Annotated in this window: 47 protein-coding genes and 1 tRNA gene (2 of these 48 only partly in view); 21 read left to right on the plus strand and 27 right to left on the minus strand. The window is 71.7% G+C overall.

Going from position 1 to position 57062, the window contains the following annotated elements:
- On the minus strand, nucleotides 1-1263 hold the 5' portion of the coding sequence (locus ACZ404_RS26375; protein ID WP_468443966.1) for an N-6 DNA methylase. The gene continues 1011 nt to the left of window position 1, outside the view; only the first 1263 of its 2274 coding nucleotides appear in the window; its start codon is at nucleotides 1261-1263; the stop codon falls past the left edge of the window.
- 433 nt (nucleotides 1264-1696) lie between these two features.
- Between ACZ404_RS26375 and ACZ404_RS26380 the strand changes: the two genes are divergently transcribed.
- Nucleotides 1697-2410, plus strand: coding sequence for a hypothetical protein (locus ACZ404_RS26380; RefSeq protein WP_468443968.1), 714 nt, complete (start codon nucleotides 1697-1699; stop codon nucleotides 2408-2410).
- Between the two features lie 77 nt (nucleotides 2411-2487).
- Here the strand turns inward: ACZ404_RS26380 and ACZ404_RS26385 are convergent, their stop codons facing one another.
- The 5 genes from ACZ404_RS26385 to ACZ404_RS26405 form a co-directional block, all read right to left on the minus strand.
- Nucleotides 2488-3231 carry an N-acetyltransferase gene (locus tag ACZ404_RS26385; protein WP_468443970.1) on the minus strand — a complete coding sequence of 248 codons (744 nt, stop codon included), beginning with the start codon at nucleotides 3229-3231 and terminating at the stop codon, nucleotides 2488-2490.
- A 49-nt stretch (nucleotides 3232-3280) separates the two neighbouring features.
- The gene (locus ACZ404_RS26390) at nucleotides 3281-4003 is read right to left on the minus strand and encodes an HNH endonuclease family protein (protein ID WP_468443972.1); all 723 of its coding nucleotides are present in this window, start codon (nucleotides 4001-4003) and stop codon (nucleotides 3281-3283) included.
- A 211-nt stretch (nucleotides 4004-4214) separates the two neighbouring features.
- Nucleotides 4215-7748, minus strand: coding sequence for a transcription-repair coupling factor (mfd, locus tag ACZ404_RS26395; RefSeq protein WP_468443974.1), 3534 nt, complete (start codon nucleotides 7746-7748; stop codon nucleotides 4215-4217).
- Between the two features lie 301 nt (nucleotides 7749-8049).
- On the minus strand, nucleotides 8050-10629 hold the full coding sequence (locus ACZ404_RS26400) for an ABC transporter permease (protein WP_468443976.1): 2580 nt from the start codon (nucleotides 10627-10629) through the stop codon (nucleotides 8050-8052).
- Nucleotides 10626-11414 carry an ABC transporter ATP-binding protein gene (locus tag ACZ404_RS26405; protein ID WP_468443978.1) on the minus strand — a complete coding sequence of 263 codons (789 nt, stop codon included), beginning with the start codon at nucleotides 11412-11414 and terminating at the stop codon, nucleotides 10626-10628. The genes ACZ404_RS26400 and ACZ404_RS26405 overlap by 4 nt, the downstream gene beginning before the upstream one ends.
- A gap of 452 nt (nucleotides 11415-11866) precedes the next feature.
- Between ACZ404_RS26405 and ACZ404_RS26410 the strand changes: the two genes are divergently transcribed.
- The 3 genes from ACZ404_RS26410 (at nucleotide 11867) to ACZ404_RS26420 (ending at nucleotide 15643) form a co-directional block, all read left to right on the plus strand.
- A complete protein-coding gene (locus ACZ404_RS26410) occupies nucleotides 11867-13363 on the plus strand; it encodes an MFS transporter (RefSeq protein ID WP_468443980.1) in 1497 nt (498 codons plus the stop codon).
- A gap of 247 nt (nucleotides 13364-13610) precedes the next feature.
- The gene (locus ACZ404_RS26415; protein WP_468443981.1) at nucleotides 13611-14018 is read left to right on the plus strand and encodes a DUF485 domain-containing protein; all 408 of its coding nucleotides are present in this window, start codon (nucleotides 13611-13613) and stop codon (nucleotides 14016-14018) included.
- Nucleotides 14015-15643, plus strand: coding sequence for a sodium/solute symporter (locus ACZ404_RS26420; protein WP_468443983.1), 1629 nt, complete (start codon nucleotides 14015-14017; stop codon nucleotides 15641-15643). The genes ACZ404_RS26415 and ACZ404_RS26420 overlap by 4 nt, the downstream gene beginning before the upstream one ends.
- Nucleotides 15644-15676: 33 nt before the next feature.
- Here ACZ404_RS26420 and ACZ404_RS26425 read toward each other — a convergent pair whose 3' ends face one another.
- The 3 genes from ACZ404_RS26425 to ACZ404_RS26435 all read right to left on the minus strand — a co-directional run bounded on the left by ACZ404_RS26425 (nucleotide 15677) and on the right by ACZ404_RS26435 (nucleotide 20684).
- Nucleotides 15677-16549, minus strand: coding sequence for a DivIVA domain-containing protein (locus ACZ404_RS26425; RefSeq protein ID WP_468444247.1), 873 nt, complete (start codon nucleotides 16547-16549; stop codon nucleotides 15677-15679).
- 273 nt (nucleotides 16550-16822) lie between these two features.
- Nucleotides 16823-19678, minus strand: a complete 2856-nt coding sequence (locus tag ACZ404_RS26430) for an SUKH-4 family immunity protein (RefSeq protein WP_468443985.1) — start codon at nucleotides 19676-19678, stop codon at nucleotides 16823-16825.
- 10 nt (nucleotides 19679-19688) lie between these two features.
- A complete protein-coding gene (locus ACZ404_RS26435; protein WP_468443987.1) occupies nucleotides 19689-20684 on the minus strand; it encodes an SMI1/KNR4 family protein in 996 nt (331 codons plus the stop codon).
- Between the two features lie 264 nt (nucleotides 20685-20948).
- On the opposite strand from ACZ404_RS26435, the gene ACZ404_RS26440 reads away from it, so the two are divergent.
- Together ACZ404_RS26440 and ACZ404_RS26445 are read left to right on the plus strand one after the other, a co-directional pair.
- A complete protein-coding gene (locus ACZ404_RS26440) occupies nucleotides 20949-21467 on the plus strand; it encodes a YwqJ-related putative deaminase (RefSeq protein WP_468443989.1) in 519 nt (172 codons plus the stop codon).
- Between the two features lie 49 nt (nucleotides 21468-21516).
- Nucleotides 21517-22047, plus strand: coding sequence for an SUKH-3 domain-containing protein (locus ACZ404_RS26445; protein ID WP_468443991.1), 531 nt, complete (start codon nucleotides 21517-21519; stop codon nucleotides 22045-22047).
- Nucleotides 22048-22057: 10 nt separating this feature from the next.
- On the opposite strand, the gene ACZ404_RS26450 is transcribed toward ACZ404_RS26445, so the two are convergent.
- On the minus strand, nucleotides 22058-23362 hold the full coding sequence (locus ACZ404_RS26450; RefSeq protein ID WP_468443993.1) for a sensor histidine kinase: 1305 nt from the start codon (nucleotides 23360-23362) through the stop codon (nucleotides 22058-22060).
- A gap of 166 nt (nucleotides 23363-23528) precedes the next feature.
- Here ACZ404_RS26450 and ACZ404_RS26455 point away from each other — a divergent pair, with 166 nt between their 5' ends.
- The 8 genes from ACZ404_RS26455 (at nucleotide 23529) to ACZ404_RS26490 (ending at nucleotide 30033) form a co-directional block, all read left to right on the plus strand.
- Nucleotides 23529-24398 carry a hypothetical protein gene (locus ACZ404_RS26455; RefSeq protein WP_468443994.1) on the plus strand — a complete coding sequence of 290 codons (870 nt, stop codon included), beginning with the start codon at nucleotides 23529-23531 and terminating at the stop codon, nucleotides 24396-24398.
- 11 nt (nucleotides 24399-24409) lie between these two features.
- Nucleotides 24410-24480: transfer RNA gene (locus ACZ404_RS26460), tRNA-Gln, on the plus strand.
- Between the two features lie 115 nt (nucleotides 24481-24595).
- Nucleotides 24596-26044: a bifunctional UDP-N-acetylglucosamine diphosphorylase/glucosamine-1-phosphate N-acetyltransferase GlmU gene (gene glmU / locus ACZ404_RS26465; protein ID WP_468443996.1), complete on the plus strand. Its 1449-nt coding sequence runs from the start codon at nucleotides 24596-24598 to the stop codon at nucleotides 26042-26044.
- 95 nt (nucleotides 26045-26139) lie between these two features.
- Nucleotides 26140-27120, plus strand: a complete 981-nt coding sequence (locus ACZ404_RS26470; protein WP_468443998.1) for a ribose-phosphate diphosphokinase — start codon at nucleotides 26140-26142, stop codon at nucleotides 27118-27120.
- Between the two features lie 210 nt (nucleotides 27121-27330).
- Nucleotides 27331-27927, plus strand: coding sequence for a 50S ribosomal protein L25/general stress protein Ctc (locus ACZ404_RS26475; RefSeq protein WP_468444000.1), 597 nt, complete (start codon nucleotides 27331-27333; stop codon nucleotides 27925-27927).
- A 75-nt stretch (nucleotides 27928-28002) separates the two neighbouring features.
- Nucleotides 28003-28605, plus strand: a complete 603-nt coding sequence (gene pth / locus ACZ404_RS26480; RefSeq protein WP_468444001.1) for an aminoacyl-tRNA hydrolase — start codon at nucleotides 28003-28005, stop codon at nucleotides 28603-28605.
- An 85-nt stretch (nucleotides 28606-28690) separates the two neighbouring features.
- On the plus strand, nucleotides 28691-29194 hold the full coding sequence (locus ACZ404_RS26485) for a hypothetical protein (protein WP_468444002.1): 504 nt from the start codon (nucleotides 28691-28693) through the stop codon (nucleotides 29192-29194).
- Between the two features lie 137 nt (nucleotides 29195-29331).
- Nucleotides 29332-30033, plus strand: a complete 702-nt coding sequence (locus ACZ404_RS26490) for an LPXTG cell wall anchor domain-containing protein (protein ID WP_468444003.1) — start codon at nucleotides 29332-29334, stop codon at nucleotides 30031-30033.
- Between the two features lie 79 nt (nucleotides 30034-30112).
- Here ACZ404_RS26490 and ppc read toward each other — a convergent pair whose 3' ends face one another.
- Nucleotides 30113-32845, minus strand: coding sequence for a phosphoenolpyruvate carboxylase (gene ppc / locus ACZ404_RS26495; RefSeq protein WP_468444004.1), 2733 nt, complete (start codon nucleotides 32843-32845; stop codon nucleotides 30113-30115).
- Between the two features lie 309 nt (nucleotides 32846-33154).
- Here ppc and ACZ404_RS26500 point away from each other — a divergent pair, with 309 nt between their 5' ends.
- Together ACZ404_RS26500 and ACZ404_RS26505 are read left to right on the plus strand one after the other, a co-directional pair.
- Nucleotides 33155-34162 carry an acyl-CoA desaturase gene (locus ACZ404_RS26500; RefSeq protein WP_468444005.1) on the plus strand — a complete coding sequence of 336 codons (1008 nt, stop codon included), beginning with the start codon at nucleotides 33155-33157 and terminating at the stop codon, nucleotides 34160-34162.
- Nucleotides 34159-34836 carry a TetR/AcrR family transcriptional regulator gene (locus ACZ404_RS26505; protein WP_468444006.1) on the plus strand — a complete coding sequence of 226 codons (678 nt, stop codon included), beginning with the start codon at nucleotides 34159-34161 and terminating at the stop codon, nucleotides 34834-34836. Before ACZ404_RS26500 ends, ACZ404_RS26505 begins: the two co-directional genes overlap by 4 nt.
- Nucleotides 34837-34846: 10 nt before the next feature.
- Here ACZ404_RS26505 and ACZ404_RS26510 read toward each other — a convergent pair whose 3' ends face one another.
- Together ACZ404_RS26510 and ACZ404_RS26515 are read right to left on the minus strand one after the other, a co-directional pair.
- On the minus strand, nucleotides 34847-35221 hold the full coding sequence (locus ACZ404_RS26510; RefSeq protein ID WP_468444249.1) for a VOC family protein: 375 nt from the start codon (nucleotides 35219-35221) through the stop codon (nucleotides 34847-34849).
- Nucleotides 35221-36045 (minus strand): trans-aconitate 2-methyltransferase, encoded by an 825-nt coding sequence (locus ACZ404_RS26515; protein WP_468444008.1) that lies wholly within the window; start codon nucleotides 36043-36045, stop codon nucleotides 35221-35223. The genes ACZ404_RS26510 and ACZ404_RS26515 overlap by 1 nt, the downstream gene beginning before the upstream one ends.
- Before the next feature lie 89 nt (nucleotides 36046-36134).
- Between ACZ404_RS26515 and tamR the strand changes: the two genes are divergently transcribed.
- Nucleotides 36135-36632 (plus strand): MarR family transcriptional regulator TamR, encoded by a 498-nt coding sequence (gene tamR, locus ACZ404_RS26520; protein WP_468444010.1) that lies wholly within the window; start codon nucleotides 36135-36137, stop codon nucleotides 36630-36632.
- On the opposite strand, the gene ACZ404_RS26525 is transcribed toward tamR, so the two are convergent.
- Nucleotides 36591-37358 (minus strand): LuxR C-terminal-related transcriptional regulator, encoded by a 768-nt coding sequence (locus ACZ404_RS26525; protein WP_468444012.1) that lies wholly within the window; start codon nucleotides 37356-37358, stop codon nucleotides 36591-36593. The genes tamR and ACZ404_RS26525 overlap by 42 nt on opposite strands.
- Nucleotides 37359-37618: 260 nt before the next feature.
- Here ACZ404_RS26525 and ACZ404_RS26530 point away from each other — a divergent pair, with 260 nt between their 5' ends.
- Complete coding sequence (locus ACZ404_RS26530; RefSeq protein WP_468444014.1) at nucleotides 37619-38074, plus strand: GNAT family N-acetyltransferase; 456 nt, start codon at nucleotides 37619-37621, stop codon at nucleotides 38072-38074.
- Between the two features lie 34 nt (nucleotides 38075-38108).
- Here ACZ404_RS26530 and galK read toward each other — a convergent pair whose 3' ends face one another.
- The 3 genes from galK to galT are packed head-to-tail and all read right to left on the minus strand — an operon-like array spanning nucleotide 38109 to nucleotide 41283.
- A complete protein-coding gene (gene galK / locus ACZ404_RS26535; RefSeq protein ID WP_468444016.1) occupies nucleotides 38109-39263 on the minus strand; it encodes a galactokinase in 1155 nt (384 codons plus the stop codon).
- Complete coding sequence (galE, locus tag ACZ404_RS26540; RefSeq protein ID WP_468444018.1) at nucleotides 39263-40225, minus strand: UDP-glucose 4-epimerase GalE; 963 nt, start codon at nucleotides 40223-40225, stop codon at nucleotides 39263-39265. Before galE ends, galK begins: the two co-directional genes overlap by 1 nt.
- A complete protein-coding gene (gene galT / locus ACZ404_RS26545) occupies nucleotides 40222-41283 on the minus strand; it encodes a galactose-1-phosphate uridylyltransferase (protein ID WP_468444020.1) in 1062 nt (353 codons plus the stop codon). The genes galE and galT overlap by 4 nt, the downstream gene beginning before the upstream one ends.
- Before the next feature lie 111 nt (nucleotides 41284-41394).
- Between galT and ACZ404_RS26550 the strand changes: the two genes are divergently transcribed.
- Nucleotides 41395-43086, plus strand: a complete 1692-nt coding sequence (locus tag ACZ404_RS26550; protein ID WP_468444022.1) for a sodium:solute symporter family protein — start codon at nucleotides 41395-41397, stop codon at nucleotides 43084-43086.
- A gap of 21 nt (nucleotides 43087-43107) precedes the next feature.
- Complete coding sequence (locus ACZ404_RS26555) at nucleotides 43108-43449, plus strand: hypothetical protein (protein ID WP_468444024.1); 342 nt, start codon at nucleotides 43108-43110, stop codon at nucleotides 43447-43449.
- 12 nt (nucleotides 43450-43461) lie between these two features.
- Here ACZ404_RS26555 and ACZ404_RS26560 read toward each other — a convergent pair whose 3' ends face one another.
- From ACZ404_RS26560 to ACZ404_RS26575, 4 genes are all read right to left on the minus strand, one after another.
- On the minus strand, nucleotides 43462-44151 hold the full coding sequence (locus ACZ404_RS26560; RefSeq protein WP_468444026.1) for a helix-turn-helix transcriptional regulator: 690 nt from the start codon (nucleotides 44149-44151) through the stop codon (nucleotides 43462-43464).
- Nucleotides 44152-44341: 190 nt separating this feature from the next.
- Complete coding sequence (locus ACZ404_RS26565) at nucleotides 44342-46135, minus strand: outer membrane protein assembly factor BamB family protein (RefSeq protein WP_468444028.1); 1794 nt, start codon at nucleotides 46133-46135, stop codon at nucleotides 44342-44344.
- Nucleotides 46136-46202: 67 nt separating this feature from the next.
- Nucleotides 46203-47993, minus strand: coding sequence for an outer membrane protein assembly factor BamB family protein (locus tag ACZ404_RS26570; protein WP_468444030.1), 1791 nt, complete (start codon nucleotides 47991-47993; stop codon nucleotides 46203-46205).
- 218 nt (nucleotides 47994-48211) lie between these two features.
- Complete coding sequence (locus tag ACZ404_RS26575) at nucleotides 48212-50020, minus strand: ABC-F family ATP-binding cassette domain-containing protein (protein WP_468444032.1); 1809 nt, start codon at nucleotides 50018-50020, stop codon at nucleotides 48212-48214.
- A 157-nt stretch (nucleotides 50021-50177) separates the two neighbouring features.
- Here ACZ404_RS26575 and ACZ404_RS26580 point away from each other — a divergent pair, with 157 nt between their 5' ends.
- Nucleotides 50178-50771 (plus strand): Uma2 family endonuclease, encoded by a 594-nt coding sequence (locus ACZ404_RS26580; RefSeq protein WP_468444034.1) that lies wholly within the window; start codon nucleotides 50178-50180, stop codon nucleotides 50769-50771.
- A gap of 6 nt (nucleotides 50772-50777) precedes the next feature.
- On the opposite strand, the gene ACZ404_RS26585 is transcribed toward ACZ404_RS26580, so the two are convergent.
- The 6 genes from ACZ404_RS26585 to rsmI form a co-directional block, all read right to left on the minus strand.
- Complete coding sequence (locus ACZ404_RS26585; protein ID WP_468444036.1) at nucleotides 50778-51671, minus strand: 4-(cytidine 5'-diphospho)-2-C-methyl-D-erythritol kinase; 894 nt, start codon at nucleotides 51669-51671, stop codon at nucleotides 50778-50780.
- Nucleotides 51668-52540 (minus strand): 16S rRNA (adenine(1518)-N(6)/adenine(1519)-N(6))-dimethyltransferase RsmA, encoded by an 873-nt coding sequence (rsmA, locus tag ACZ404_RS26590; RefSeq protein WP_468444038.1) that lies wholly within the window; start codon nucleotides 52538-52540, stop codon nucleotides 51668-51670. Before rsmA ends, ACZ404_RS26585 begins: the two co-directional genes overlap by 4 nt.
- A 147-nt stretch (nucleotides 52541-52687) precedes the next feature.
- Entirely contained in the window at nucleotides 52688-54085 is a 1398-nt protein-coding gene (locus ACZ404_RS26595) for a ubiquitin-like domain-containing protein (RefSeq protein WP_468444040.1), read from the minus strand.
- Nucleotides 54086-54219: 134 nt separating this feature from the next.
- On the minus strand, nucleotides 54220-55098 hold the full coding sequence (locus tag ACZ404_RS26600) for a TatD family hydrolase (protein WP_468444042.1): 879 nt from the start codon (nucleotides 55096-55098) through the stop codon (nucleotides 54220-54222).
- Between the two features lie 67 nt (nucleotides 55099-55165).
- Nucleotides 55166-55576 (minus strand): hypothetical protein, encoded by a 411-nt coding sequence (locus ACZ404_RS26605; RefSeq protein WP_468444044.1) that lies wholly within the window; start codon nucleotides 55574-55576, stop codon nucleotides 55166-55168.
- A 776-nt stretch (nucleotides 55577-56352) separates the two neighbouring features.
- On the minus strand, nucleotides 56353-57062 hold the 3' portion of the coding sequence (gene rsmI, locus ACZ404_RS26610) for a 16S rRNA (cytidine(1402)-2'-O)-methyltransferase (protein WP_468444046.1). It continues 148 nt past the right edge of the window; 710 of the gene's 858 nt are visible here — the last part of the coding sequence; the start codon falls outside the window, past its right edge; the stop codon is at nucleotides 56353-56355.

Genomic DNA, 57062 nt, shown 5'->3' on the forward strand with positions numbered 1-57062 from the left:
GATCCGGCGCCCGGAGCGGCGGGAGGCGGCGGCGGGCGGCATCAGCAGCACGGCGGTGCCTCCGTCGGCCAGCCGGGCCAGCGCGTGCTGCACCCAGGCCAGCTCGGACTCGGTGCGCGCGGGGAAGCCGTACTCCCAGCGGGGGTCGTAGGCGAGTTCGTCGTGCCCCCAGTTGCGCTCGTTGAACGGCGGATGGCACAGGACGGCGTCGGCGCGCAGCTCCGGGTGGGCGTCGGCGCGCAGGGTGTCGCCGACGGCGCCGCGCACGGTGGCGCGGGCGTGCAGCGCGAGACGCAGCGCGGTGAGGGCGGCGAGGTCGGGGGCGCTGTCCTGGGCGTACAGCTCCTGGCCGGGGCGGGTGTCGACGGCGCGCAGCAGGGCGCCGGTGCCGCAGGCGGGGTCGAGGACGGTGCGGGCGGGGCCGGCGAGGTCGGCCATGAGGCGGGCGAGCTCGGCCGGGGTGAGCGTGTACTGGCGGGGGTTGGCGTCCAGGTGCCGGCCCAGCAGGAACTCGAAGGTCTGCCGCGCCCCCAGCTCGGCGGCGAGCTCGGCGGCGCCGCGGAGGAGGGGGACGGAGGGGAGGAGTTGGGGGCCGGTGGGGGTGTGGACGGCCGGGGTGGGGTGAGCGTGGGGGCCGGCGGGAGCGCCGTGAGCTGCCGGACCGGCGTTCGCGAGGAGCGCGGGGTTCACAGGAGGCGCGGGGTTCACCGGGGACCCAGGGTTCACCGGAGGCGCAGGGTTCACCGGGGCCGAGGCCTGCGCCCCGGTCTGCGCGTGAGCCACCGGCCCGGAGTTCACAGAAAGCGGTCGGTTCACAGTCGGCGAGCCGTCCCCCCGGCTCCCCCTGTGAACACCGTGACCGTGCGTGGTGCCGAAACGCGGCCCCAGCACCTGGTCCAGCGCGCCGGGCAGCATCGCGGCCAGCCGCTCGTCGGAGCCGGCGCTCATGTCGAGCCAGACGGTGGGGCGCTCGTGGATGAGCAGCAGCACGCAGCCGGCGTGCACCAACGCGGTGACCGGCCCCTCGGGGTGCCCGGCGAGCTGCTGCCAGACCCGTTCGCGCAACGGCACTTCGGCGAGTTTCCCCTGCTTGCGCAGCCAGGCCTCGACGTCGGCGAGGGCGAAGGAGGGGCTGGTCTCGGTACCGCCGACGGGCTTGGGGAAATCGGCGTGCCGGCGTCGCCAGTTGCTGACGGCGGCCCGGCCCACACCGGCGAGCCGCGCGATGCCGGCTGCGGTCACCTCAGTCGCGTTGTCCTGCACAGGCCCCGCTCCCCTCGTCATGTGTGCGCCGAGCATACCGACGTACACAAGATCCCGGCATTCACGCCGTGTACCGGCTCGATTCCGTGAACCGTGTTGACTCGGTTCACAAGCTCTGATCTTATTGACCCAGCGAACGAGCGGCCAGCCGGAAGGGCAGCCGCCGCATCGGGGAGGGGTCCCGCCATGGGCAACAGGCACGAGCGCGCACCGGACGCCACACCGCCGTGGCGGCACACGCGGCACAACACCCCGTAGACCGACGCCGCGTTCCCTGACGTCGTCACCCCGACGCCGTCACCGCGGCCTCCCGGACGGCCGTCCCTCGACGCCGTCACCCCGGTGCCGTCGCCCGGCTCTGCCCTGCGAGCCGCGGACGCCGTACGCACCCGCTCACACATCCCCCGTACCACTCATCCCTCGAAGGACTGTCATGCGTCTCTCGTCCCGTGTCGTCACGCTGCTCGCCGTCGCGACTCTCCCGCTGGCCCTGTCCGCCTGCTCCTCCGGTTCCTCCGACACCGGCGCGCACGCGAAGCCGGCCAAGGCGAAGGACCCGAACGCCGGTCTGCTCACGGGTACGCAGCTCAAGCGGGTCCTGGCGCCCGCGTCGGCCTTCCCGGCCGGGTTCACCATCGAGGCCGACGGCGCCTCGGACAGCGCGGGCGACTTCCTCTCCCCGTCCAGCAGGAAGACCGCGAAGCCGGACTGCACCCGGCTGGAGGGCACGTCCTGGATCCAGGTGACCGGGTACCAGGGGGGCGTGTCGTTCGCGCAGAACGACTATGTCACCCACGACAAGACCGAGGAACTGGCGCAGGAGATCGACGAGTTCCAGGGCACCACGGCGAAGTCGGTGATGGAGCAGGTGCGTTCCGTCGCCGCCACGTGCGCGACGTTCACGGACACGGACACCCACGCCAAGGTGAAGACCACCGGCAAGTCCACGGCCGGGCTGGGTGACGAGGCCTACACGATCACCCTGACGAGCGGCGCCTGGGAGAACGGCACCACGCTCGTCGCGGCGCGCTCCGGCAGCGCCGTCGTCACCGTGCTGTCCACCGCGGGCAGCGACAACGGCGCCGCGACCGCGAAGAAGCTGACGGCCCAGCTCGTGGACTCCCTGAAGGCCAAGAAGACCGCCTGATCCACCGGGGCGGCGCACCCGCCCGCCGCCGGAGCGAAGCCGCGGACCCGTCCCCGGGTCCGCGGCTCACTCATACCTCACAGCGGATGCCGCATCCACACGTTGGGCTCGACGTAGACGGCGTAGCCGCGCTCCGGTTCGCAGCGGACCGGGACCAGCGCGCCGGGTACCTCGACGTCCCCCGGGGTGTCGAAGGGGAGCCCGGTCCAGCGGCGCCACTCCTCCAGCGACGCGCCCACGGTCATGGAGGCGGGGGCGACGGAGTCGATGGTGGCGCCGGCACGGGCGTGGACGCGCAGCCAGGGATCCGCGGGGAGGCCGTCGGGGCGGGTCCGGTGGGCGTACTCGGCGATGGGGGTGCGGGGTTCGCGGTGCTTGGCGCTCGGACGGACGGGGGCGACGACCTCGCTGAAGCCCCGGGCGCGGGCGTTGTCCCGCATCGCCGAGAGCAGGACGGCGGACAGTCCGCGGCCCTGCGCGTGCGGGGCGATGACGACGGAGACGGCGCTGACCGTGTCGGGGCGGGTTCCGCGGCGCAGGTCGGCGAACGCCCAGAGCAGGATCTGGTCCCAGCCGCGGGCGGGCAGCGTGCCGCGGCCCTCGGCGGCGAGGGAGAACGGCACGCTGTAGGCGTGGGCGACGACCTCGCCGTGCTGGTCCTCGGCGAACAGCGCGTACTCGGGCAGTTCGGCCGGGATACGGCCGTAGTGCGCGGTGCCGACGGGGTCGTTGGTCACGAACTCGGGCCATGTGTCGGCCATCTCCTGCACCGCCGGCAGCCGGTCGGGCCGCTCTGCGATGCTGCTCACCTTGACGTCCATGCCGGTCACGGTAGAGGGCGTTGGCCGGTCCGCACAGCGAATTGGCCGGTCAGCGGGCGTGGAAGCGCTCCGGTGCCTCGGTCGGATTGCCGCCCGTGGGCAGCTTCTGGTCCGGGCAGCCCGCGAGGACCTTCTTCATCGCGGCCTTCTCGGCGGCGGTGACCCACAGGCCGTACTTCTTCTTCACGGCCACCTGCGCGGCCACGTACGTACAGCGGAACGCCTTGTTGGGCGGGACCCAGGTGGCGGTGTCCCCGTCCCCCTTGCCGCGGTTGGTGCTCGCGTCGACGGCCAGCAGGTTGAGCGGGTCGTTGGCCAGGGCTATCCGCTTGCCGGCGTCCCAGTACTTGGCGCCCTTCTGCCACGCGTCCGAGAGGGCGACGACGTGGTCGATGTCGACCTGGCTGCGGCCGCGCCGGTAGGTGACGTCCCTGCCGGAGTAGGGGTCCGGCTCCAGCAGCCCGTAGGTGACCTTGCAGGTGCCGCCGGTGAACCTCACGTTCTTCAGGTCGCGTTTGAGTATGTCGTCCCGGGTGTCGCAGGAATTCGAGTCCGTGTCCGCCCACGCGGAGCCGAAACGGGCGCGGGAGTAGCCGGTCTTGGGGGCGCGGCCCTTGACGGTGAGTGCGTCGGCGGCGGCCAGGGCCGCTCCCCCGCGTCCGGTCTCCTCGGGACCGGAAGCCCCCTTGGCCGCCTGGTCGCTCTTGCAGCCGGTCACGGTGACCGCCATGACGGCCACGGCGGCGACCGCCCCACCCCTCAGACGCCTCACGACGCGTCTCCCTTGCTCGCCTTGGCCCGTCGACGCGGGCGGATCGTTCGTTGCGTCCACGGTAACGGGCTTGCGGAAGGGGCAATATGGGCCGCAAAGGGGGCATTCGGCGTGAAGGGTGCGCCAGTTGGGGCGCATTCGGGTCGCCCTCGCCGCCGGAGCCGGGGGCCGGCCCCGGCGGCGTGAGCGACAGGGTCTTACCGCCCGGCTTCTACGATCCCAGGATCGACGCCAGGAACTCTCCCACCCAGCCCAGTAGTTCGCGGCCGACGAGCGGCTTGCCGCCGACCTTCGCGGTCTTCGGGCGGGGGACCAGAAGCTGGTGGACGGCCGGCTTGATGACCGTCCCGGGGTAGAGGCGCTTGACGCGCAGTTCCTGGGACTCGCGCAGGTCCACCGGGGCGAAGCGGATGTTGGTGCCCTGCAGGACGATCTCGCCGACGCCACAGGCGCGGGCCAGCATCCGCAGGCCGGCCACCAGCAGGAGGTTCTCCACCGGTTCCGGCAGCTTGCCGTAGCGGTCGGCGAGTTCCTCGCGGACGGCCTTGATGTCCTCCTCGGAGTTGGCCGAGGCGATGGCACGGTACGCCTGGAGGCGCAGGCGCTCGCCGGGTGCGTAGTCGTGCGGGACGTGCGCGTCGACGGGCAGCTCGATCTTGACCTCGAGAGGGGCCTCCTCCTCGATCTCCCCGGTCTCCAGCTGGCGCCGGTAGTCGGCGACGGCCTCGCCGACCATGCGGACGTACAGGTCGAAGCCGACGCCGGCGATGTGGCCGGACTGCTCGCCGCCGAGGAGGTTGCCCGCGCCGCGGATCTCCAGGTCCTTCATCGCCACGTACATGCCCGCGCCCATCTCGGTGTGCTGGGCGATGGTCGCCAGGCGCTCGTGCGCGGTCTCCGTCAGGGGCTTCTCCGGGGGGTAGAGGAAGTAGGCGTAGCCCCGTTCCCTGCCCCGGCCGACGCGGCCGCGCAGCTGGTGCAGCTGGGAGAGGCCGAAGGTGTCGCCGCGCTCGACGATGAGGGTGTTGGCGTTGGAGATGTCGATGCCGGACTCGACGATCGTGGTCGAGACCAGGACGTCGAACTTCTTCTCCCAGAAGTCGACGACCACCTGCTCCAGCGCCGACTCCGACATCTGGCCGTGGGCGGTGGCGATGCGGGCCTCCGGGACGATGTCGCGCAGGCGCGCGGCCGCGCGGTCGATGGACTCGACCCGGTTGTGGATGTAGAAGACCTGGCCCTCGCGCAGCAGTTCACGGCGGATGGCGGCGCCGATCTGCTTCTCCTCGTACGGCCCGACGAAGGTCAGCACCGGGTGGCGCTCCTCCGGGGGCGTGGTGATCGTGGACATCTCGCGGATGCCGGTGACCGCCATCTCCAGGGTGCGGGGGATCGGGGTCGCGGACATGGTCAGGACGTCGACGTTGGCGCGCAGCTTCTTCAGCTGCTCCTTGTGCTCGACGCCGAAGCGCTGCTCCTCGTCGACGATGACCAGGCCCAGGTCCTTGAACTTGGTCTCGGAGGAGAACAGGCGGTGGGTGCCGATGACGACGTCCACCGAACCCTCGCGCAGCCCCTCCAGGACCGCCTTGGCCTCGGTGTCGGTCTGGAAGCGCGACAGGGCCCGCACGTTCACCGGGAACTGCGCGTAGCGCTCGCTGAACGTGCCGAAGTGCTGCTGCACCAGCAGGGTCGTGGGGACGAGGACGGCGACCTGCTTGCCGTCCTGCACGGCCTTGAAGGCGGCCCGCACCGCGATCTCGGTCTTGCCGTAGCCGACGTCGCCGCAGATCAGGCGGTCCATGGGGACCGACTTCTCCATGTCCTCCTTGACCTCGGCGATGGTGGTGAGCTGGTCGGGGGTCTCCGCGTACGGGAAGGCGTCCTCCAGCTCGCGCTGCCAGGGCGAGTCGGCGCCGAAGGCGTGGCCGGGGGCGGCCATGCGGGCCGAGTACAGCTTGATCAGGTCGGCGGCGATCTCCTTGACGGCCTTCTTGGCGCGCGCCTTGGTCTTCGTCCAGTCGGCGCCGCCGAGCCGGTGCAGGGTGGGGGCCTCGCCACCGACGTACTTGGTGATCTGCTCCAGCTGGTCGGTGGGGATGTAGAGGCGGTCGCCGGGCTGGCCGCGCTTGGCGGGGGCGTACTCCACGACCAGGTACTCACGGGTGGCGCCCTGGACCGTGCGCTGGACCATCTCGATGTAGCGGCCGACGCCGTGCTGCTCGTGGACGATGTAGTCGCCCGCCTCCAAGGTGAGCGGGTCGATCGTCTTGCGGCGCCGGGCGGGCATGCGGGCGCCGTCGCGGCCGGTGGCGCGCTGGCCGGACAGGTCGGTCTCGGTGAGCACGGCGAGCTTCAGCGCCGGGTCGACGAAGCCGTACTCGATCGAGCCGCAGGAGACGTGCACGAGGGAGGGGCTCAGTGCGCCGAGGTCGGCGTCCAGGCGGGCGGCGATGCCCTCGCTGCCGAGCACCTCGACCGTGCGGGCGGCCGGGCCGTGGCCCTCGGTGACGAAGACCGTGCGCCAGCCGTCGGCGAGCCAGCCCTTGGTGTCGGCGAGCGCCTTGGCGGTGTCGCCCCGGTAGGTCTCGGGGGCGTGCATGCCGAGCTGGAGGGTGTCGGCGTCGAGGTCGGCGTCGGCGGCGAACGGGGACACCGACCACCACATCATGTCCAGCTCGCGCGCGCGGTCGCGGACGTCGGCGATGGACCACAGGGAGGCCGCGCCGACGTCGATGGGCGCCTCGCCACCGCCGGCGGTGGCCGCCCAGGAGGCCTGCAGGAACTCCTGGCTGGTGGCCACGAGGTCGGCGGCGCGGGTGCGGACGCGCTCGGGGTCGCAGACGACGGCCATGGCGCCCTTGGGCAGCACGTCGAGCAGCAGCTCCATGTCGTCGACGAGGACCGGGGCTAGGGACTCCATGCCCTCGACCGCGATGCCCTCGGCGATCTTGTTGAGCAGTTCGCCCAGTTCCGGGTGCTGTTCGGCGAGGGTGCGCGCGCGTGCGCGGACGTCCGGCGTCAGCAGCAGCTCGCGGCAGGGCGGCGCCCACAGGCCGTGCTCGGCGACCTCCAGGGAGCGCTGGTCGGCGACCTTGAAGTAGCGGATCTCCTCGACGTCGTCGCCCCAGAACTCGATGCGCAGGGGGTGTTCCTCGGTGGGCGGGAAGACGTCCAGGATGCCGCCGCGTACGGCGAACTCGCCGCGCTTCTCGACCAGCTCCACGCGCGCGTAGGCGGCGGCCGCGAGGGCCTCCACGATCTGGTTCAGGTCGGCGCTCTGCCCGGTTCTCAGGGACACCGGCTCCAGGTCGCCCAGACCCTTGACCTGGGGCTGGAGCACGGAGCGCACGGGGGCGACGACCACGGAGACGGGGCCGGTCTCGGGGTCGTCGGGGCGGGGGTGGGCCAGGCGGCGCAGGACGGCGAGGCGGCGGCCGACGGTGTCGCTGCGCGGGCTGAGCCGCTCGTGCGGGAGGGTCTCCCAGGAGGGATACTCCACGACGCCCTCGGAGGGCAGCAGCGACCGCAGGGCGGCCGCCAGGTCCTCGGCCTCGCGGCCCGTCGCCGTGACCGCGAGCACCGGGCGGGCGGCCTCGCGGGCGAGGGCGGCCACCGCGAAGGGGCGGGCTGCCGGGGGGCCGACGAGGTCGACGTGCATGCGGTTGCCGTCCGCGGCCGCGGTGACGGCTTCCGCGAGGGCGGGGTCCTTGACGACGGCGTCGAGCAGACCGTGCAGGCTCATGGAGGGCTTTCCGTCCGGGGATGGGCAACGCTGACCAGCCTACGACGCGGAACCTGGTGGTGGCGGGGCCTGTGGACAACCCGAACGCGGCTCCGCCCCCGGCCCCGGTGCCCACTCGAAACGCTCGTGGGGAACGCCCGGGCCGAGGGGCGGACAGCAACCGGCGCCGGGAAGTCCCCCAAGACTTCCCGGCGCCGGGTTTCTCCCCCGCAACCCCCGTGTGCGGTGGCTGGTGGCCAGGACCTGTCCGGCGCCGACATGGAGCCGTTGCTCGAAGCCGACCTGGTCCGCCGGACAGGCCCTACTCGGTGGCGATCGCGTTCAGGACGTTCATCCGGCCCGCCCGGAACGCCGGGATCAGGGCGGCGAACAGGCCCACGAAGGCCGAGGCGACGAAGACCCCGATGATCGTCGGCCAGGGGATGTCCAGGACCTTCAGACCCTCCATGGCGAGGAGCTGCTGGGCGGTCGCGCCCCAGCCCATGCCCAGGCCGAGGCCGAGGAGGGCGCCGAAGACCGCGATCACCACGGACTCCAGGCGGATCATGCGGCGCAGCTGGCGGCGGGAGAGGCCGATCGCCCGCATGAGGCCGATCTCCCGGGTCCGCTCGACCACCGACAGGGCGAGGGTGTTCACCACGCCGAGGACCGCGACGATGATCGCCAGGGCGAGCAGGCCGTAGATCATGTTGAGGAGCTGGCCGATCTGGTCCTTCAGTTCCTGCTTGTAGTCGGTCTGGTCGCGCACCGTCACGCTCGGGTCCTTGTGCACGGCCGCCTTCAGCGCCTTGTAGGCGGCGTCCTGCTGCCCGTCCTTGGCGCTGGCGAAGACCAGCTGGTCGAGCGGCATGCTGCCCGCGGGCACGTACTTGGCGAGCGTGGCGATGGAGATGTACTTGGCGCCCTGGTCGATCAGGTCGTCGCTGCTGGTGATGGCGCGGACGGTCAGGTGGGCGGTGGTGCCCTTGTAGAACGCGACGGTGATCTTGGAGCCGATGTGGATGCCGTGCGCCTTGGCGAACTTCTCGTGCACCGACATCGAGTCGGGCAGGTAGGCGTCCTTCAGGTCGCCGGCGACGGTCTTCTTGCGCAGGTCGGTGGCGTACGTCGGGTCGGCGGCCGTGATGTCCGTGTCCTTGAGCGTCTCGCCGTCCGGGGTGGTGAAGTCCGCGGTGGTCGGCCGGTACTCGGTGACGTGCGTCAGGCCCGGCGTGTTCTTGATGGCCTGGACGGCCGGTGGCTTGATGCGCTGGCCGTTGTCGCCCTGGATGATGAAGTCGGTGCCGACGGTCTTGTCGAGCTGGTCGGTGGCCGAGGCGACCATCGAGGAGCCGACCACCGACAGGCAGGCCACCAGGGCGAGGCCGATCATCAGGGCGGCGCCGGTGGCGCCGGTGCGGCGCGGGTTGCGCAGCGCGTTGCGCTCGGCCATCCGTCCGACCGGGCCGAAGACCCGCAGGATGATCGCGCCGAGGACGCGCACCAGGCCGCCGGCCAGCAGCGGGCCGATGACGACGAACCCGATCAGGGTGAGCACGACGCCGAGGCCCAGCCAGCCGGAGCCGGCCTTGGCCTGGTCGGCGCCCGCCGCGGCGAACAGGCTCGCGATGCCGGCACCGGTGAGGACCAGGCCGATCAGGGCCCGTACGACACCGGCCTTGGCGTCGGTCGGTGCGCCGGCGTCGCGCAGTGCGGCCATCGGGGAGACCTTGCCGGCGCGGCGGGCGGGCAGATAGGCCGCCAGGACGGTGACGACGACACCGAGGAGCAGGCCGAGCGCGGGGGTCGTCCAGGCGATCGTCAGGTCGTCGGTGGACAGGTGCATGCCCATCTTGCCCATGAGCTTCATCAGGCCGACCGCGATGCCGACACCCGCACCGACACCGAACGCGGACCCGATCACGCCGAGCAGCAGTGCCTCGAGGAGCACGGAGCGGTTGACCTGGCGGCGGGAGGAGCCGATGGCCCGCATGAGGCCGATCTCCCGGGTGCGCTGGGCGACCAGCATGGAGAAGGTGTTGATGATCAGGAAGATGCCGACCAGGAAGGCGATCCCGGCGAAGCCGAGCATCGCGTACTTCATGACGTTCAGGAAGCTCGCGATGTCCTTCTGGTTGGCGTCGGCGACCTCCTTGGCCGTCTGCACCTTGTATCCGTGACCGAGTGCGGCGGTCACGTTCTTCTTCAGCCGCGCGTCGGTCACGCCCTTGGCGGCGGTGACGTTGACGTTGGTGTACACGCCGGTCCGGCCGACCAGGGTCTGCTGGGCGGTCTTCGTGTCCAGGTAGAAGATCGCCGCGCCGGGGTTGGTGACGGTGAAGGTGGCGATGCCGGACACGCGCGCGTGGTGCGTGCCGACGGCGGTGAGGATGCCGATGTCGTCACCGAGCTCGAGGTGGTGCTTCTTGACGGTGTCCGCGTCGATCATCACCTCGTCGGAGCCGTGGGGCGCCGCACCGGAGGTGATCTTCATGGTGCGGGCGTCGTTGCTGTTCCAGCTCCCGACGATGGTGGGTCCGCCGCTGGTGGGCGAGAGCTTGTCCAGGTCGCCGTCGACGACGGTGACCGAGGTGGAGAACACCGTGCCCTGGGCCGCCTTGACGCCCCGGGCCCCCCGGATCTCGCCGACCACGGAGGCCGGCATGACCGGCGGCTTGCCCGTGGTGGAGGTGGTCTCGCCGGTGTCGGAGGCGCCCTGGGCGCTGACCTGGACGTCGGAGGACGTGGCCTGGAAGAGCTTGTCGAAGGTGGTGTTCATGGTGTCGGTGAAGACGAGCGTCCCGCAGACGAACGCCACCGACAGCAGCACCGCGACGGCCGAGAGCGCCATGCGGCCCTTGTGCGCGAAGAAGTTGCGCATCGAGGTCTTCAGGACGGTCATGAGGTGCGCCCCCGGGCGTCGAAGTCCTTCATCCGGTCGAGGACCTGATCGGCCGTCGGCTGGTGCATCTCGTCGACGATCCGGCCGTCGGCGAGGTAGAGCACGCGGTCGGCGTAGGAGGCGGCGACGGGGTCGTGGGTGACCATCACGATGGTCTGGCCGAGTTCGTCCACCGAGCGGCGCAGGAAGCCGAGGACTTCGGCGCCCGCGCGCGAGTCGAGGTTTCCGGTCGGCTCGTCCCCGAAGATGATCTCCGGGCGGGCGGCGAGCGCCCGGGCCACGGCGACGCGCTGCTGCTGGCCGCCGGAGAGCTGGGTCGGGCGGTGCTTGAGCCGGCCGGCCAGGCCCACGGTCTCCACCACCCGGTCCAGCCACGCCTTGTCGGGCTTGCGGCCGGCGATGTCCATGGGCAGCGTGATGTTCTCCAACGCGTTCAGCGTCGGCAGCAGGTTGAACGCCTGGAAGATGAACCCGATCCGGTCCCGGCGCAGCCGCGTGAGCTTCTTGTCCTTCAGGCCGGTGATCTCGGTCTCGTCCAGGTGGATCTGCCCGGACGTGACGGTGTCGAGGCCGGCGAGGCAGTGCATCAGCGTGGACTTGCCGGACCCCGAGGGCCCCATGATCGCGGTGAACCGCCCGCGGGCGATGTCCACGTCGACGTGGTCCAGCGCGACGACACGGGTCTCCCCGGACCCGTACGCCTTCACGACCTGCCGCGCCCGCGCGGCAACGGCCGTAGTCCCTCCAGTACCCCCGTGCCTGGGAATGGTCACAGCCGAAGTCACGGTATGTCTCCTATGTCGGTTGGCAAGTCGGTCGGTGCAACCCCGGTGTGCCGAGGCGTCGTGGTGGTGTGTGCCGCCCAGTCTCGCGTGCGGCGGACGCACCGCGCGCTGGTGCGCAGCCCCCTCCTGTGCGGGGGAAAACCCCACCCCCGCCGGTTCGGTCAGCCGCCCCCCGGCGGCGTAAAGCCAGGTTAAGGAAGACACCCGGTCCGTCTCGTCCTCCGGCGGTACGAGCCCTCCCCGAGCCGTAGTACGGAGGAACCCCTAGGGGGCCTCCACCGCCGGGTGGAGACGTTCTCGGGGTCCGCTCCACCCTCCGGCCCGGCAAGCCTCCACCCTCCCGTCGCGTCAGGGTCAACCCGAGGCCCGCGTGGGAAGCTGTCGTACCGGTGCAGAGGTACCGGGCACGGGTTGCCGGACATGGAGTTTCACGGGACACGGGAGGGGATCCGGTGGGGAGTACGACACCCGCGACACGGGACGGGGCCGCCGCTCAGCGGCGCACCCGCGGGTCGGGCGCGGTCGTCGCCGCGCTGATGCTGTCGATGGCGCTGGCCGCGCTGGACGCCACGATCGTCTCCACCGCCGTACCGCAGATCGTCGGCGACCTCGGCGGGTTCTCCGTCTTCTCCTGGCTGTTCTCCGGCTATCTGCTCGCCGTCACCGTCACCCTGCCCGTCTACGGCAAGCTCGCCGACACCTTCGGCCGCAAACCGGTGCTGGTCGCGGGCGCCGCGGTGTTCCTGCTGGGCTCGCTGCTGTGCGCCGGGGCGTGGAACATGGCGGCGCTGATCGCGTTCCGGGTGGTGCAGGGCCTGGGCGGCGGGGCGCTGCAGGGGACGGTGCAGACGCTGGCCGCCGATCTGTACCCGCTCGCCGAGCGGCCGCGCATCCAGGCCAGGCTGTCCACGGTGTGGGCGGTGTCGGCGGTGGCCGGACCTGGCCTGGGCGGAGTGCTCGCCGCCTATGCCGGCTGGCGCTGGATCTTCCTGGTCAACCTGCCCATAGGGGCGGCCGCGCTGTGGCTGATCGTGCGTCATCTCCACGAGCCCGAGCGGGAGAAGGCCGCCCACGCGCGCGTGGACTGGGCCGGCGCCCTCGCGGTGTTCGCCTGCGGCGGGGTGCTGCTGACCGCGCTGGTGCAGGGCGGGGTGGCCTGGGCGTGGCTGTCGGCGCCCTCGCTCGCGCTGTTCGGCACCGGGCTCGCGCTGGCCGGTGCGGTGGTGTGGGTGGAGCGGCGGGCGGCCGAGCCGATCATCCCGGGGTGGGTGTGGCGGCGCCGTACGATCGCTGCCGTCAATCTGGCGCTCGGCGCGCTGGGACTGCTGATGGTGGCGCCGAGCGTGTTCCTGCCGACCTACGCCCAGTCGGTCCTCGGGCTCGGCCCGGCGGCCGCCGGGCTGGTGCTGTGCGTGTGGACGCTGACCTGGTCGGGGTCGGCGGCGCTCAGCCAGCACGTGTACCGGCGCATCGGCTTCCGCGACACCGCGCTGCTCGGCATCGGACTGGGCGCGCTCATCCTCCTCGCGTTCCCCTTCCTCCCCTACCCCGGGTCCTGGTGGCAGCCCATGCTGCTGATGTTGCTGCTCGGCGGGGCCCTCGGCCTGTTCCAGCTGCCGCTGATCATCGGGGTGCAGTCGACGGTGGGCTGGTCGGAGCGCGGCACGACGACCGCCTCGGTGCTGTTCTGCCGGCAGACCGGACAGACCGTGGGCGCCTCCCTGTTCGGCGCCGTCGCCAACGGTGTGCTGTCCGCCCGGCTCGGCGGCGCGGGCGACCTGGACTCCGTCACCCGCGCCCTGGACGCGGGCACCGCCCCGGAGTCGACACGCCGGGCGATCGCCGCCGCGGTGCACGCGGTGTACGCCGGCGCGTCCTGCGCGGCGGCGCTGGCGTTCGTGGTGCTGCTGGTGGTGGCTCCGCGACGGTTCCCGGTGCTGCAGGACTGAGCGGGGAGAAGGGACGGGGAACACGCGTCAGTCGGGCAACAGGCCCTGAGGAACGGCCTCTTCCATGCCACCACCGCACCGCCCGGGCATCCTCCGGGACACGGATGCGTGTAGTAAGCGCATACCGACTGGCTAGTTTGGTGAAAACCCCGCACGGCGCCGAGGCCGCGAGTAGCGTGCGTGACTCGCCTGCCGCCCCCTCCCTGCGGTCCGCCGCCACGGACCGAAGCCGCGCAAGGAGCCCGGGATGTCCTACGACCCGCCGCACCAGTCGTCCCACCTCACCTACCCCTGGCAGCCGCCACCGCCCGAACCGCCCCGCCCGCACCGCGCACCGCCCCGCGAACCCCTCGGGCACCACAGCGACCTGCGGGTGCTGCGCAGCGCCTACCGCTGGCAGCGGCGCACCGCGACGCTCACGGCGCTCGGCTACTTCACGCTGTTCCTCACCCTGTCCGCGTTCGCGCCCGGCGTCATGACGCGCACGGTCACCGACGGCATACCCGCGGGCCTGCTGCTCGCCCTGTTGCAACTCCCGGTGACCTGGCTGGCGATCGCCCTGTACGAGCACACCGCGCGCCGCCAGGTCGACCCGCTCGCGGAGCGCATCCGCAAGGAGGCCGCACTGGACGCGCGGCGAGGAGCCACCCGATGACCGCCCCCGTCCCCCTCATCGTGTTCAGCGGCTCCGCCCAGGAGATGGCCCTGGTCGCCTTCTCCGCCGTCGCCACCCTCACCCTGCTGCTGTGCGTGATGACCGGCCCCGACCGCGACGACCTCGACGAGTTCTACACCGGCTACGGCTCCCTGTCCCCGCTGCGCAACGGCCTGGCCATCGCCGGTGACTACATCTCCGCCGCCACCGTCCTCGGCACCGGCGGGGTGATCGCCCTGTGCGGCTACGACGGTGTCGTCCTCGCTCTCAGTACGACGCTGTCGCTGATGCTGCTGATGTTCCTGCTGGCCGAACCGCTGCGCAACGCGGGCCGGTTCACCATGGGCGACGCGCTGACCCGCCGGATGCCCGGCCGCAGCGTACGGATCACGGCGTGCGCGGTCACCATCGCCGCGCTGGTGCCGCTGATGCTGGTCCAGCTCGCCGGCACCGGACAGCTGATGGCGTTCATCCTGGGCTTCTCGGGCGAGTCCCTGAAGACCGGCTGCGTCATCGGGCTCGGCGCGCTCATGATCGCCTACGCGGCGATCGGCGGCATGAAGGGCACCGCCCTCATCCAGATCCTGAAGATCGTGATGCTGGTCGGCTCGGGCTCCGTGGTCGCCCTGCTGATCCTGCGCCGCTTCGACTGGGACCCGGGCGCCCTCTTCACCGCGGCCGCGCGGCAGAGCGGGGCCGGCCCCGCCTTCCTGCACTCCGGGCTGGAGTTCGGCACCTCGGGCAGGTCCCGCCTCGACATGATCGCCTCCGAGCTGACCGTCGTCCTCGGCGGCGCCTGCCTGCCGCACATCACCATGCGCATGTACACCGCCTCCAGCGCCCGCCAGGTCCGCCGCTCGCTGTCCTGGGCGGTGTCGATGGTCGCGCTGTTCGTGCTCGTCATCACGGTGGTCGGGTTCGGCGCCACGGCCCTGGTGGGCCGTACGACGATCGCGGCGGCCGACCCGCAGGGCAACACCGCCTATCTGCTGGGCTCCCGGGCGGTGTTCGGCGCCGACGTGTCCACGGCGGAGACCTTCCTGTTCACCCTGGTCACCACGGCGATCTTCCTGACCCTGCTCGCCTCGGTGGCCGGAATGATCCTCGCCTGCGCCAACTCCCTCGCCCACGACGTCTTCGCCGCCCGCGTGCAGGAGATGCCGGCCCGCCGGGAGATGGCCCTGGCCCGGCTGTCGGCGCTCGCCATCGGCATACCGACGATCCTCCTGGCCACCCTCGTCCAGCACCACAGCCTGCAGCCGCTGGTGACCCTGTCCTTCTGCCTGGGCGCCTCCGCGCTCGCCCCCGCCCTGGTGTACAGCCTCTTCTGGCGCCGCTACACCCGCAGCGGCCTCATGGCCACGCTGATCGGCGGCTCGCTGGCCGTGCTGCTGCTGATGCCGGGCACCAACCTCGTCTCCGGCTCCCCCCTCTCGGCCTTCCCGGAGGCCGACTTCAACTGGTTCCCGTTCACCACCACCGGCATCGTCTCCATCCCGGCCGGCTTCCTCTTCGGCTGGCTCGGCACGGTCGCCTCCGGCCGCCGCAAGGCCGAGGAGCAGCGGCGGCAGTACGAGGCCGTGGAGGGGTGGATCCTGGCGGGGGCGGTGCGCCGGGGCGGGTGAGGGCGACCCCCGGCAGGGTGGCTGTGCGTGTGGTTACTCGGACGTCGCCCGGCCCCTCAGGGAGATGAGGCTGTCGCGCACCGAGTCCATGTGCGCCTGGACGTCGTCCCAGGTCTCACCGTGCTCGCGCAGGACCCGTTCAGTCTCCAGGGCCATGCGCTCCTGGTGCAGGCGTGCGGCGGCCAGGAGTTCGGCGGCACGCGCGCGTGCCTCCTCCTGGCAGCGGCGGGCCGACTCCTCGGCCTCGCCGAGCGCCCGCTTCGCCTCGGACACGGCCTCCTCCGCGCGCGTGACCTCCTCGGTGTGCCGGGCCTCGAGCGCGGCCAGCTGCTCGGCCTCCTCGCGCTCGAGCGCGGCCCACCGCTCGGCGTGCTCCCGGGCCAGCTCGGCGAGCATGCCGGTGGTGCGCTGCCGTACGTCACGCAACGCGGCGAGCGCCTCCCCGCGCCCCTCCTTCACCTCGCGCCGGGTGCCGACACGGAGGTCGTCGGCCTCCGCGCGGGCCGCGAGGAGGCACTGCCGGGCGCGTTCCTCGGCGTCCGCGCGCAGCGCGTCGGCCGCCTCCTGCGCCGCCCGGCGCACTTCATGGGCGCGCGCCTCGGCCTGCGCCACCTGTTCCTCGGCCTTGCTGCGCGCCCGCTCCCGGACCTCCTCAGCCTCCTTCAGCACCAGCTGGTACAGGCGCCGCGCCTGTTCCCCGAGGCTCTCGTACGTCTGCGGCGCGAGCCGCGCGACCGCCTCGCGCAGCCGCCTCAGCTCTGCCTCCATGTCCTTGGCCAGCACGGTCAGCCGCGCCGCACGCTCCCAGGCGGCGTCCCGGTCCTGCGACAGCGCCTCCAGGAACGCGTCGACCTGCCCGGGGCGATAGCCGCGCCCCCGGACGGTCACGAGGCCGTGCGGCGTCATCGATGCGCTGCTCACCCTGGGAACCCCTCTCCGGCAGACCTGCACGACAGGATGATTTCGCGCACATCTTGATGGATCGGGCACAAGCGGACATAACGCGACACTCCGCAGACACGTCACGGTCGAAATCCGACGGGACACAGGGGACACGTGGAACGCAGGGACACGTGGAACGCGCGGAACTCCATGGAACGCAGGGCTGCCCCAACAGTTCGTGCCCTCCACGCACGCGCGTGAAGGGCACGAAAGGTCAGGCCTCGCCTCGCGCGGCCGCTACAGCAGCCCGTCCCACATCTGCTCCAGCAGCACCGACCACCAGCTCTCCGGCGAACCCAGGGCCGCCGGGTCCAGCGAGGCCAGCTGGGCCTGGAAGTCCACGGTCCAGCGGCCCGCCTGCTCCTGGTTCAGCCCGTACCGCAGCCGCCACATCCGGCCCAGCAGCGCCAGGCACCGTGCGAACTCCGGCAGCCCGCTGTTCACGAACTGCGGCGGCACCGGCGCACCGCCCGGACCCGCTTCCACGGGCACCGCCACGATGTTCGCCGTCCCGTACTGCACACAGAGCGCCCGACCGAAGTCCGTGCCCATCACGAGGTACGACCCCGCGTCCGAGGCCGGCTGCACCCCGCGCTCGGCCGCCAGCTCCGCCAGCGTCGGCACCGGACGGCCCGGCTGCGCCTGCGCCCAGAAGAACGGGCCCAGGTCCACCGGCAGCCCGGCCACCACCAGCGTGTGCGCCACGATCGGCGGCACACCCTGCCGCGACACCGCCTGCTGCTCGAACCGGAACACCCCCGGCCCGAACACCGCCGCCAGCTCCTGCCCGATCGCCTCCGGCGCGGCGGGCGGCGCCGCCTGCACCGGCGGCAACGGCGCCCGCACCGGCGCCGGCCGCGCGGGACCGTCCGCCACCTGGTGCAACTCGCCCTGGTGCGCCAGCAGTTGCTGCATACCCTGCTGCCGGCTCGCGTGATCCGTGCCGTACGGCGCGATGGACGTGATCCGCGCCTGCGGCCACTGCTCCCGGATCATCCGCGCGCAGTACGCACCCGGCAGCTCGCACGACTCCAGCTCCGTGTGCAGCTCCAGCACCTGGTCCGGCGGCACGTTCATCGCCCGCAGCTCGTGGAAGATCTGCCACTCCGGGTGCGGCGTACCCGGCGCCGAACGCCGGATCAGCTGCTGCTCGGAACCGTCCTGCGCGCGGTAGCGCAGCACGGCCTGATACCCGGGACCGACCGTGGGCTGCCCCTGCTGGGGATACCCGTACGCCGGCTGCTGCCCCGGCAGCGGAGCACCGGGCGGCGGCATCGCACCGGGGGGCATGGGCTGCGCAGCACCAGGGGCACCGGGCGGCATGCCCGGAGCGCCGGGGGCACCCGGGGCCGGCGGCGGCAACGGCGCGCCGGGGCCGCCCACGGGGGGCGCGGCCAGCACGGTCTCCGCATGGTGCACGGCACCCGGGGCGCCCGGACCCGCGGGCGGCTGGGGCGCGCCGGGGGCCGGAGGCATGCCCGGGACACCGGGCGCGCCGGGCGGCGTACCCGGAACGCCAGGGGCACCCGGAGGCTGCGGGACACCCAGCCCCGGATCCGCGAACACCGTGGCCGCGTGATGGACATTGCCCGGGGACGTGCCCCCAGGAGCACCCGGCGCAGCGGGCGGCTGGGGCGCGCCCGGCACCTGCGGCGCACCCGGTCCGCCCGGCCCCTCGGGCCCCTCGGGCCCGAGCGCCGACACCATCTGCGTCGGCACGTACCCGCCCGGAGGCATGCCCGGCGCGGGCGGCGGGGGCGGCGTCCCCGGACGCGCACCCGGCGTACCCGGAGCGCCCGGCGGCGGAGGCGGCGCGCCCAGCCCACCGCGCCCCTTCCGCGGCGGTGGCGCGGCCTTGCTCGTCGCGGCATCCGCGATGTCCCCGGCATGCGGCGCGAGCGGCCGCCCGGGCCCGCCCGGACCCGCCAGAGGCTGCGGCGCATGCGGGCCACCACCCGGAGGCGGCGGATACCCGTACGACGGCGCACCCGCCGGAGGCGGCGGAGGCGTACTGCCCTGCGGAGCACCGGGACCACCCTGCGCACCCGTACCCGCAGGCGCACCCGGCGGGGGCGTCCCCGGAGCCGCAGGAGGCGCCGACGGATAGCCGTACGACTGCGCACCCGGCGGCGGGGGCACACTCCCCTGCGGAGCCCCGGGCCCGGCCGGACCACCCGGCACACCACCCTGCGCGCCCGGCGTCCGCGAGGTGTCGAGAGCCGGGGCGACCGCCGTGGGCGGAAGTTGGCTGCCGCCCGACATCAACGCCGTCTTCGCGTCCGGCGTCGCCAGCGGCGGCCGCGGCGGCTCGCCGTCCGGGTCGCTCAGCGGCGGCGCGAACACCGTCTCGGGCAACGGCACCGAACGGTCCTCACCGGCATCGGCGTTGGTGTCCGTACCGGCCCACGGCGTGGCCCCCGCGGGAACCTCCGGCGCACCCGGCACCCGGTCCTGCGGCTCCCCGGCACCGGACGCCGGCCACGACGCGCCGCTCCCGGACCCCCCGGCCGTACCCACGGCGTCAGCCGGAGCCGCGGCATCCGCCCGCACCGGCACCCCGGCCTGCGTCTCGGCAAGCCCACCGGAAGCCGAACCCGCACCAGCACCGACGCCCGCACCAGCACCAGCACCAGCACCGGCACCGGGAGCACCAACTCCCGCACCCGGTCCGGCACCCGCACCGGCGGCGTCCGCAGCGCCGGCGCGCCGGTCCGGAATCCCCAGCTTGTCCGCCGCCTCCTGCAACCACTCCGGCGGACTCAGCAGGAACGACGTCTGGTTCAGATCCACCCGGGCCGCCGCCGGCGCCGGCACCGCGTCCTCGATGGCGTCACCCCGGCCGTACTCCTCCTCGTACCGGCGGATCACCTCACCCACCGGCAGCGCCGGCCACAACGTCGCCTCACCGCTGTCCCGGGCGATGACCAGCCGCTGCCCGCCCGCGTCCGAACGCGGGCCCTCCGCACGGTCCTCACCCCACACCACGAAGCCCAGCTCGAACTCCCGCACCCGCACCTCACGATGCTGGTACGCCGGGACGTCCCCGTTGATCCACTCCTCGGCGCGCTCCTGCGCCTGCGCGAAGGTCACCATCGCTCGAAGCTCACTCCCCCACCGCGCCGGAAGACACCGGGACGGCACGCGCGAAACCACCGTCCACCATCAGGTTCGCCACCGTCTCCAACTCCGGCGGACTGCCCGCCAGCCGCGACAGGAAAGCGTCGAAATCCTCACCGCACGGCAGCAGCAACCGCTCCACCCGCTCCGCCGGGGACCACGCCGGATCCACGTCCCGCGCATCGTCGTACGCGCAGAACCACACCGAACCGGCCCGCTCACCCCTCACCTTGACCGCGAGCAGACCGCCCTGCACGAAACCGACACCCAGATAGTCCTTGGTCAGATGGTCCCGCAGGCACTTGTTCACATAGACCAGGTCGTTGACCGCCGCCTCGTCCCGCACCGTGAAGAACGGCTGGTCCAGCAGCAGGCCCAACTCGGCGTCCAGCGCCGTACCCACCGGCGCACACCCGCCCGCCGCCTTCAGGAACGAACGGTACGCACCCGGCAACCGGTACCCCAGGTCCTCCTCGACCCCCTGCACCTGAGCCTCCGTCACCGCCACACCCGACTTCGGCAGCCCGAAATGCGCCGGACGCGTCTCCTGCAACGGCCGCGTCCCCCGCTTGCCCTGATCCACCCGCGCCGTCGCCACCCCACCGTGATGCCGCAGCAACGCCTTCACCTCGACCGGAACCAACTCCAACCGCCGCGCACCCACCACGTGATGCCACGTCCACCCGTGCGGCGTCGCCACATCCGGCACCGTGTCCCACAACTCGTGCCCCGACGCCGCCAGCGCCGCGTTCGCCGACACATAGTCCGTCAGCCGCAACTCATCGACACCGAAACCTTCCGGCGGCTCGGCGATCTCCGCCGCCGCACGCGCATAGGGTGAGAAATCCGGGTAACCACCTTCATCGACCCGTACCCCTCTCGGGTGACGTGCCGCCCGGACCGGATCCGGGAAGTGCACGACCTGCCCGGCATAGGCCGCGTTCGGCGGCGCGGCTTGCTGCCCGAGCCGACCTGTCGTCATGGCGGTTGCCCCCTGAGGCGTCATCTCTGGCCTGAACGGCGCTGTCGATCGCGGATGCCGACAGCCTATGCGGTACACGCACCCCGGTCACCGGGCCTCCACCCCACCCCTCCACTTCCCGCCGCCGCCACCGTGACCAGCCGTCACCCCATCGTCACCACCTGCCCCGACCCGGGCGTGTCGCGGCGCCCCAGCTTCCGCACCAGCCACGACATTTGGCACTCTGTGTCCTTCGGGGGGATGCCCGGGAGGGGAAACACGAGCATGAACAACACACTGCGGACCGGAGGTTCCGACATGCGGGCCGGCGACCCCCGCATCGGCTGGAGCGGCACCGACACACCCGCCGCCCCCACCCTCCACCACCGCCGCGACGGCATCCTGCCCACCGTCGCCGCCGCCCTCTCCGTCCGCGGCGCCACCCTCACCGGCACCGCCGCCCGCGGCGACCAGCCCCCGCCCCTGCACCCCCTCGTCCAGGACTTCCTCGACACCCTCACCAGCGCCCAACGCGACCGCTTCACCGGCCGCTGCGCGGAGACCATCCTCATCTCACGCCACATCGCCGCCGCCGACGCCGCCCGCAGCAGACGCGCCGCCCGCAAACCCATGACCAACAGCGAAGCGCGCAAAGCCCTCAAACAGGCCAAACTCACTGCCCGCCGCATACGCGAGGACGGCGACCCCCTCCACGGCAGCTTCGCCGCCCCCTGCCGCGCCTGCACCGCCCTCAGCGCCCACTTCGGCGTCCGCATCGTCGACCCCACAGCCACCGACGCCTGACACCCGGCACTCACGGAACCACCCCGCACGCACGACGATCGAAGGGCAGATGCACCCCGACCGCGCCTCCTCCCCCAGTCCCGGCTTCGCCCGACCCGGGGCACCCCCATCGCGCTTCCCCGTCCCCGTCGACGCGGCCCTGCGCACCGCCGGCTGGCAACCCGGACGCTGGGACATAAAACAGGCAGAAATCTGGGCCGACACCCTCCGCGACCACACCTCACCCGCCGGGCACCGGCACACCGTCTTCCCCGCCGCCGTCGAAGCCTGGGCCGAATTCGGCGGCCTGCGCATCACCCCCGCCGGCCCCGGCCGCCAGGTAGCCCCCGCCGGCCTCCACCTCGACCCCCTCCACGGCCTCCACCTCGCCCGCACCCTCGGCGACCTCGGCCGCGCCCTCGGCACCGAAGTCAGCCCCCTCGGCGAAGAGACCGACACCGGTTCCCTCCTCGCCATCGACAGCGAAGGCCGCGTCTACACCCTCGACCACACCGGCGACTGGTACGTCGGCCCCGACATCGACCACGCCCTGTCCACCCTCATCGCCGGCATCGCCCCCGTACGCCTCACCACCGCCTGAGGCCCCACGATCAGGCGGCCGGAATCACCGCCGACACCCGGAAACCCCCCGCATCGGTCGGCCCCGACACGAACACCCCGCCCAGCGCCACGACTCGCTCCCGCATCCCCACCAGACCATTGCCACCCGACGGCAACCGCGCCGCCGACGCCGACCCCGGCTCCGGCGGCGGCTCGTTCTCCACCTGCATCGCGATCTCCGCCGCCCGGTGCGCCAGCCGCACATACGTCTTCGCACCCGCCGCATGCTTGTGCACGTTCGTCAACGCCTCCTGCACCACGCGGTACGCCGTCTGCTCGATCTCCCGCCCGTACGACCGCACAGCCCCCTCGACCGACAGATCCACCACCATCCCCGCGGCAGCCGACTGCCCGACCAACTCCTCCAGCTCCGACAGACAGGGCCCCTCCCCGTCCTCGGCCACCCGCGACACGGCCTGCGCCGCCGCCACCCCCACAGCGGCCGGCGGTACCGACGCCGCACGCCGACCCGCGTCCTCCCCCGCCCGCAACACCCCGAGCATCTCCCGCAACTCCGTCAGCGCCTGCCGGCCCATGTCCCCCACCAGCGCCGCATTCCGCACCGCCTTCTCGGGATCCTTCCGCGCCACCGCCTGCAGCGCCGCCGCATGCACCACCATCAGACTCACCCGATGCGCCACCACGTCGTGCATCTCCCGGGCGATCCGCGTCCGCTCCTCACCCCGCGCCCACTCGGCCCGCTCCTCGGCCCGCTCCGCGAGCAACTGAAGCTCCCGCTCCAGGGAGTCCGCCCGCTCCCGCAGACTCTCCATCAACCGACGCCGCGCCCCCACGTACAACCCCAGCAGGACCGGCGGCGCCGTCAGCCCCAACGAGGTCGTGATCGACGCGAACGGCACGAACCAGTCACCGAGGGTCAGATCCCCCCGCGCCATGTCCTGCCGGACCCGGACGAACGTTACGATCATCGTGCCCAGCAGGCTCATCCCCGCCAACGCCCCGATGATCCGCCGCGGCACCTCGCACGCCGCCAGCGTGTACAGACCGACGATGCCCATCAGGAAACCCATCTGGGCCGGCGTGATCGCGATCGCGACCAGCACGACGGCGATCGGCCACTTGCGCCGCACCAGCAGAACGGACCCGGCGACCAACCCGAAGACGATCCCCACCGAGACCGGGATCCCCGCATCCCTCGCGAACGGAATCCCCTCGGCCCCGCACTCCACGGCCGACACCAGCGCGAGACCCCCGTCCAGCACCGCACTGCGCCACCTGGCCCACCACCAGGGGCCGGTCAGGCCTCTGGCATGCTCTTCCCCCGTCGTGGTCATGCCCCCAGCCTACGGGCGGGACCCGCGCCATTTCCGGTGACTTTCGCCCACCCGCGCGCAGCACACTCCGTGACCGACCGACCTCGAAACTCCCCCCTATCCCTCGAACTGCTGAACGTCCCCTGCTCGAGCCCGGAATGCGGCATTCCGGCCGGACGGTATCCGTATGACACATGCACCGGGCAAGTACGCGGACTTCGAGACGCTGCGCGAGAGGGCGGTCGCCTTGCGGCGGGCGGGGCTGAGCCTCCGGCAGATCCGGGACGAGCTGAAGATCTTCAACAACGACATCCTCAACCAACTGGTGAAGGGGGAGCCGCCACCGGACTGGACCAAGCGGCCGAGGGCCAAGGACGAGCTGCGCGAGAGGGCGCGGGAGCTGCGGCTGCAGGGGTGGACTCACGACCGGATCCAGGTGGCGCTCGGGTGCTCTAAGAGTTCGATCTCGCTGTGGGTGCGGGATCTGCCGAGGCCGGAGCGCAGGCGCAGTCACGACGATGCGGCAGCGATCGCCCGGAGGGGCTGGGAGGCGAAGCTGCAGATTCGCGAGGAGGAGCGCAGGCGCACAAAGGAGGAGGCCCGTCAGGCGATCGGCAGACTGTCGAACCGCGAGCTGTTTCTGGTGGGCGTCGGCCTCTACTGGGCCGAGGGCGGCAAGGACAAGCCCTACGCGCGCCGCGAAGTCGTTGCGTTCATCAACAGCGACCCCGGCATGATCGAGGTCTTCCTGGCCTGGCTCGACCTGCTGGGAGTCGAGCGCGAACGCCTCCGCTTCACCGTAATGATCCATGAAACGGCCGACGTTGCGGCCGCCGAACAGTACTGGGCCGATCTGGTAGGGCCCAACCCCTTGTTCAACAAGACGACCCTCAAGAGGCACAACCCCAAGACGGTCCGCAAGAACACCGGCGAGAACTACCGCGGCTGCCTGGTGATCAAAGTCCTGAACGGGGCGGACTTGTACCGTCGCATCGAGGGCTCTTGGTACGGCATAGTGGAGTCCGTGCGCGAGGCCGATCAGCAAAATCGGACATAGCTCGCACATTTTCCCGGATCGTCTAAAGGTAGGACAAACGGTTTTGGTCCGTTGAATGAGGGTTCGATTCCTTCTCCGGGAGCCCAAGAACAGCGGGCCCTGACCCCAGCGTCAGGGCCCGCACCCATACCCCCCAAAACCCGCCCCGGTATCCTGCGGCTGTCACCCCCACCCATCCAGAGCCGAAGGGCAACCCCGTGAGCGCCATTCGCCCGGCAGCCGTCGTCGTTCTTGCAGCGGGTGAGGGCACCCGTATGAAGTCGGCCACACCGAAGGTCCTGCACCAGATCTGCGGCCGCTCCCTCGTGGGCCACGTGCTCGCCGCCGCCCGCGAACTGGACCCTCAGCACCTGGTCGTCGTCGTGGGCCACGCCCGTGAGCAGGTCGCCGAGCACCTGGCCGGCATCGACCCCGCCGCCCGCACGGCCGTGCAGGAGCAGCAGAACGGCACGGGGCACGCCGTGCGGATGGGTCTGGAGGAGCTGGGCGGGTCGGTGGACGGCACGGTCGTGGTGGTCTGCGGGGACACTCCCCTGCTGACCGGGGCCACGCTGCAGCAGCTCGCCGCGACGCACCACGCGGACGGCAACGCGGTGACGGTGCTGACGGCGGAGGTGCCGGATGCCACCGGGTACGGCCGGATCGTGCGCGACGGGGCGACGGGTGCGGTGACCGCGATCGTGGAGCACAAGGACGCGAGTGACACCGAGCGGGCGATCCGGGAGATCAACAGTGGTGTGTTCGCGTTCGACGGTCAGTTGCTGGCCGAGGCGCTGAAGAAGGTCCGTACGGACAACAGTCAGGGTGAGGAGTACCTGACGGATGTGCTGGGGATCCTGCGTGAGGCGGGGCATCGGGTCGGTGCGTCGGTGGCCGGGGATCACCGGGAGATCGCGGGGATCAACAACCGGGTGCAGTTGGCGGAGGCCCGCCGGATCCTGAACGAGCGGTTGCTGACCCGGGCGATGCTGGACGGGGTGACGGTCGTGGATCCGGGGTCCACGTGGGTGGATGTGTCGGTGACGTTCGAGCAGGACTGCCTGGTGCATCCGAACACGCAGCTCACGGGGTCGACGCATCTCGGTGAGGGTGCCGAGGTGGGCCCGAACAGCCGGTTGAACGACACCCGGGTGGGTGCGGGGGCGCGGGTGGACAACACGGTGTCGGACGGTGCGCGGATCGGTGAGCGGGCGTCGGTGGGGCCGTACGCGTATCTGCGGCCGGGTACGCGGCTGGGTGTGAAGGCCAAGATCGGTACGTATGTGGAGACGAAGAACTCCTCGATCGGCGAGGGGACGAAGGTTCCGCATCTGTCGTACGTGGGCGATGCGACGATCGGTGATTTCACGAACATCGGGGCGGCGAGTGTGTTCGTGAACTACGACGGTGAGAGCAAGCACCACACGACCGTCGGGTCGCACTGCAAGACGGGTTCGGACAACATGTTTGTGGCTCCTGTCACGGTCGGGGACGGTGCGTACACCGCTGCCGGGTCCGTGATCACGAAGGATGTGCCGCCCGGTTCGCTGGCCGTGGCCCGTGGTCAGCAGCGGAATATCGAGGGTTGGGTGGCGCGGAAGCGTCCTGGGAGTGCGGCTGCGAAGGCGGCCGAGGCGGCGTCCCGGCCGGGTGGGGACGAGGGCTGACCGGAAACGGGTGCGCCGAACACGGCGTACCGTGATAAGTGCACATCAGCATGAGTGCATACCCGCTGCTGAGACACCTCTGAGGAGACAGTGCTGTGACCGGGATCAAGACGACCGGCGAGAAGAAGTTGATGTTCTTCTCCGGCCGCGCCCACCCCGAGCTTGCCGAGGAGGTCGCCCAGCAGCTGGGTGTCGGGGTTGTCCCGACAAAGGCCTTCGACTTCGCCAATGGTGAGATCTACGTCCGTTATCAGGAGTCGGCGCGTGGTGCGGACTGCTTCCTGATCCAGAGCCACACGGCTCCGATCAACAAGTGGATCATGGAGCAGTTGATCATGATCGACGCGTTGAAGCGTGCGTCGGCTCGTTCGATCACGGTGATCGTGCCGTTCTACGGTTACGCGCGGCAGGACAAGAAGCACCGGGGTCGTGAACCGATTTCGGCGCGTCTGATCGCGGATCTGATGAAGACGGCGGGTGCGGACCGGATTTTGACGGTGGACCTGCACACGGATCAGATCCAGGGTTTCTTCGACGGTCCGGTGGATCACCTGTTCGCGTTGCCGCTGCTGGCGGACTACGTGGGCGCCAAGGTGGACCGGGACAAGCTGACGGTGGTGTCGCCGGACGCGGGCCGGGTGCGGGTGGCGGACCGGTGGTGCGACCGGTTGGGTGCGCCGCTGGCGATCGTGCACAAGCGTCGGGACAAGGACGTGGCGAACCAGGTGACCGTCCACGAGGTGGTGGGTGAGGTCAAAGGCCGGGTGTGTGTCCTCGTCGACGACATGATCGACACGGGTGGCACGATCTGTGCGGCTGCCGATGCGCTGTTCGCGCACGGGGCGGAGGACGTCATCGTGACGGCGACGCATGGTGTGCTGTCGGGTCCGGCGGCGGACCGGTTGAAGAACTCGCGGGTGAGTGAGTTCGTGTTCACGAACACGTTGCCGACGCCGGGGGAGCTGGGCCGGGATCTGGACAAGATCACGGTGTTGTCGATCGCTCCGACGATTGCGAGCGCGGTGCGTGAGGTGTTCGAGGACGGGTCGGTGACCAGCCTCTTCGACGAGCAGTGAGGTTTCTGCAACCCCGCTCCGCGAGGTAGCTGAAGATCGTTTTGGGTACGGCCTCCCCTGCCGAGTAGACTGCTGCAGTTGCTCGGCGAGGGAGGCCGTACTCCGTTTCTTACGGGGGCACGGCGGTCCGTTATCGACGCGCTCTTCGTAGCAGGCCGTTCGTGGCCGGGTGACCACGTCCGCTTTCGAGTTCTACGAGGAGTGATCCCCATGTCCGAGGTGAAGCTGAGCGCCGAGACCCGTACCGAGTTCGGCAAGGGCGCGGCCCGCCGCATCCGCCGTGACAACAAGGTCCCGGGTGTTCTGTACGGCCACGGTTCCGACCCGCTGCACCTGACCCTGCCGGGCCACGAGCTGCTGCTGGCGCTGCGTACGCCGAACGTCCTGATCTCCCTGGACATCGACGGCAAGACCAACGAGCTGGCGATCCCGAAGGCCGTGCAGCGCGACCCGCTGAAGGGCTTCCTGGAGCACGTCGACCTGCTGCTGGTCAAGCGGGGCGAGAAGGTCACGGTCGAGATCCCGGTGCAGACCGAGGGCGAGCTGGCCCCGGGTGGCAACCTGCTGGAGCACGTGCTGAACGCGCTGCCGGTCGAGGCCGAGGCCACGCACATCCCCGAGGCCGTCACCGTGTCCGTCGAGGGTCTGGCGGCCGGCGCCTCCGTCCACGCCAAGGACATCACCCTGCCGTCCGGCGTGTCGCTGGCCGTCGAGGAGGACGCGGTCGTCCTGCAGGTCCTGCAGGCGCAGGCCGAGGAGGCCGCCGAGGGCGCGGAGTCCGAGGGTGAGGAGGCGGCGGAGGCCTGATCCTCCCCGTCGTCGTCATTTGTTCAGCCGCCGCTTCCCTCGCGGGGAGCGGCGGCTGGCGCGTATCAAGGAGACATGCACGTGACCACCGCCGCACAGGCCCCCTGGTTGATCGTCGGGCTCGGAAACCCCGGGCCGGACTACGCCATGAACCGGCACAACGTCGGGTTCATGGTGGTGGATCTGCTCGCGGAGCGGATCGGGGGGAAGTTCAAGCGGGCGGGCAAGGCGCAGGCGCAGGTGCTGGAGGGGCGGATCGGTCCGGTGGGTCCGGGCAGCCGGCGGGTGGTGCTGGTGAAGCCGATGTCGTACATGAATCTGTCCGGTGGTCCGGTGAACGCGTTGCGGGACTTCTACAAGGTGCCGGTGGCGAACGTGGTGGCGGTCCATGACGAGCTGGACATCGACTACGGGACGCTGCGGCTGAAGCTGGGCGGCGGGGACAACGGGCACAACGGGCTGAAGTCGATGACGAAGGCGATGGGTGCGGACTATCACCGGGTGCGGTTCGGGATCGGGCGGCCGCCGGGGCGGATGCAGGTGGCGGACTTCGTGCTGAAGGATTTCTCGGCGGCGGAGCGCAAGGAGCTGGACTACTTCGTGGACCGGGCGGCGGACTCGGTGGAGTGTCTGCTGGCCGAGGGGCTGGAGCGGGCGCAGAGCGCGTACAACTCCTGAGCGAGTGGGCCGGGGGCGTCGTACAACTCCTGACTTGTCCGCTCAAGACGGCCGGTGAGGTTGACCGTTCGCGGGGGGATGGCCAATGATCCCGGCCATGCCTGCCTCAGCCGCCTCCTCCCGCCGGACCTCTGTGACCGCGTTGCGGTTCGGTCGAGTCGCGGTGACGGGGGTGCTCGCGGCGCTGATCCTGCTCGGTGGGGTGTGGGGTTCGTGGGGCACCGCGCAGTACGCGATGCTGACCAAGGGGCGGGAGCGCGGGACGGTCGGGGTGACCCGGTGCGTGGGGCACACGTGCAGTGGTGCGTTCACGCCGGTCTCGCCGGGGGCGCGGGCCCGTGCGCGGGTGGAGATCGCCCAGCCGGTCGCGGTGCGCAAGGGACGGACGTACGACGTGGTGGTGAAGCCGGGGACCGACGAGGTCGTGCGGTCCGGGCCGGGCGGGGTGCTGTACGCGTGGGTGCCGTTCGGTGGTGCGCTGTTGCTTGCGTCGGTGGTGGTGGCCGGTGGGATGCGGCTGACTCGGCCGGCGTGGGTGCTGGCGGGCCTGGGTGTGGCGCTGCTGACGGCCGCTTTCGTGGCGGTATGAGGCGTTTGCCCGGCGCGCGCGTCGACGTGTGAACCAGGTGTTTCTCATTCGTGCTTGACCGACGGTGAAGCGAGGCCCGAAGCTGAACCGCCCCCTCCACATCTTCCCCGTTCGCCACTCGAAGATGGACCTCACCCATGCGTACCTTTTTGCGCGCCGGCGCGCTGACCGCCGGTGTTTCCGTGGCGCTGCTGTGTGCCCCCGCCGCCCATGCCGCGCCTCCCGGTGACAACGGCACCGTGAAGATCCATGACGCCAAGACCGGTGAGGAGCTGCGCCGCAACGAGCCGCACGTGTGCGCGTTCTACCTGGACGCCTTCGGTTTCGACGGCGGTCAGAAGGTCGACTGGCACATCGACGCCTGGGCGCCGACGAAGGGCGGCACGGTGAAGTCCGGTGTGCTGACGCTGGGCGACGACGGTCACGGTCGTACGGACGACATGACGCTGCCCGACGGGCACTACAAGCTGTTCTGGAACTTCGAGGGAGAGAAGGGGGCGGCCAAGCAGAAGGTCTTCTGGTCGGACTGCGAGGACTCCGGGGGCGGTGGCGGCCAGCCGTCCGGTTCGCCGTCGTCTTCCCCGTCGTCTTCCCCGTCGGCCTCGCCGTCGTCCTCCGCGTCCTCCTCGCCGTCCTCCTCTTCCTCGCCGTCGTCGGGTACCAGCCCGAGCGCGTCCGCGTCGGCGGCCCCGTCCTCCTCACCGTCGGCGGGTGGTGGCGGTGGCCTGGCCGAGACCGGGAACGGTGTGCCGGTGGGGCTGCTGTCGGGTGCGGCGGCCGCGCTGGTGGGTGCGGGCGGCTATCTGGTGGTCCGGCGGCGCAGGGCCCAGCAGGGCTGAGCCGGCCGTAGCGTGAGAAGGGGTGCCCCCGGGGTCGTACGGACCCCGGGGGCACCCCTTTCGTCGTGCGGTGCGGTCGTCAGCCGGTGTTGCGCAGACCCGCTGCCACGCCGTTGACGGTGAGGAGCAGGGCGCGGGAGAGCAGCGGGTCGGGGTCGGTGCCCGCGGCTGCCGCGTCGCGCTGGCGCTTGAGCAGGGTGACCTGGAGGTAGGAGATGGGGTCCAGGTAGGCGTCGCGGATGGCGAAGGTCTGCTTCAGGACGGGCTGGGCGTCCAGCAGTTCCTTCTCGCCGGTGACCCGCAGGACCTCGCGGACGGTCAGCTCGTGTTCGGCCTTGATGGTGTCGAAGACGTGCTTGAGCTCGTCGGGGACGAGGGTGTCGACGTAGTGCTGGGCGATGCGCAGGTCGGTCTTGGCCAGGGTCATCTCGACGTTGGAGATGAAGTTCCGGAAGAAGTGCCACTGCTGGTGCATCTCGTCGAGCACGGTGTCGAGGCCGGCTTCGCGCAGGGCCTTGAGGCCGGAGCCGACGCCGAACCAGCCGGGGACGATCTGCCGGGACTGGGTCCAGCCGAACACCCAGGGAATGGCGCGCAGTCCGTCCAGCGAGACGCCCGAGCCCGGACGGCGGGAGGGCCGCGAGCCCAGGTGCAGGTCGGCGAGCTGGTCGACCGGCGTGGAGGCGAGGAAGTACGTCGGCAGGTCGGGGTCCTCGACGAGGCGGCGGTAGGCGGCGTGGGCGGCGTCGGAGGCGACGTCCATGGCGGCGTCCCAGCGGGCGAGGGCCTCGTCGGACTGGCGGGGCGCGGTGTGCAGGGCGGAGGCCTGCAGGGTGGCGGCGACCGTCAGTTCCAGGTTCTCCCGGGCGAGGGAGGGGATGAGGTACTTGTCGGAGATGACCTCGCCCTGCTCGGTGACCTTGATCTCGCCCTCCAGGGTGCCCCAGGGCTGGGCGAGGATGGCGTCGTGGGAGGGGCCGCCGCCGCGGCCGACGGTGCCGCCGCGGCCGTGGAAGAGGCGCAGCCGGACGCCGTAGCGGTGGGCGACGTCGCGCAGGCGGCGCTGGGCGCGGTGGATCTCCCACTGGCTGGTGGTGATGCCGCCGAACTTGGAGGAGTCGGAGTAGCCGAGCATGACCTCCTGGACGTCTCCGCGCAGGGCGACGAGGCGCCGGTAGGAGGGGTCGGAGAGCATGTCCTCGAGGATGGTGTCGGCGGCCCTGAGTTCGTCTGTGGTCTCCAGGAGGGGGACGATGCCGATCTTGGCCCAGCCGGCGTGCAGGTCGAGGAGGCCGGCCTCGCGGGCGAGGACGGCGGCGGCGAAGACGTCGTCGGCGCCCTGGCACATGGAGATGATGTAGGACTCGATGACCTCGGGGCCGAAGACGTCCAGGGCCCGCTTGACGGTCTCGAAGACGCCGAGGGTCTTCTGCCCGGCGGCGTCGACGGGGGCCGGGGTGGGGGCGAGGGGCCTTCTGGAGCGCAGTTCCTTGGCGAGGAGCTTGGCCCGGTAGTCACGGGGCATGTCGGCGTAGCGCCAGGACTCCTCGCCGAGGCGGTCGAAGAGCTGACCGAGGGCGTGGTGGTGGGCGTCGGCGTGTTCGCGGACGTCCATGGTGGCGAGCTGGAGGCCGAAGGCGGCCAGGGTGCGGATGGTGCGGCCCAGGCGGCCGTCGGCGAAGAGGGCGCCGCGGTGCTCGCGCAGGGAGGTCTGGATGATCCGCAGGTCCGCGAGGAGTTCGGCGGTGCCGAGGTAGTCGTGGCCGTCGACGTGGGGGGTGCCCTTGGCGAGGCGCTGCTTGGTGTTCTCGAGCTTCTGCCGGATGCAGGTGGCCTTGAGCCGGTAGGGCTCCTCGGCGTTGAGGCGCTTGTAGCGGGGGCTGATCTCGGGGAGCCGTTCGAGGTCTTCCTGGAGGGACTGCAGGAGCTCCTCGGTGGCGCCGGTGTAGCGGATGGAGTTGGAGAGCAGGCCGCGCAGCTCGTCGATCATCTCCAGGGCGTCGTTGATGCCGTGTTCGTGCTGGAGGATGAGGACGTCCCAGGTGACCTGGGGGGTGACGTTGGGGTTGCCGTCGCGGTCGCCGCCGATCCAGGTGCCGAAGGTGAGGGGGCGGGTGTCGTCGGGGAGCTTGACGCCGACCCGCTCCAGCTCGGCCGTCAGGTCCTCCAGGACGTCGCCGACGGCGTCGGCGTGCAGTTCGTCGAGGTAGTAGATGGCGTTGCGGGCCTCGTCGGCGGGTTCGGGGCGGACGACACGCAGTTCGTCGGTCTGCCAGACGAGGTCGATGTTCTCGGCGAGGCGGACGTCGTGGCGGCGGCGGTCGGAGTCGAGGACGGGGGTGTCCAGGAGTGCGGCGAGGCGCCGGAGCTTGTTGAGGACGGACCGGCGGGCGGCCTCGGTGGGGTGTGCGGTGAAGACGGGGCGCACGTTGAGGTTCTGGACGGTCTGCCGCAGGTGCTCGGGGTCGGCGTCCTTGAGCCGGTCGGCGGTGCGGGCGAGGAGTCCGCCCTCGGCGGCGCGGCGGGCGCGCAGCTCGCGGCCGCGGTGCACCTGTTCGGTGATGTTGGCCAGGTGGAAGTAGGTGGAGAAGGCGCGGACCAGCTTGGCGGCGGTCTGTAGTTCGGTTCCGCGCAGCAGCTCGGCGGCGGCCTCGCCGTCCTCGCGGGTGAGGCGGCGTACCTTCTCCACGAGGTCGAGGAGTTCGGGGCCTTCCTGCCGTACGAGGGTTTCGCCCAGGAGGTCACCCAGCCGGCGGATGTCGGCTCGCAGCTCGCTGCTGGTCGTGGTGGTCTGGTCGTCGGCACTGCTCACAGGTGCGGCTCCTTGCAGTGTTGAAGCTCGTCTGGGAGGGAACCCGGTATCACCACCACCGCGCGGCGGGTGCCGCATACGGGCCGGAGCGTCCGGGAAGGAATCAGAGCGGACCGCGCTGTCCGACCGACTCCCAGGATAGGTGTCCACTCGGACGCGCAGGCTCTCGGGCTCTTGCCGCGGGTGGACACGCTGCCATACTTACGACGCCGTAGGTTACGGAACCGTAGGGAGGTCCCGTTCTCGTCCCGTCCGGCTCCGTCTGCCCAGCGGCATCTGCCTCAACCCTCGACCCCCCAGGGGACGCGCATGACCTCAAGTTCCGATGTGATCGAAAAAGCCCGTAAGGCCGGCGACACCTCCGCTCCGTCCGCCACGCTGGGCGGCGAACAGAAGCGTTCGATCGAGCAGATCACGCTGCTGCTGTTCATCACCGTGCCGTTCCTGGCGCTGGTGGCGGCCGTGCCGCTGGCCTGGGGATGGGGAGTGAGCTGGCTCGATCTGGGCCTGCTGTGGTTCTTCTACTTCCTGGGGTGCCACGGCATCACGATCGGCTTCCACCGGTACTTCACGCACGGTTCGTTCAAGGCGAAGCGGCCGCTGCGGATCGCGCTGGCGATCATGGGTTCAATGGCGGTCGAGGGGCCGCTGGTGCGCTGGGTGGCCGACCATCGCAGGCACCACAAGTTCTCCGACGCCGAGGGTGACCCGCACTCGCCGTGGCGGTTCGGGGAGACGGTTCCGGCGCTGATGAAGGGCCTGTGGTGGGCGCACATCGGCTGGATGTTCGACGAGGAGCAGACCCCGCAGGACAAGTACGCGCCGGATCTGATCAAGGATCCGGCGATCCGGGCGATCTCCCGGCAGTTCGTGCTGTGGACGGCCGTGTCCCTGGCGCTGCCGGCGCTGATCGGCGGTCTGGTGACGATGTCGTGGTGGGGGGCGTTCACCGCGTTCTTCTGGGGTTCACTCGTTCGAGTGGCGTTGCTGCATCATGTGACCTGGTCGATCAACTCGATCTGCCACGCGGTCGGCAAGCGCCCGTTCAAGTCGCGGGACCGCTCGGGCAACGTGTGGTGGCTGGCGGTGCTGTCGTGCGGGGAGTCCTGGCACAACCTGCACCATGCCGACCCGACCGCCGCGCGGCACGGTGTGATGCGCGGGCAGATCGACTCCTCGGCGCGGTTCATCCGCATCTTCGAGGTGTTCGGCTGGGCGTACGACGTGCGCTGGCCGTCACGCTCGCGTATCGATTCGCGCCGCAACACCGGTGAGGGCGGCTCCCGGCGCCGGAAGGAGACGGCCGAGGCGGCATGATTGACGCCGTGGCGACCGACTCCAGCAGCACTCCGACGAACGACAAGCAGCGGCGGACCCGCCGGACCCGAATGACCGGTGCCGAGCGCCGCCAGCAGCTGCTGGAGATCGGTCGCACGCTCTTCGCGGCGAAAGGTTTCGAGGGCACGTCGGTGGAGGAGATCGCGGCCAAGGCCGGGGTGTCCAAGCCGGTGGTGTACGAGCACTTCGGCGGCAAGGAAGGGCTGTACGCGGTGGTGGTGGACCGCGAGATGCGGCGCCTGCTGGACATGGTGACCAGCTCCCTGACCGCCGGCCACCCCCGTGAGCTGTGCGAGCAGGCGGCGTTCGCGCTGCTGGACTACATCGAGGAGTACACCGACGGTTTCCGCATCCTGGTCCGCGACTCCCCGATCCCCCAGTCCACGGGCACGTTCGCCTCGCTGATCTCCGACATCGCCACCCAGGTGGAGGACATCCTGGGCCGGGAGTTCAAGTCCCGCGGCTTCGACCCGAAGCTGGCTCCCCTGTACGCGCAGGCCCTGGTCGGCATGGTCGCCCTGACCGGCCAGTGGTGGCTGGACGTGCGCCGCCCGAAGAAGGCGGAGGTGGCGGCCCACCTGGTGAACCTGGCCTGGCACGGCCTGGACGGCCTGGAGCCCAAGCCCCGGCTGATAGGGCACCGCAAGAGCTGAGGGGCCCCTCTCAGAAGGGGGTCTCCTTGGTCTCCTCCAGGAACTCCAGCCGGTTCCCGACGGGGTCCTCGCAGTAGCAGCGGCGGTGGCCGGGGAGGTTGTCGTCCCAGGTGACCGGCGCTCCGCGGGCCGCGAGGCGGGCCGCGAGCGTGTCGATGTCCGCGACCCGCAGCCCCGGGTGGGCCTTCTTCGCGGGACGGAAGTCCTGCTCGATCCCGAGGTGGAGCTGGACCTCCCCGGCCCGGAACCAGCAGCCGCCGCGGGCTGCGAGGGCCGGTGGCTTGGGGATCTCCGTCATCCCGAGGGTGTCCCCGTAGTACGCCCGCAGCAGGTCCTCGCTGCCGGGCGGTGCCGCGAGCTGCACATGGTCGACGGCCGTGAGCATCACGCCTGCCTCGTGGCCACCGCGAAGATCCGCCGGAACGGGAACGGTGTCCCGTGCGGACCCGCCGGGTAGGCCTCGCGCAGGGCCGCCCGGTACTCGGCCAGGAAGTCCTCCCGTGCCTCGGGGTCGTCGGCCAGCGCGGTGAGGACCGGCCGCAGTCCTGTGCCCTTCACCCAGTCCAGGACCGGGTCCTCGCCCTGCAGCAGATGGATGTACGTCGTCTCCCAGACGTCCGCCGCGCAGCCCTGCCCGGTCAGCCGCTCCAGATACGCCTCGGGGGTGAGCACGGCGTCCTCGTGCCGCAGGACGTCGGCGAGGCGGTCCCGCCAGCGGGCGGAGTGGGCCAGGGTGCGCATCAGCCGGTGGCTGGGGGCGGAGAAGTTGCCGGGCACCTGGAAGGCGAAGGTGCCGCCGGGCTTCAGGGCGGCGATCCAGTCGGGGAAGCGGTCGGCGTGGCCCGGCACCCACTGGAGGGTGGCGTTGCTGAGGATGAGGTCGTGAGGCTCGCCGGGTGTCCAGACGCGGGCGTCGGCGTGGGCGAAGTCCAGGCGGCCGCCGCCTGAAGTGGGCCCCTCGTGCTCGACGTGGGCCTTGTCGAGCATCTCGGGCGAGTTGTCGTACCCGGTGATGTGGGCGGTGGGCCAGCGCCCCGCGAGCAGGGCGGTGACGTTGCCGGGGCCGCAGCCGAGGTCGGCGACGCGGGGTGGCCCCGCGGGCGGCCCCGTGGGCAGGTCGGGCACGCGGGCGAGGAGGTCGGCGAAGGGGCGGGCGCGGTGGCCGGCGTGGCGGAGGTACTGGGCGGGGTCCCAGGTGGGCGTCGTCATGCGTCTCACCTTCCCGCCCAACTTGTCTCGATGTCAAGAGACTCGACATCAAGAGACTTCACGTCGACACAACCACTACACTGATCTCCATGGAGGACGAGGTCGATCGGCTGGTCGCAGCGTGGCGCCGGGAGCGCCCGGACCTCGACGTGGAGCCGCTCGAGGTGCTCAGCCGGGTGAGCAGGCTGGCCCGGCACCTGGACCGGGCGCGTCGGCTCGCCTTTGCCGAGCACCAGCTCGAGCCCTGGGAGTTCGATGTGCTGACCGCGCTCCGGCGCGCGGGGACGCCGTACCAGCTCTCCCCCGGTCAGCTGCTCACGCAGACCCTGGTCACCTCGGGCACGATGACCAACCGGATCGACCGGCTGGCGAAGAAGGGCCTGGTGGAGCGGTTGCCCGACCCGAGCGACCGGCGAGGTGTGCTGGTCCGGCTGACCGACACGGGCCGGGACCGGGCCGACGAGGCGCTGGCGGGACTGCTGGAGCAGGAGCGGGCGATCCTCGGTGAGCTGTCCCGCGCGCAGCGGGCCGAACTGGCGGGGCTGCTACGCCAGTTGACCGCCCCGTTCGACAACATCCCCGGTTAGGTCGGCGGGTCCCACGCCGGCCCGGCGGGCGAGGGCGACGGCGGCCAGGGTGGAGTGGACACCGAGCTTGCCGAGGACGTTCTGCATGTGGGTGCGCACCGTGTGCGGGGAGAGGAACAGCCGTTCGGCGACGGCCTTGCGGCCGAGGCCCGCGACCATGCAGCGCAGCACCTCCCGTTCCCTCGGCGTGAGGGACTCCACCAGCCGTTCGCTCTCGGTGCGGTGTCTGCGGGCGGCCGTCAGCTCCTTGAGGACGCCGGTGAGCAGGGCGGGCGGGAGATGGGTCTCCTCGCGCAGCACGCCCCGGATGACGGTGAGCAGCCGGGACAGCGAGCAGTCCTTGGCGACCCAGCCGCAGGCGCCGGCCTGCAGGGCGAGCGCCGCGCGCCGGGGGTCGTCCTTCTCGGCGAGGACCACGATGCGCACCCCGGGCTGGGCCGTGCGGACACCGGTGACCAGCGAGATGCCGTCGACCAGGCCGTCCTCGTCGCCCTCGTGCACCGGTACGGCCGGGCGGGCGCCGGAGAGGTTGCCGCCGAGGTCGGCGTCCACGAGGAGGACGTCGTAGCGGCGGCCCTCGGTGGCGGCGCGCTCCAGGCAGCGCAGCGCGGCCGGGCCGCTGCCGGCGGCGGAGACGTCGACGTCGGGCTCGGCGGCCAGTGCGGCGGCGAGCGACTCGGCGAAGATGCGGTGGTCGTCGACGACCAGGACTCGGATACGAACCACGAAACCCCCTTCCCCAGGCTCCGCGTGGAGCAGGGGATATCCCAGGTCCGGAGAACGACGACGCGCGCGGGCCGGCACCCGCGACAAGGACACGCACCGCACGGCCGCCGCCCTGCGGACACTGCTACCCCCACCGCGGGCGCCGAACCCGCCTGTCTCGCCCCCTGATCAGCACCGGCCCCCACCGGTGCTGTTCCTCAGAGTACGGATGGGAGCAGGGAGCGGAAGTCGATTTACGGAATCGGCCGCCCGGCACGTTTATGGTGTGCCGCATGTTTCGTATTGAGGCGGAAGTCGACAAAGGCCGACGTGATCTGCTCCGCTCCCGGCTGCGGGCCACCAACACGGCGGCGTCCCCCGTGCTGGCGGCCCTGCGCGGCACGCCCGGCGAACGCGAAGTCCCCCTCCACGTCTGGGCGCTGGACGCGGCCGGTGATCTGGCGGGCGGCCTGGTCGGCCACACCTGGACGACCTGGCTGCACGTCACCTACCTGTGGGTCGACACCCGCCACCGCGGCGGCGGCCTCGGCAGCCGTCTGCTCGCCCGGGCGGAGCGCCTCGCCCGCACCGACCGCGGCTGCACCGCGGCCCGCCTGGAGACATGGGACTTCCAGGCACCGGACTTCTACCGCAAACAGGGCTACGAGGTGGTGTGCGTGATCCCCGACTATCCGCCGGGGATCACGGAGTACACCCTGACCAAGCGCCTCGGCTGACCGCGGCGCCCGGTCACCGGTCCCACGGCGCGTGTCAGCCGACCCGCCGGGCCCCGGGGGACGGGACCGCCTCGAAGACGCGCGGCGCCGTCCAGGACGCCGCCGCGAAGGCCGCCTCGATCGCCTTGGTGAGGGTGTCGACGTCGGTGGCCTCCGCGAGGACGATCGCGGAGCCGCCGAAGCCGCCGCCGGTCATGCGGGCGCCCAGGGCGCCGTGCGCGAGGGCGGTGTCGACGACCAGGTCGAGCTCGGGACAGGAGATGCGGAAGTCGTCGCGCAGGGAGGCGTGGCCCTCGGTGAGGACCGGACCGATGGCGCGGGTCCCGCCGGAGCGCAGCAGCGACACCGTGCGCTCGACGCGCTCGTCCTCCGTGACGACGTGGCGGACCAGGCGGACGATCTCCTCCTCGTCGCCCAGGCGGGCCAGCGCCGCGTCCAGGTCGGCGTGGGCGATGTCGCGCAGGGCGTCGACGCCGAGGAGCGCGGCGCCCTTCTCGCAGCCGGCGCGGCGCTTGCCGTACTCGCCGCCGCTGTGGGCGTGCTTGACCTGGGTGTCGACGACCAGCAGCCGCAGGCCCTCGGCCGCGAGGTCGAAGGGGATCTGCTGCTGGGACAGGTCGCGGGTGTCGAGGAAGAGGGCGTGGCCCTGCTCGCAGCAGGCCGACGCCGTCTGGTCCATGATGCCGGTGGGCGCGCCGACGTAGACGTTCTCGGCGCGCTGGCACAGGCGGGCCAGCTGCCGGCGCTGCAGGCCCAGTTCGTACAGGTCGTTCAGGGCCAGGGCGACGACGACCTCCAGGGCCGCCGAGGAGGACAGGCCCGCGCCGGTCGGGACGGTCGAGGACATGTGGATGTCCGCGCCGGTGACCGCGTGGCCGGCGTCGCGCAGCGCCCAGACGACGCCCGCCGGGTACGCCGTCCAGTGGTCGTCGCTCTGCGGCGCGAGGTCGTCCAGGCGCAGTTCGGCGACCCCGCCCTCGATGTCGGCGGAGTGCAGGCGCAGGACGCCGTCGGTGCGCCGGGAGACCGCCGCGGTGGCCTGGTGCGGCAGCGCGAAGGGCATCACGAAGCCGTCGTTGTAGTCGGTGTGCTCACCGATGAGGTTGACGCGGCCGGGGGCCGCCCACACTCCCTCGGGTTCGGCTCCGTACAGCTCGGCGAAGCGCTCCCGGACCTGCTGTGCCCCCACTACTGCTCCCTTGTGATGTGCTGAGCGAACTCCCAGGCGTCCGCGACGATCCCCGCGAGGTCCGTGCGGGACGGGTTCCAGCCGAGCTTCTCGCGGGCCGTGTCGGCCGAGGCGACCAGGACGGCCGGGTCGCCGCCGCGGCGCGGGGCGACCACCTCGGGGATCGGGTGGCCGGTGACCTTGCGGACCGTCTCGACGACCTCGCGGACGGAGAAGCCGCTGCCGTTGCCGAGGTTGCAGATCAGGTGCCGGCCGGGCTCGGCCGCGGTCAGGGCCAGCAGGTGGGCCTCGGCCAGGTCCGCCACGTGGATGTAGTCGCGCACGCAGGTGCCGTCCGGCGTCGGATAGTCGTCCCCGAAGACCGAGACGGACTCGCGCCTGCCCTGGGCGACCTGGAGGACCAGCGGGATCAGGTGCGACTCGGGGTCGTGGCGCTCGCCGTGGACGCCGTAGGCGCCGGCCACGTTGAAGTAGCGCAGCGAGACCGCGGCCAGGCCGTGGGCGTGCGCCTCGCTGGTGATCATGTGGTCGACGGCGAGCTTGGTGGCGCCGTAGGGGTTGGTGGGCCGCGTCGGGGCGCTCTCCGGGATCGGGACCTGCTCGGGCTCGCCGTAGGTGGCAGCGGTGGAGGAGAAGACGAGGGTGCGGACGCCGGCCTCGCGCATCGCGCCGAGCAGCGCCAGGGAGCCGGCGACGTTGTTCTCCCAGTACTTCTCCGGCTTCACCACCGACTCGCCGACCTGCGAGGACGCCGCGAAGTGCAGCACGCCGGCGTAGGAGGCGTCGAGCCACTTGGCGGCGTCGCGGATGTCGCCCTCGATGAACGCGGCTCCGGCGGGCACGCCCTCGCGGAAGCCGGTGGAGAGGTTGTCGAGGACGGTGACCTCGTGGCCGGCCTCCAGCAGGTGCTGGGCCACGACACTGCCGACATACCCCGCCCCACCCGTCACCAGGTACTTCATGAACTCGCTACCTCTCGCAGTCGCTCGGCCGCGCGCTCCGGCGGCACGTCGTTGATGAACACGCTCATGCCGGACTCGGAACCCGCGAGAAACTTCAGCTTGCCGGAAGTGCGGCGGATGGTGAAAAGCTCGAGGTGCAGCGCGAAGTCGTCCCGTGTCACGCCGTCGAACTCCTCCAGCGCGCCGAACGGGGCCTGGTGCCAGGCCGCGATGTAGGGCGTCGGAGGCTCACCCTCGCCGAAGATCCGGTCGAAGCGCCTCAAGAGTTCCAGATAGATCTGGGGGAATTCTGTGCGCGCGGCCTCGTCCAGGGCGAGCAGGTCGGGCACGCGCCGCTTGGGGTACAGGTGGACCTCGTACGGCCAGTGCGCCGCGTAGGGCACGAAGGCCACCCAGTGTTCACCCTCAAGGACGACCCGCTCCCCGGCGAGTTCCTGCTCCAGGACGGCGTCGAACAGGTTCTCCCCGCCGGTGGCCTCCTTGTGCGCGGCGAGCGAGCGGAGCATCAGCGCGGTGCGGGGCGTGGTGAACGGGTAGGCGTAGATCTGTCCGTGCGGGTGACCCAGGGTGACGCCGATCTCGGCCCCCCGGTTCTCGAAGCAGAACACCTGTTCGACGGAGGGCAGATGCGACAGCTCCGAGGTGCGGTCCGTCCACGCCTCCAGCACCAGCCGGGCATGCTCCCGCGTCAGGTCGGCGAAGGAGGCGTCATGGTCCGAGGTGAAGCAGACGACCTCACAGCGGCCGGAGTCGCCGGCGAGCGAGGGGAAGCGGTTCTCGAAGACGACGACGTCGTACCAGGCGTCCGGGATCTCGCTGAGCCGCTCGCCCTTGGTGGGGCACAGCGGGCACTCGTCGGCCGGCGGATGGTAGGTGCGCCCCTGGCGGTGCGAGGCCACGGCGATCTGGTCGCCGATCAGCGGGTCGCGGCGGATCTCGGACGTGGTGACCGTACGGTCCAGCGGACGGCGGTCCACCGCGTCGCGCACGGTGTCGTCCCGAAGGTCGTAGTAGATCAGCTCACGACCGTCGGCCAACCGGGTCGAGGTCTTCTTCACGCCGGACTCCTCAATGTCCCGCAGCAATCACTCAACACAAATAAACATAACAGACCACAACCTCACAACACCGTGGACCATCACAATCAAACAAAGAGCAAGTGAGTTCCCATGCAAACCCTCACATACTCCCCCACGGATCTGGCGGTGGAGCTACGGCTCCCCACCAACTGGCTGGACTACACGATCCTGGCGATCTACTTCCTCGTCGTCCTCGGCATCGGCTTCGCGGCCCGCCGCTCGGTCCGGACCAGCCTCGACTTCTTCCTCTCGGGACGCTCGCTGCCCGCCTGGATCACCGGTCTCGCCTTCATCTCGGCGAACCTGGCGGCCACCGAGATCCTCGGCATGGCCGCGAACAGCGCCCAGTACGGCGCCTACACCGTGCACTGGTACTGGATCGGCGCCATCCCGGCCATGGTGTTCCTGGGCCTGGTGATGATGCCCTTCTACTACGGCAGCAAGGTCCGCTCGGTCCCCGAGTTCCTGCTGCTGCGCTTCGACCGGGGCGCCCACCTGCTCAGCTCCATCCTGTTCGCGTGCGCCGCCATCCTGATCGCCGGCGTCAACCTCTACGCCCTCGCGATCGTCGTCGAGGCCCTGCTCGGCTGGCCGCAGTGGGTCGCCATCGTCGTCGCCGGCGCCTTCGTGCTCGCCTACATCACGCTCGGCGGTCTGTCCTCGGCGATCTACAACGAGGTGCTGCAGTTCTTCGTCATCCTCGCCGCGCTGATCCCGATCACCGTGCTCGGCCTCAGGAAGGTCGGCGGCTGGGGCGGCCTGACCGACAAGCTCACCGCCACCCACGGCCACAACTTCACCACCGCCTGGGGCGGCACGGGCATCGGCAGCACCAACCCGCTGGGCGCGAACTGGCTGACCATCGTCCTCGGCCTCGGCTTCGTGCTCTCCTTCGGCTACTGGACCACCAACTTCGCCGAGGTGCAGCGCGCCCTGTCCGCGAAGAACCTCTCCGCCGGGCAGCGGACCCCGCTGATCGCGGCCTACCCGAAGATCTTCATCGTCTTCCTGGTGATGATCCCCGGCCTGGTCGCCGCCGCGCTGGTGCCGAAGATCGGCGGCTCCGCCTCGGGCCTGCAGTACAACGACGCCATCCCCTACCTGATGCAGGAGCTGCTGCCCAACGGCGTGCTCGGCATCGCGGTCACCGGTCTGCTCGCCGCCTTCATGGCCGGCATGGCGGCCAACGTGTCCTCCTTCAACACGGTGTTCACCACCGACATCTGGGAGAAGTACGCGGTGCCCGGCCGCGAGGACGGGTACTACGTGCGCTTCGGGCGCCTGATCACCGTCATCGGCGTCTGCGCCTCCATCGGCACGGCGTTCCTGGCCTCGTCGTTCTCCAACATCATGGCCTACCTGCAGACGCTGTTCTCCTTCTTCAACGTGCCGATGTTCGTCGTCTTCATCGTCGGCATGTTCTGGCGGCGGGCGTCCGCCAAGTCCGGCTTCTGGGGCCTGCTCGCCGGGACCACCGCCGCGATGATCAACTACTTCGTGCTCTACAAGAAGGGGATCGTGTCCATCCCCACCGACCAGGGCGCCAACTTCGTCTCCGCGATCGCCGGTTTCGTGGCCGGCGCGGTCGTGATGTTCGCGGTGTCCCTGTTCACCAGGGCGAAGCCGGCCGAGGAACTGCAGGGCCTGGTCTACGGCACCCGCTCCCCCGGCATGGCCGAGCCGCCCGCTCCCGGCGACGACGCCTGGTACCGCCGGCCGGCGCTGCTGGGCTGGGGCGCGGTCGTGCTGGCCGCCCTCTGCTACATCCCGTTCTCGTTCTGAGGCGGAAGGATCGAGGAAACCATGACCGAGCAGCCCGGACACCCCGACCGTCCCGGCCGGCGCCACCACTACACCGAGGCGGACATCAGCCAGGAGGTCTCCGAGCTGGAGACCAAGTCGGCGACCGCCGCCCGGATCTTCGACCTGCGCCGGATCATCGGCGGCCTGTTCGTCCTCTACGGCATCATCGTCACGATCGCCGGGATCACCGATTCGCAGGCCGCGATCGACAAGGCGCAGGGCGTCAACATCAACCTCTGGACCGGCATCGGCATGCTGCTTTTGGGAATCTTCTTCCTGGCCTGGCTGAAACTGAGGCCCACCCCGCCGCCGCTCCCCTCGGAGGACGAGCGGCCCGAATAACGGCGTGCGCGGTCAACGCTCGTCGCCGGCCGGCCGGGGCCGGACCACGCGGTCCAGCAACCCCGTGCGCGCGGCCAGCGCGGCCGCCTCCAGCCGGGAGCCGACCCCCAGCTTCATCAGGACCCGCTGGACATGAGTGCGGGCGGTGCTGGGCGCGATGCCCATGCCCGCCGCGATCAGCCGTGTGTCCTCCCCGTCCGCGACCCGCACCAGCACCTCCACCTCCCGCGGCGTCAGCATCTGCAGCAGCCGCTGCCCCTCGTCGTCGGGCTGGGCGGCGGGATTGAGCAGGTCGGCGAAGGCACCCTGCAGCAGCTGCGGAGCCACCGCCGCCTCCCCCGCCCGCGCCTTCATGATGGCCCGCTCGACACCCTCGATCCGCTCGTCGTGCCGTACATAGCCGGAGGCCCCCGCCGCGAACGCCGCCGCGATGCCCCGCGGGGACGGCACCGGCCCCAGCACCAGCACGGCCACCTGCGGCCGCTCCCGCTTGATCTTCACCACCGGGTCGAAGGCCCCCGGCTCGGCCGGCGCGGCCGTACCCAGCAGGCACACCTCCGGTGCCCGCGCGATCACCAGGTCCGCCGCGCCCGCCGCCGGCGCCGCCGCCGCGAGCACCCGGTGCCCGCGCAGCTTCAGCGCCGAGGCCAGCGCCTCCGCGAGCAGGCGATGGTCGTCGACGACCATGAGCCGCACTCCCATCAGAGCACCCCCCCACCACGACAGAGGGCCCCCCGGCACCCCGTCTTCATGCCCCCGGAAGCTACACGCTTGTTCGACGTCGCGCTGCCCCTATGAAGGAGAAGTGCCCCGGATCGACGACATCCGGGGCACTCCCTGGTAATCCCTGGCATTCACCCCCGGGCGCCCTGAAGCGCAGGGGGGCGTGCGCTCAGGCGCCCGCGCCGAACGCCATCAGCAGATACTCCTTGCCGTACGACACCTTGTGCGCGAACACCGACGCCATGAACAGCCGGCCCTGCCCGAAGAGGAACTCCGCGGACTGCGGGGACAGGCTGACCTCCGCCTGCCGTACGTCCTGCGTGGCCGGGTTCTCCAGCAGCTTGCTCGCCTTGAAGGAGTTGCCGTCGATGCTGACGACCTGGCCGCCCTTGTCGTACGGCGGGCGCTTGTAGGCGATCAGGTTGGCGCCGTCCATGCGCAGCGGGGAGAGCGTGTAGCCGTCGCCGGCCTCGGCGCGCTGGCCGGTCTGCTTCCCGGTGGTCAGGTCGAAGGCGATGATCTCGTTCGTCCTGCCGTATTTGCCGTTGTTGTCGTGCTCCTCCGTCGGCACGTACAGCCTGCCGTTGCCGGCCACGACCTCCTTGCAGCCCTCGATCCGGGTGATGCCGTCGCAGTGGCCGCCGTAGGTGTCGGAGGGCGCGGAGATACGGGTGAGCAGCTTGCCCGTCTTGTTGTCGATGGAGAAGTAGTCCGAGATGCCGCTGCCGTCGTCCGCGCTGTCGCCGACGTCGGCGGCGACCACCAGCGGGTCGCTGGAGACGACGCTGGCGTAGTCGATGCCGGTGCCCATCTTGTAGTCGGAGATCACCTTCCCGGACTCCGGGTCGATGGTCTGGATGTGCAGCTGGCCGCTGTCGTAGCTGCCGCAGTGGCGCACCGCGACGAGCTTGGGGCCGCCGCCGTACCCGCCGTCGTAGCAGGAGTCGCCCGCCTTGGGCTGCCACAGGACCTTGCCGGTGTCGATGTCGAACGCGGCGCCGCCGCCGGAGCTGCCGACCGCGACGGTGTGCCGGGAGACCGTCACGTTGTCCAGGCTGGTCGCGTAGTCGCCGTTCTTGACCGTCCTGGTCCACAGGCGGGTGCCCTTGGCGAGGTCGATCGCGGCGACCTGGCTGCATCCCGCGGTGGAGTCCTTGCCGGGCATCTTCGGCTCGAAGACGATCGCCGTCCTGTCGTCGTCGGTGGCGAACCTGCTGGCCGCGCACACCGGGCCGGGCAGCTTGAGCGTCCACAGCTTGCTGCCGTCGGCGGGGTCGTAGCCGACGATCTGCGCGATGCCGCTCTTGGCGTACACCTTGTCGGTGAGCCAGGAGCCGGTGGTCTCGACGGTGTTCTTCGCGGTCGGCATCGGGACCTGGAAGAGGACCTTGGCGGCCGGGTTCGACGGCACCTTCTCCTTGCCGCCGGACGAGGTGCCGCCGGTGTCCCCGCCGCCCTTGCCGCCCGTGCCCCCGCTGGAGCTCGCGGTGTCGTGCTTCGTGCCGTCGCCGCCGGAGGACTTGGCGTACCAGATGCCGCCGCCGACGATCAGGGCGATCACGACGACCGCGGCGACGATGATGACCAGTGCGGTGCTGTTCCTGCCGCCGCCGGACTGCGCGGGCTGCGGCGGCATCGGCGCGGCGGGCCCGCCCGGGTAGCCGTACCCGGGCTGGGCGTACCCGGGCTGGGCGTACCCGCCCGCGGGCGGTGTCGGCTGGGCGTACGGGTTCTGCTGCGCGCCCGGGTAGCCGTAGCCGGGCTGGGGCTGCGGCGGCTGAGGGGCCGGGGGCTGCTGCGGGTAGCCGTAACCCGGCTGCGGCTGGGGTGCCTGCGGGTAGCCGTATCCCGGCTGGGGCTGGGGCGGGGCCGGCGGCTGGTTCCGGCCGGGGTCCGGGTTCTGCGGCGGGCCGAAACCTCCCTGCTGCGGGGGCTGGTTCGGCGGCGGAGGCGGCTGGGTCATGACGGGGGTACCTCGGTGGAGCTCTCGGGGCCGGGGGGCGCAAGGACGAGGGGTGACGGACCGGGGCTCACTTGCCGAAGGCCATCATCAGCTTCTCCTTCGCGTCGTCGTTCCCGGTCAGCCGGGTGGAGGAGATGTAGAAGCGGCCGTCGGCCCAGGCGACGGCACCGTCGTAGAAGGAGTCCTCGATCTGCGCGGTGCCCGACGGGTTCTGCAGCAGTTTCGTCGTCGTGTGCGAGCCCCCGCCGGTCGGGACGGACACGACCTGGCCGCCCGCGTCGTACGACGGCTGGACGTAGGCGACGAGCCTGCCGCCCTCGGTCCGCAGCGGGGCCATCGACTCGTCCGTGGGCGACTTGACGCGCCACTTCTCCTTGCCGCTCGCGAGGCTGATCGCGACGATCTCGTTCGGCCCCGTGGTGGCGGCGGTGGGCAGGTACAGCGTGTCGGCGTCGACGGCGACGCCCTGACAGCCCTGCAGGTCCCGCTCGAGGATCGCCCAGCCGCAGGACGGGGAGAACTTCTCGTTCACCTTCACCTCGGAGCGGAACTTGCCGTCCTTGGTGAAGGTCGAGATGTTCCAGGCCTTCTTCGACTCGTTGGTCAGGTACACCACGAGCGGGTCGAGGGAGAAGGTCCGTGCGACCGTCCAGCCCTTCTTGACCGGCTGCGTCCACTTCACCTTGCCGGTGGACGGCACGAGTTCCCGGATCTCGTCGTGCTCGGTGCTCGTCCCGGCGCCGCAGGAGGCCACCTGGATCAGCCGGCCCGAGCCGCCCGCGAACGCCGTCGGGAAACAGGCCGAGCCGTACTTCGGCTTGTCGTACAGCTTCTTGCCGCTGTCCAGGTCGTACGCCGTGCCCGACTGCGAGCGGCCCACCATCAGCGTCTTGCCGCTGATGGTCAGTTCGAGGCTGAGAGTGCTGTCGAACAGCTCGCCCTCGGCGACCTCGGCGCTCCAGCCCTTCTTGCCGGTGTCCAGGTCGACCTGCTGGAGCTGGTTGCACTTGGCGCGGTCGCTGACACCGCTCATGTACGCCACGACGATCTTGCCGTCGTCCGACTTCTGCGGGGTGACCGCGCAGATCTTCTGCGGGAAGGAGATCGGGTCCCAGGCGGGGTTGCCGTTGCCGACGCGGTAGGCGAAGAGCTGCTTGTACGCCGCCTTCACCGCCGTCCTGCCGGTGATCCACATGCCGGGTGCGTCGGCGCCGGAACCGGGGGCGTCGGGCGCCGACTTGTACCAGAGCACCTTCGCCTCGCCGGGCTTGCGGCCGTCGTTGAGGTTCTCGGGGTCGGCGCCGCCGTCGCCGCTGCCGTCACCGGGGTTGACCGGCGCGTCGGAGGCGGACTGCTTGCCGTCGTCGCTCTGCTGGGCGACCGGCTTCTTCTTGCCGCCGCCGTCGCCGCCGCTCGTCACGGCGTACACCGTGCCGCCGATGACCAGCAGGGCGGCCGCCGCGGCGCCGATGATCAGCGCGGTCCTGCCCTTGCCGGCCGGCTTGCCGCCGGGGGGCGGCATGCCGGGCGCGCCCGGGTACTGCGGCTGCTGCGGGTAGCCGTACCCCGGCTGCGGGGCGTACGGGCCGGGCTGCGGGGCGCCGTACGGGCCCTGGGGGGCGGCGGGACCGGTGGGCGCGCCGTACGGGCCCGGCTGGGCGTAGGGGCCGGGCTGCTGAGGGTAGCCGTAGCCGGGCTGGGGCTGCGGGGGCTGGGGCGGCCGGCCCGGGGGCGTGGGCGGCATCTGCGGAGGCGTCTGCGGGGGCGTCTGCGGGGCGCCGAATCCGCCGCCGTGCGGAGGCTGGTCCTGCGGTGCTCCGAAACCACCCTGGGGCGGCTGGTTGGGCGGCTGGGTCATCAGCGCTCTTCCCCCTCGTTCACTGATTTTTAGCCAGCTCTTTCTATCACCCGGCACCGACGGTCCAGCCGCCCGGCCGCATGGCTGTTCCCAAGGGAGCACCGGCCCGTGATGCCGCCGTTACGCGCCTTCACGCCCCCTTCACGCGGCGCACGCAACAGCGGCGCACGCGGCCTGAATTGAACCGCGTGCGCCGGGTGCCCGCGTGATGCTGCGGGCTAGGCGTCCTCCGCCAGCTCCAGCCAGCGCAGCTCCAGTTCCTCGCGCTCGCCGGTCAGTTCACGCAGCTGGGCGTCCAGTTCGGCCACCTTCGCGAAGTCGGTGGCGTTCTCGGCGATCTGGGCGTGCAGCTTGGCCTCCTTCTCGGAGATCCGGTCCAACTGCCGCTCGATCTTCTGCAGTTCCTTCTTGGCGGCGCGCTGGTCGGCCGCGCTCTTCTCGGTGGTGGCCGGCTTGGGTGCCGCGGCGGCGGCCTGCGCGGCGACCGCCTCCTCCATGCGCTGCCGCCGCTCCAGGTACTCGTCGATCCCGCGCGGCAGCATCCGCAGGGTGCCGTCGCCGAGGAGGGCGAAGACCCGGTCCGTGGTGCGCTCCACGAAGAACCGGTCGTGGGAGATGACGATCATCGAGCCGGGCCAGCCGTCGAGGACGTCCTCGAGCTGGGTGAGGGTCTCGATGTCGAGGTCGTTGGTGGGCTCGTCGAGGAAGAGGACGTTGGGCTCGTCCATGAGGAGCCGCAGCAGCTGCAGCCGCCGCCGCTCACCACCGGAGAGGTCCCCGACGGGCGTCCACTGCTTCTCCTTGTTGAAGCCGAAGGTCTCGCACAGCTGCCCGGCGGTCATCTCGCGGCCCTTGCCGAGGTCGACGCGCTCGCGGACCCGCTGCACCGCCTCCAGGACCCGCCAGGTGGGGTCGAGTTCGGCGACCTCCTGGGAGAGGTAGGCGAGCCGGACCGTCCTGCCGACGACGATCCGCCCGGCCGCGGGCTGGGCCTCGCCCTGGGTGCGCGCGGCGTCGGCCAGGGCGCGCAGCAGCGAGGTCTTGCCGGCGCCGTTGACACCGACGAGGCCGATCCGGTCACCGGGGCCGAGATGCCAGGTGACGTGCTTGAGAAGCACCTTCGGCCCGGCCTGGACGGTGATGTCCTCGAGGTCGAAGACGGTCTTGCCGAGCCGGGAGGAGGCGAACTTCATCAGCTCGCTGCTGTCCCGGGGCGGCGGCACGTCCGCGATCAGCTCGTTGGCGGCCTCGACGCGGAAGCGCGGCTTGGAGGTGCGGGCGGGCGCGCCGCGGCGCAGCCAGGCCAGCTCCTTGCGGATCAGGTTCTGCCGCTTGACCTCCTCGGTGGCGGCGATCCGCTCGCGCTCCGCGCGGGCGAAGACGTAGTCGGAGTAGCCGCCCTCGTACTCGTACACGTCACCGCGCTGCACATCCCACATGCGGGTGCAGACCTGGTCGAGGAACCACCGGTCGTGCGTCACGCACACCAGCGCCGAGCGCCGCTCGCGCAGGTGCCGGGCGAGCCAGGCGATGCCCTCGACGTCGAGGTGGTTGGTGGGCTCGTCCAGGACGAGGAGGTCCTGCTCCTCGATGAGCAGCTTGGCCAGCGCGATCCGGCGCCGCTCACCACCGGAGAGCGGCCCGATGACGGTGTCGAGCCCCTTCGGGAACCCGGGCAGGTCCAGCCCGCCGAACAGCCCGGTCAGTACGTCCCGCACCTTGGCGTTGCCGGCCCACTCGTGGTCGGCCATGTCACCGATGACCTCGTGACGGACGGTGGCGGCGGGGTCGAGGGAGTCGTGCTGGGTGAGCACACCGAGCCGCAGCCCGCCGGAGTGCGTGACCCGCCCGGTGTCGGCCTCCTCCAGCTTGGCCAGCATCCGGATCAGGGTGGTCTTGCCGTCGCCGTTGCGCCCGACGACCCCGATCCGGTCCCCTTCGGACACACCGAGCGAGACGCCGTCCAGCAGGGCACGGGTGCCGTACACCTTGCTGACGTTCTCGACATTGACCAGGTTGACGGCCATTTCACTCCTGCCCGGGGGGATGGATCAGCCTTCAAGCGTAGGCCCTGCGGGGGGTGGGGCGGCGCGTGGGAGTGCGGTCACTCTTTGTGACGACGTGATCGGGAACGGGCCGCTACCGTGGAGGGCAGGCAGCAGGATCCCGTCCATGGGAGGAACCATGACCGCCGAGTCCGTAGAGCACCGCACCGAGTGGCCGGTGCCGCCGCAGGACGGCTACACCGTGGACGACCTGTTCACGCTGCCTGATCTCCCGCCGCACACCGAGTTGATCGACGGGAGCCTGGTTTTCGTGAGTGCCCAGCGGGACTTTCACAGTGTTGTCATCGACCTGCTGGTGAGCGAGTTGCGTCGCACCGCGCCACGCGACCTGAAGGTGCGCCGTGAGATGACCGTCGTCATCGACCGCCGCAACGGCCCGGAACCGGACGTCTCGGTCGTCCGGGCGGAAGCCGTCAAGGGCCCGGAGCAGACGTACTACGACGTCGCTGACGTCCTGCTCGCCGTCGAGGTGGTGTCACCCGACTCCGAGGCGCGGGACCGCGACTACAAGCCGCACAAGTACGCGGCGGCGGGCATTCCTCACTTCTGGCTGGTCGACATGGCCGGCCAGGACAAGCACCCGGTGGTCCAGGTCTACGAACGCGGCGAGGCCACGGGCACGTACGCCCTGACCGGTATTTACCACGAACACGTCAAGGTCAGCGTGCCTTACGACATCGACATCGATCTGACCGCCATCGACGCTCTCTGAGGCGGTTCACACCACCGTCGCCCCCGGCACCGGCCCCGCCGCGGTCCGCACCGACCTGCACGTGCCGGACGTCCGCAGGGCCGCTGCCACCTTCTCCGCCGACTCGGCGTCGCGCGCCAGGAAGGCCGTGGTCGGTCCGGAGCCGGAAACCAGGCTGGCGAGGGCGCCGGCCGCGCGGCCCGCCTCCAGCGTGTCCGTCAGCTCGGGGAACAGGGAGAGGGCCGCCGGCTGGAGGTCGTTCGACACGGACGCCGCCAGGGCTTCCGCGTCGCCCTTGGCCAGCGCGTCGAGCAGTTCCTGCGCGGCCACCGGCGCGGGAATGTCCCGGCCCTCCGCCAGGCGGTCGAACTCGCGGAAGACCGCCGGGGTCGACAGGCCCCGCTCGGCCATCGCGAACACCCAGTGGAAGGTGCCGCCGGTCTCCAGGGCCGTCAGCCGCTCGCCGCGCCCGGTCCCGAGAGCGGCGCCGCCGACCAGGCTGAACGGCACGTCGCTGCCCAGCTCGGCGCAGATGGCGAGGAGTTCCGCCCGCGAAGCGCCCGTGCCCCACAGCGTGTTGCAGGCGAGCAGCGCGCCCGCGCCGTCCGCGCTGCCGCCCGCCATGCCACCGGCGACGGGAATGTCCTTGGCGATGTGCAGGTGGACATGGGGCTCGATGCCCCGGCGCCCGGCGAGGGCGAGGGCCGCGCGGGCGGCGAGGTTGGTGTGGTCCAGGGGCACCTGGTCGGCGTCCGGGCCCTCGCAGGTGACGCGGAGCCCGTCGGCCGGGGTGACGGTGACCTCGTCGTACAGGCCGACCGCGAGGAAGACGTTGGCGAGGTCGTGGAACCCGTCCGCGCGGGCGCCGCCGACCGCGAGCTGGACGTTGACCTTGGCGGGGACGCGGACGGTGACGCTCACTGGTTTCCCGGCTCCTTGTGCTCTGCGATGCGCGCGAACTCCTCGACGGTCAGCGACTCCCCGCGCGCCTGCGGCGAGATGCCGGCCGCGACCAGGGCCGCCTCGGCGGCGGCCGCGGACCCGGCCCAGCCGGCCAGCGCCGCCCGCAGCGTCTTGCGGCGCTGGGCGAAGGCAGCGTCGACGACCGCGAAGACCTCCCTCTTCGAGGCCGTCGTCTTGATCGGCTCGGTCCGGCGGACGAGCGAGACCAGGCCGCTGTCGACGTTCGGGGCCGGCCAGAAGACGTTGCGGCCGATGGCGCCGGCCCGCTTGACCTCGGCGTACCAGTTGGCCTTCACGGACGGCACGCCGTACACCTTCGAGCCGGGCGCGGCGGCGAGCCGGTCGGCGACCTCGGACTGCACCATCACGAGCGTCCGCTCGATACCGGGGAAGGTGTCGAGCATGTGCAGCAGCACGGGCACGGCCACGTTGTACGGGAGGTTCGCCACCAGGGCCGTCGGGGCGGGGCCCGGCAGCTCGGTGACGTGCAGCGCGTCGGAGTGGACCAGCGCGAAGCGGTCGGCGCGGTCCGGCATGCGGGCGGCGACGGTGGCCGGGAGCGCGGCGGCGAGGACGTCGTCGATCTCGACGGCGGTGACCCGGTCGGCGGCCTCCAGCAGCGCGAGGGTGAGCGAGCCGAGTCCGGGGCCGACCTCGACGACCACGTCGTCGGGGCGGACCCCGGCGGTGCGGACGATGCGGCGGACGGTGTTGGCGTCGATCACGAAGTTCTGGCCGCGCTGCTTGGTGGGGCGGACACCGAGCGCTGCCGCCAGCTCACGGATGTCGGCGGGGCCGAGGAGGGCGTCGGGGGTGGGGCTGCTCACGGCACAAGGGTACGGGGGTGCCGCGGGCGCGGTCGCCAGGTGCCCGGTGCCGGAGCCGGGGCCCTGGGCTCACCGCGCCCGCGGGGTGCCCCGCCGGCGCGGCTGTCCCCGGCTCCGGCACGCATGCGAAAGCAGCGACCGGGCGCCCTACCCCCGCAACCGGGCCCCGCAATGAGGCCACGGCGTGGACCCGCGCCGCTGGTACAGCTTCTTCGCGCGGTACGTCTGCTCGTCCGCGGAGGCGTCCTGCGGGCGTCCGCTGCCGCCGAGGCTCTGCCAGGTGCGGGTGTCGAACTGGTAGAGCCCGCCGTAGGTCCCGGACGCGTCCACCGCGTTGGGGCGGCCGCCCGACTCGCACGCGGCGAGCCCCTTCCAGTTGAGGTGGTCGGCGCCGTGCACGGAGCGCGGCCGGGGCTTGGTCCCCACCCGCACCACCTGCTTGCTCGGCCTGCGCACCACCTCGGACTTCTCCCGGCGCGGCTTCTCCCGCACCCCGTTGACGGTGCGCAGGAAGTAGGTGACCCGCCGCAGGCCGGGCCGCCCCGGCTGTTCGACGACCTCGGTTCCCTTGAAGAGGGAGGGGTCGGCGGTGCGCTGCACGTCGAACGGGATCTGCTCCTCGTGCACCTCCCGGAAGCCGCGCACCCGCAGCACGGTCACCGTCTGCCCGTCCCGCGGGAAGCCGCCCGGCGGGACGGAGGTGGTGTCCTGGCCGTGCAGCGTGACGCCGGCCTCCTCCAGGGCCTCGCGGACCGTGGCGGCGTTGGTGCGGATGGTCCGGCTGCGGCCGTCGGCCATGATCGTGACGGTCCGCTCGGTGCGGACGTCGAGCGCGAGCCCGGTGCGTCCGATGCTCTGGGAGCGCGAGGCCGACAGATACGCGCCCTCGGCGCGCACCCCCAGCTCGCGCAGCGCGCCGTCCACCGTGCGCGCGGTCGTCCACACCTCCCGGCGCCGGCCGTCCAGCGTGAGCCGGACGGGACGGCCGTAGCGCACCGCGACCTCGTCGCCGGCGGCGAGGGGGGTGTGGGGGGCGGGCGCGACCATGTCGTGCGAGCCGACGGGCACCCCTTCCTCGGCGAGCAGCTCGGACACGTTGTCCGCGAAGGTGTGCAGGGTGCGCGGCCTGCCGTCGACGCTCAGCTCCACCGCCTTGTCCTGGGCGACGAACGCGGTGGTGCCGCCGGCGAGGAACGCCACGACCAGCGCCTGCGGCAGCAGGCGGCGCACCGCGGATTCCGGGCGCTCGGCGGAACGCGCCCTGCGCCGGCGCGCGGCCCGGCCACCGGCTTCCACCGGCGGCTCGGGCTCGGGCCCGGGCTCCGGCACGCCGGTCGGCGGCTCGGCCGCGGCGGCCACCGGCCCCGGCGGGTGCACCGGCGCCCGGGGCGGCGCCACCGGCTCGGTGACGAAGTACGCCTCGGCCTCATAGGCGGGCCGGTAGGTGTCGTACGGGCCGTACGGCAGGGTCTCCGCGTCGTGCACGGAGACGCCACTGCCGTACGGCTCCCACGTCTCGTACCTGTCGTCCTGCGACTTGCTCACGCCGACACGCTCCAGAAGAGCCAGAGGGGTCCGGATCGGCCCCCGAACCTAGCGGAGCGAGTGTCACTGTCCAAAGCGACTCGACTACGTACTGTTGCGCTGCGAACGTGCGCCCAGCAATCGGAAGGGCGTGCTCAGTAGGCGAAGGCGCGGGCGGTGTTCGCGGCCAGGGCGGTCGCGAGCGCGTCCTCGTCGATGCCGCGCACGGCGGCCATGGCGCGCACGGTGACCGGGATCAGATACGGCGCGTTCGGCCGCCCCCGGTACGGCGCCGGGGTCAGGAAGGGCGCGTCGGTCTCCACCAGGATCAGCTCAAGCGGGGCGACGGCGAGGGCGTCGCGCAGATTCTGGGCGTTCTTGAAGGTGACGTTGCCGGCGAAGGACATGAAGTAGCCCTCGCGGGCGCAGATCTCCGCCATCTCGGCGTCGCCGGAGTAGCAGTGGAAGACGGTGCGCTCGGGGGCGCCCTCCTCCTTCAGCACGCGCAGGACGTCGGCGTGGGCGTCGCGGTCGTGGATGACCAGGGCCTTGCCGTGCCGCTTGGCGATCTCGATGTGGGCGCGGAAGGACCGCTCCTGCGCCTCCTTGCCCTCGGGACCGGTGCGGAAGTGGTCAAGGCCCGTCTCGCCGACGCCCTTGACCTGCGCCAGCCCGGCAAGCCGGTCGATCTCGGCGAGCGCCTCGTCCAGCGCGGCGTCACCCCCCGGCTCCCGGGCGCCCTGCCGGGACCATCCGTCGGGGTCGCCGTGGACGATGCGCGGCGCCTCGTTGGGGTGCAGGGCGACCGTGGCGTGGACGCCGGCGTGCGCGGCGGCCGTCTCGGCGGCCCACCGCGAGCCCTTGAGGTCGCAGCCGACCTGGACGACCGTCGTCACGCCCACCGAGGCGGCCTTGGCGAGTCCCTCCTCGACGGTGCCGGACTGCATGTCGAGATGGGTGTGCGAGTCGGCGACGGGCACCCGCAGCGGCGGCGGGAGCGGCGGTGCCGCGCTCTTGTCGGCGTTCGAAGGCATGCCCCGATCCTACGAAAGGGGCATGCCGTCGACGGCCGGCGAGGCGCTCACCAGGGCGCGGGCCGGCTCAGCTCGCCTTGCGCTGGAAGGGGTGCAGGAGATCGGACAGATGCCAGTGGTGCGGCTCCGGGGCCGCTGCCTGCCCCGGCACCTGGGGCGTCTCGACCGGGCCCGTCCGCGGCACGTCGTGGTGGCGCCGTTCGGCCGCGCTGCGCACCGAGGACACCTGGCCCGCGCGCATGATCCGTACGACGTGACCGTCGCAGTTGGCGCACGCGGGCCGGCTCAGCGGGGACGGCACGACCCGGCCGTCGGCGACGTACAGCACGAACTCCTGGCCCTCGGCGTCGGTGTGGTGCTCTATCTCGTACGACTGCTCCCAGCCGTGTCCGCACCTCATGCAGGCGAACGCGTACGACTCGTGAACGACGGCGGTGGCCGTGCCGCGGAGGCCGGTCTGCCCTGCGATCTCACTCATGCCAGCTCCTCTTGTCCGCTGGACAAGCGCCCCGCGCGGGGACTCCCCCCGGAATCCCATTGGGGCGAGGGACGGGTGCGTCCCTGTGTCCAGTGGACGCCTCCACCAGCGGATACGCATCAGGCCTGTCGAGTGTTGGAGGCGATTTGGACGTCGCTTGCCCAAGGGCCCCGGATCAGGGGTGCGGGCTTTGCCTTCGGCGCGCGCCTTTTGCCCTCCCATGGGGCGCATGCTCAGTAGAGAAGAGCCCTGCTCAGAGGCACATTGCGCCCCTCGGCGCAGCCCCCGCGACCCCTTCGACGGGACACCCCTCGCCCCCGTCCACGGACGGCCCCGACCCCTTGGACGGAGGCCCCCCGCCCCCCTCTACGGACGCCCCTCGACCCCTCGGGCGGAAACGCCTCGCCCCCCTACGGACGGCCCTCGCCCCCTTGGACGGAGGCCCCCCGCCCCCCTCTACAGACGCCTTCCTGACCCCCGCGGCGGACACTCCTTGGCCCCCTCTCGGCGGACGCGCCTCGGCCACCCTCCCGGGCCCCTCCGAGCTCGCTGGACGGACGCCTACTGGTCCCCTGGGACGGACACTTCCCAGCCCCTTGGCCCCAGGACGCCTTCGAGCGCTCCCGAGCGTGCTCGTCGAAGCCCCTGGCCCCACGCCTCGTAGCCACCTGGCCCGACGCCTCTGCCCCCGGCCGGACGACTCCCAGCCGTCGGCCGAGGACGCTTCGCGTGCTCCTGCGCCGACGCCTGCCGGCTCTCTGGGCGGATGCCCCTGGCTAGGTTCCCTGGCCGGCGTGCTTCTTGGCGGCGACCACCGCGTCGAACACCACCCGCTTGGGCAGCCCGGCCTCCGCCGCGACGGCCGCGATGGCCTCCTTGCGCCGCTCGCCCGCCTCCTCCCGGATCCGCACCCGGCGGACCAGTTCCCCGGCGTCGAGTTCCTCGGGCCCGGTCTCGGGGGCGCCCTCGACCACGACGGTGATCTCCCCGCGGACCCCCTCGGCCGCCCACGCGGCCAGCTCGGCCAGCGGACCGCGCCGAACCTCCTCGTAGGTCTTGGTCAGCTCGCGGCAGACGGCGGCCCGACGGTCGGCCCCGAAGACCTCGGCCATCGCGGCGAGGGTGTCGTCGAGCCGGTGCGGGGCCTCGAAGTAGACCAGCGTGCGCCGCTCCTCGGCGACCTCCCGCAGCCGGGACAGCCGCTCGCCCGCCTTGCGCGGCAGGAACCCCTCGAAGCAGAACCGGTCGACGGGCAGCCCGGACAGCGCGAGCGCGGTGAGCACGGCCGACGGCCCCGGCACCGCGGTGACCCGGACGTCCTTCTCGACGGCCGCCGCGACCAGCCGGTAGCCCGGGTCGGAGACCGACGGCATGCCCGCGTCCGTCACGAGCAGCACCCGCGCCCCGCCGAGCAGCTCCTCGACCAGCTCGGGGGTGCGGGCCGACTCGTTGCCCTCGAAGTACGACACCACGCGGCCCCTGGGGG

The sequence above is a fragment of the Streptomyces sp. NPDC030798 genome (genome assembly GCF_055572275.1).

Excerpts from the sequence above, each read along its gene's own strand:
- ACZ404_RS26580 (WP_468444034.1), top strand. The coding sequence starts at position 50,178 with ATGACCGCCGAGTCCGTAGAGCACCGCACCGAGTGGCCGGTGCCGCCG.
- ACZ404_RS26385 (WP_468443970.1), bottom strand. The coding sequence starts at position 3,231 with ATGGACGTCAAGGTGAGCAGCATCGCAGAGCGGCCCGACCGGCTGCCG.
- ACZ404_RS26560 (WP_468444026.1), bottom strand. The coding sequence starts at position 44,151 with ATGGGAGTGCGGCTCATGGTCGTCGACGACCATCGCCTGCTCGCGGAG.
- ACZ404_RS26380 (WP_468443968.1), top strand. The coding sequence starts at position 1,697 with ATGCGTCTCTCGTCCCGTGTCGTCACGCTGCTCGCCGTCGCGACTCTC.
- ACZ404_RS26565 (WP_468444028.1), bottom strand. The coding sequence starts at position 46,135 with ATGACCCAGCCGCCTCCGCCGCCGAACCAGCCCCCGCAGCAGGGAGGT.
- ACZ404_RS26415 (WP_468443981.1), top strand. The coding sequence starts at position 13,611 with ATGTCCTACGACCCGCCGCACCAGTCGTCCCACCTCACCTACCCCTGG.
- pth (WP_468444001.1), top strand. The coding sequence starts at position 28,003 with ATGCACGTGACCACCGCCGCACAGGCCCCCTGGTTGATCGTCGGGCTC.
- ACZ404_RS26500 (WP_468444005.1), top strand. The coding sequence starts at position 33,155 with ATGACCTCAAGTTCCGATGTGATCGAAAAAGCCCGTAAGGCCGGCGAC.
- tamR (WP_468444010.1), top strand. The coding sequence starts at position 36,135 with ATGGAGGACGAGGTCGATCGGCTGGTCGCAGCGTGGCGCCGGGAGCGC.
- galE (WP_468444018.1), bottom strand. The coding sequence starts at position 40,225 with ATGAAGTACCTGGTGACGGGTGGGGCGGGGTATGTCGGCAGTGTCGTG.
- ACZ404_RS26515 (WP_468444008.1), bottom strand. The coding sequence starts at position 36,045 with ATGACGACGCCCACCTGGGACCCCGCCCAGTACCTCCGCCACGCCGGC.
- ACZ404_RS26430 (WP_468443985.1), bottom strand. The coding sequence starts at position 19,678 with ATGGTGACCTTCGCGCAGGCGCAGGAGCGCGCCGAGGAGTGGATCAAC.
- ACZ404_RS26445 (WP_468443991.1), top strand. The coding sequence starts at position 21,517 with ATGCACCCCGACCGCGCCTCCTCCCCCAGTCCCGGCTTCGCCCGACCC.
- ACZ404_RS26435 (WP_468443987.1), bottom strand. The coding sequence starts at position 20,684 with ATGACGACAGGTCGGCTCGGGCAGCAAGCCGCGCCGCCGAACGCGGCC.
- ACZ404_RS26420 (WP_468443983.1), top strand. The coding sequence starts at position 14,015 with ATGACCGCCCCCGTCCCCCTCATCGTGTTCAGCGGCTCCGCCCAGGAG.
- ACZ404_RS26550 (WP_468444022.1), top strand. The coding sequence starts at position 41,395 with ATGCAAACCCTCACATACTCCCCCACGGATCTGGCGGTGGAGCTACGG.
- ACZ404_RS26530 (WP_468444014.1), top strand. The coding sequence starts at position 37,619 with ATGGTGTGCCGCATGTTTCGTATTGAGGCGGAAGTCGACAAAGGCCGA.
- ACZ404_RS26510 (WP_468444249.1), bottom strand. The coding sequence starts at position 35,221 with ATGCTCACGGCCGTCGACCATGTGCAGCTCGCGGCACCGCCCGGCAGC.
- ACZ404_RS26475 (WP_468444000.1), top strand. The coding sequence starts at position 27,331 with ATGTCCGAGGTGAAGCTGAGCGCCGAGACCCGTACCGAGTTCGGCAAG.
- ACZ404_RS26440 (WP_468443989.1), top strand. The coding sequence starts at position 20,949 with ATGAACAACACACTGCGGACCGGAGGTTCCGACATGCGGGCCGGCGAC.
- ACZ404_RS26555 (WP_468444024.1), top strand. The coding sequence starts at position 43,108 with ATGACCGAGCAGCCCGGACACCCCGACCGTCCCGGCCGGCGCCACCAC.
- ACZ404_RS26490 (WP_468444003.1), top strand. The coding sequence starts at position 29,332 with ATGCGTACCTTTTTGCGCGCCGGCGCGCTGACCGCCGGTGTTTCCGTG.
- ACZ404_RS26425 (WP_468444247.1), bottom strand. The coding sequence starts at position 16,549 with ATGACGCCGCACGGCCTCGTGACCGTCCGGGGGCGCGGCTATCGCCCC.
- mfd (WP_468443974.1), bottom strand. The coding sequence starts at position 7,748 with ATGAGCCTGCACGGTCTGCTCGACGCCGTCGTCAAGGACCCCGCCCTC.
- ACZ404_RS26570 (WP_468444030.1), bottom strand. The coding sequence starts at position 47,993 with ATGACCCAGCCGCCCAACCAGCCGCCCCAGGGTGGTTTCGGAGCACCG.
- ACZ404_RS26505 (WP_468444006.1), top strand. The coding sequence starts at position 34,159 with ATGATTGACGCCGTGGCGACCGACTCCAGCAGCACTCCGACGAACGAC.
- ACZ404_RS26400 (WP_468443976.1), bottom strand. The coding sequence starts at position 10,629 with ATGACCGTCCTGAAGACCTCGATGCGCAACTTCTTCGCGCACAAGGGC.
- ACZ404_RS26600 (WP_468444042.1), bottom strand. The coding sequence starts at position 55,098 with ATGCCTTCGAACGCCGACAAGAGCGCGGCACCGCCGCTCCCGCCGCCG.
- ACZ404_RS26575 (WP_468444032.1), bottom strand. The coding sequence starts at position 50,020 with ATGGCCGTCAACCTGGTCAATGTCGAGAACGTCAGCAAGGTGTACGGC.
- ACZ404_RS26605 (WP_468444044.1), bottom strand. The coding sequence starts at position 55,576 with ATGAGTGAGATCGCAGGGCAGACCGGCCTCCGCGGCACGGCCACCGCC.
- ACZ404_RS26450 (WP_468443993.1), bottom strand. The coding sequence starts at position 23,362 with ATGACCACGACGGGGGAAGAGCATGCCAGAGGCCTGACCGGCCCCTGG.
- ACZ404_RS26485 (WP_468444002.1), top strand. The coding sequence starts at position 28,691 with ATGATCCCGGCCATGCCTGCCTCAGCCGCCTCCTCCCGCCGGACCTCT.
- ACZ404_RS26455 (WP_468443994.1), top strand. The coding sequence starts at position 23,529 with ATGACACATGCACCGGGCAAGTACGCGGACTTCGAGACGCTGCGCGAG.